The following is a 55,975-nucleotide window of genomic DNA, read 5'->3' as shown; positions in this document are numbered from 1 at the left end:
CGCGGGCTGCGGCGCTGCTGGGCCTGATGGCCGACGACCGCGCCACCGACATCGTCCACGAGCTGGATGAGGAAGAGCGCGCGCGGTTGATCCCGCTGCTGGGTACCGACGCCCGCCAGGTCATCCAGAAGCTGCTCAGCTACCCGCCGAACACCGCCGGCGCACTGATGACCACCGAGTACGTGGCGGTGCCCGCCAGCTGGACCGTGGCGCAGACCCTGCAGCACATCCGCCAGGTCGAGCGCACCCGCGAGACGGTGTACGCGATCTACGTGCTGGAGCCGGCCAGCCAGCAGCTGCAGCAGGTGGTGACCATGCGCCGGCTGATCACCGGCCTGCCCGAGGAATCGATCCTGGACGTGGCCCAGGTCAATCCGCCGGTAACGGTCGATGCGCTGATGGACCAGGAAGAGGTGGCACGGCTGATCCGCCGCCACGACCTGCTGGCGATTCCGGTGGTCGACGCGCAGCAGCAGATGCTCGGCATCGTCACCGTGGACGACGTGCTCGATGCGCTGATCGAGGAATCCACCGAGGACGCGCACAAGTTCGGCGGCATGGAAGCGCTGGACAAGCCGTACATGCAGATCGGCTTCTTCGAAATGCTGCGCAAGCGCGCCGGCTGGCTGAGCGTGCTGTTCCTGGGCGAGATGCTGACGGCCAGCGCGATGCAGCACTACGAGGACGAACTGGCGCGCGCGGTGGTGCTGACCCTGTTCATCCCATTGATCATGAGTTCGGGTGGCAATTCCGGCTCGCAGGCCACCTCGCTGCTGATCCGCAGCCTGGCACTGCGCGAACTGCGCCTGCGCGACTGGTGGAAGGTGGCCCTGCGCGAAGTGCCGACCGGCATGGTGCTGGGCGCCATCCTCGGCTGCCTGGCCATCGTGCGCATCGTGATCTGGCAGCTGGGCGGCCTGCACGACTACGGCGAGCACTGGATCCTGCTGGCGATCACCATCGGCGCCGCGCTGGTGGGCATCGTCACCTTCGGTTCGCTGTCCGGCTCGATGCTGCCCTTCATCCTGAAGCGGCTCGGCTTCGACCCGGCCAGCGCCTCGGCCCCGTTCGTGGCCACCCTGGTGGATGTGACCGGCCTGGTGATCTACTTCAGCATCGCCGCGATGATCCTGCACGGCACGCTGCTGTAACAAAACATGCACGCCGGGGTCGGATCCCTTCGCGCAGCGAAGGGCTCTGACCCCGGATATCCGCAGCAGGGGTCGGAGCCCTTTCCTGCGAAAAGGGGTCCGACCCCGCCTCCGACCCCATCGCCACGGAATTTGGGTACCGTAGGCGCATGAGTACCTACCACCTGCAGTCCGTGTTCCGTCCGCAGTCGGTCGCGGTGATCGGCGGCAGCCCGCGCGAGCGTTCGGCCGGGCGCGCGGTGATGCGCAACCTGCGTGGCACCGGCTTCCCCGGCAAGGTGGCGTGGATCAATCCGCGGCATGCCGAGATCGATGGCATCCGCACGGTCAAGCGGCTGAAGGACCTGGACTGGGTGCCCGACCTGGTGGTGATCACCGCACCAGCGGCGATCGTGCCGCAGGTGGTGCGCACTGCCGCCGAACGTGGCGTGCAGGCGGCGATCATCCTCACCGCGCACCTGGGCGAAGGCCCCGGTTCGTTGTCTGCACAGGTAGAGGCGGTGGCGCGCAAGCATGGCCTGCGCATCCTCGGGCCGCATTGTCTGGGCGTGATCGCGCCGCACGCGCGGCTCAATGCCAGCATCGCCGCACATTTTCCGCAGGCCGGCGACCTCGCGCTGATCTCCGAATCCTCGGCCATTGCCGCCGCGCTGGTGGAATGGGGCGTGGCGCGCTCGGTCGGGTTCTCCGCCGTGGTCTCGCTGGGCGATACGATGGACGTCGACTTCGGCGACCTGCTCGACTACTTCGCCACCGACTACCGTACCCGCGCCATCCTGCTCTACGTCGAGCAGATCAAGGACGCGCGCAAGTTCATGTCGGCCGCGCGCGCCGCCGCCCGCGCCAAGCCGGTGGTGGTGGTGAAGTCCGGCCGCGCCGAGCGCGTGCAGCCGGGCAGCCGCGATACCCATGTGCAGGCCCTGGCCTGCGCCGATGATGTGTACGGTGCGGCCTTCAACCGCGCCGGCCTGCTGCGCGTCGGTGCGCTGGACGAGCTGTTCACCGCCGCCGAATCACTGGGGCGGCTGGGCACCTTCCCTGGCCGCCGCCTGGCCATTCTCAGCAATGGTGGCGGCGTCGGCCGCCTTGCCGTGGACCAGCTGATCGCGCTGCGTGGCACGCTGGCCACCCTGTCCGACAGCACGGTGCAGAAGCTCGATGCGGTATTGCCACAGGGCTGGTCGCGCAGCAATCCGGTCGACATCGTGGTCGACGCCGATGGTGACCGCTATGCCGCGGCCATCGAAGCGCTGCTGGCCGACAACGAGAATGACGCGGTGATGGTGGTCAACGTGCCGACCGCATTCACCTCATCGGCGGACGCCGCGCAGGCACTCACCCGCACGCTCGGCCTGCGCCCGCGCCACCACCGCGACAAGCCGGTGTTCGCGGTGTGGCTGGGCAACGACGACCAGGCCACCGCCACGCTCAACGCGGCGCGGGTGCCGACCTATCCGACCGAGGCCGAAGCCGTACGTGGCTTCCAGCATCTGGTGCGCTACCGCGAAGCGCAGAACGCGTTGATGGAAACGCCGCCCAGCCTGCCGCAGGACTTCAGCGTCGACACGGCCGCCGCGCGCGCACTGGTCGATGCCGCGCTGGCCAACGGCCAGCAGTGGCTGGACCCGCTGGCTACGCATGAACTGCTCAAGGCCTACGGCATTCCCTCCGCGCCGGTGATGCATGCGCGTGATGCGCACGAGGCGATGGACCTGGCGCAGCCGCTGCTGGAACGCGGTGCCACGGTCGCGCTGAAGATTCTCTCGCCGGATATTCCGCACAAGTCGGAAGTGGATGGTGTGCGCCTGAACCTGTCCACGCTGCCGGCGGTGCAGAGCGCGGCCAACGCGATCCTGTCGCGCGCACGCCAGCTGCGGCCGGATGCGCGTGTCGATGGCCTGCTGGTGCAGCCGACCATCGTGCGTCCGAAGGCGCGCGAGTTGATTGTCGGCATCGCCGATGACGCGACGTTCGGCCCGGTGATCGTGGTCGGTCGCGGCGGCACTGCCGTCGAAGTGATCAACGACAAGGCACTGGCGCTGCCGCCGCTGGACCTGCGCCTGGCCCACGAGCTGATTGGCCAGACCCGCGCCTCGCGCATCCTCAAGGCCTACGGTGACGTGCCGGCGGCTGACGAGCGCGCACTGGCGCTGGCGCTGGTGAAGCTTGCACAACTGGCCGCCGACATTCCCGAAGTGCGTACGCTGGACATCAACCCGTTGCTGGTCGACGGCAAGGGCATCCTCGCCCTCGACGCCCGCGTGGCGGTGGCGCCGTCGCGCATCCTGCACAAGGGCCGCGGCCATCCACGTTTCTCGGTGTTCCCGTACCCGAAGGAGTGGGAGCGCACCATCGAACTGTCCGATGGCGGCCGTGCCTTCGTGCGCCCGGTGCGGCCGGAGGACGACGCGCTGTTCCGTGCGTTCTTCGCCCGCGTCAGCGACGAGGACCTGCGCCTGCGCTTCTTCCAGTCGGTGAAGCACTTCAGCCACGAGTTCATCGCGCGCCTGACCCAGCTCGACTACGCGCGCTCGATTGCGCTGGTGGCGATCGAACCGCGCAGCGGCGAGATGCTGGGCGCGGTGCGCCTGCACGCCGATGCCGATTACCACCGTGGCGAGTACGGCATCCTGATCCGCTCGGATCTGAAGGGCCACGGCATCGGCTGGCGGCTGATGGCGATCATGATCGAGTACGCCAAGTGGCTGGGGCTGGACGTGGTCGAAGGCCAGGTGCTGCGCGAGAACAGCACCATGCTGGCGATGTGCCAGAGCCTGGGCTTCAAGACGAAGCTGGACCCGGACGACCCGACGGTGATGATGGTGACCCTGCCGGTGCAGCAGGTCGAGGTGCCCGACGTCCCGCCGGTGGCCTGATTCCTGTAGAGCCGAGCCTATGCTCGGCTGCCTTGCATCACACGGGCACGCCTGAGCCGGGCATGGGCTCGGCTCTATAGCTTCAACGCATCGGCTCCACCACCACCGCCGTGCCATAGCACAGCACTTCGGTAAGCCCGGTCATCACATCGGTGGCGTCGTAGCGCATGCCGATAATCGCGTTGGCACCCAGCTGCCGCGCATGCTTGACCATGTCGCGGTAGGTTTCCTCGCGGGCCTGTTCGCACAGTTCGGTATAGATGGTGATGTTGCCACCGAAGAGCGTCTGGATACCGCCGAGGAAGTTGCCGACGATCGAGCGCGAGCGCACGGTGATGCCGCGCACCACACCGAGGTTGCGCACGACGCGGTGCCCAGGCAGCTCGAAGGCGGTGGTGACCAGCGCATCATCGAAGCGGAGCGCGGGTGGGGTGGGGGTACCGCTGTTGTAGGGGTCTGCCATGGTCGCGTCCGTATCGCTGCCTTCTGAGAGTCGAGCCATGCTCGACGGGCCGTGCAGCAGTCGAGCATGGCGCGACTCTACAACGCAACCGCCTGTTGCGGCATGGTTCCGTCACCGTGCTGGCGCGACAATACCCCCATGACCGACCGTATTCCCCTGCTGCTGCTGCCCGGCCTGCTCAACGATGCCGAGCTGTGGCGCGCGCAGCTGGCCGACCTGGCCGACATCGCCGACTGCACAGTAGGCGACCAGACCCGTGGCGAGACCCTGCAGGCGGTGGCCGAGGACGTGCTCGCACAGGCACCGGAGCGCTTTGCGCTGGCCGGTTTCTCATTGGGCGGCTTCGTCGCCCAGCAGATCCTGCGCATTGCGCCGGAGCGCGTGCTGCAGCTGGCGCTGATCGATACCTCGATCCACGCCGATTCACCGGAACGTGCCGAGCAGCGCCGCAGCCAACGTGCCAGCGTGCGCCTGCCGGGGAAGTTCCACGGCTTCGGCGATGTGCTGATGCGCAGCTACATCGATGCGTCGCGGCTGGATGACTACGTGCTGGTGCAGCGCGTGCGCGACATGACCGCCCGCCTGGACGCGGACGTGTTCCTGCGCCAGAGCGCGCTGGAACGCCGCGATGGCCATGATGTGCTGGCCGGCTACCGCGATCCGCTGCTGATCGTGTGCGGCGCGAACGATCGCATCACGCCGCTGGCGGTGAGCGAGGAAATGCACGCGATGGTGCCGCACTCGCAGCTGGTGGTGGTGCCTGACTGCGGGCACCTGGCACCGATGGAGAAACCGGACGAGGTCAGTGCGGCGATGCGTGGGTGGTTGCTGCAGGGCAGGGGATGATCCCCACCCTCTCGTAGGTGCCGACCTTGGTCGGCACGGTGTTCCAACGATCGATCAGGGCTCAGTGCCGACCAAGGTCGGCACCTACCTGTAGAGCCGAGCCATGCTCGGCTCCGGGGAGGCAGCAGCCGAGCGTGCGCTCGGCTCTACAGCACCACTGCCTCAATCCCAGGCCGGGGCGATGCCTTCCGGGTTGGCCAGGCGATGGCCGCGGTCGAGCTTGGCGATCTGTGCCATGTCTTCGTCGGTCAGGCGGATCGCTGCCGCTTCCAGGTTGCTCGCCAGGTTCTCGCGCTTGGTCGAGGACGGAATGACCGAGAAACCCTGCTGCAGCGCCCAGGCCAGCGCGACCTGCGCCGGCGTGGCCTGGTGGCGTCCGGCAATGGCCTGGATCACCGGGTCCTTGATCACCTCGCCGTAGGCCAGGCTCATGTAGGCGGTGATGTGGATGCCGTTGTCCTGCAGGAACTTCACCAGCAGGCGATTCTGCAGGTAGGGGTGGATTTCGATCTGGTTGGTGGCAATGGCACCGGCGCCGAGGATGCCGATCGCCTTGCGGGTCTGCGCGATGGTGAAGTTGGAGATGCCGATCTCGCGGGTCAGGCCCTGCGCCTTGGCTTCAGCCAGTGCGGCCAGGTACTCCTCCATCGGCACGTCGACCTTGTCGTTCGGCGATGGCCAGTGGATCAGCGCCAGGTCGACGTACTCGGTTCGCAGCTTTTCCAGGCTGGTGCGCAGGCTGGCCAGCAGCGCATCGCGCTTGAACGCGGTGATCCAGACCTTGGTGGTCAGGTAGATGTCGTCGCGCGGCACGCCGGAATCGGCGATGGCCTGGCCGACCTCGGCTTCGTTGCCGTAGATCTGCGCGGTATCGATGGCGCGGTAGCCGACCGCCAGCGCGTTGCGCACGGAGTCGATCACGGTCTGGTCTTTCAGGCGGAAGGTGCCGAGACCGAAGGCGGGGACAGTCATGGGGGCTCCAGCAGAGGGGGAGGGAGGCGGGAATGTCCACGAAAGGGTAGGCCAGCGGCCGTGTGCATGCCGGCAACGGTGCATTGCATCGACGTGTACGACGGCAGGTAGTGGTGGGTGCGGACCGTTGGTCCGCACTGTTCATGCCGCCACCCGTGCAGCGTTGGACGCTGCCGGGCAGCGGCCGGCACTCCCCCTGTCTGCGCTCCACGGTAGTGCCGGCCGCTGGCCGGCAACCGGATCAATCAAGCCGCGCGTGCCAGCCCGCCCTTCGCCGCCGCTGTGGTCGACAGGTCGAACACATCCACCGCATCGATCAGGCGGTTGGCCTGCTGCTCCAGGCTGCGCGCGGCGGCGCTGGCTTCTTCCACCAGCGCGGCGTTCTGCTGGGTCGTGCCGTCCATCTGGATCACGGTCTGGCTGACCTGTTCGATGCCCGCGCTCTGCTCCTGCGAGGCCGCGGAGATCTCGGCCATGATGTCGGTCACGCGCTGCACCGATGCAACGATCTCGGCCATGGTGTCGCCTGCCTCGCGCACGCGCTGTGCGCCATGGCCAACCTGTTCCACCGAGGCTTCGATCAGTGACTTGATCTCCTTCGCGGCTGCCGCCGAGCGCTGCGCCAGCGTACGCACTTCGCTGGCGACCACCGCGAAGCCGCGGCCCTGTTCGCCGGCGCGTGCCGCTTCCACCGCGGCATTCAGCGCCAGGATGTTGGTCTGGAACGCGATGCCATCGATCACGCTGATGATCTCGGCGATCTGCCGCGACGAGGTCTCGATCGCGCCCATCGTCGCCACCACCTGGCCGACCACGCTGCCACCGTGCGAGGCGACCGTATGGGCGCCGATCGCCAGCTGGTTGGCCTGGCGCGCATGTTCGGCGTTCTGGCGCACGGTGGAGGTCAGCTCCTCCATCGATGCCGCGGTCTCCTCCAGGTTGGCCGCCTGCTGCTCGGTGCGGCGCGACAGGTCATTGTTGCCGGCGGCGATCTCCGCGGCGGCGGTGTGGATGTTGCCGGAGGCGTGCTTGATGTCGGTGACGATGGTGGCCAGCTGCGTGGCGGTGGTATTGGCATCGCCGGCGATACGCGCGAACACCCCCTGGAAATCACCGTGCATGCGTGCACCGAGGCGGCCATCGGCGATCGCGCGCAGCATGCTGGAGACCTCGCCCAGGTTCAGCTCCGTCGTCTGCATCAGGCGGTTCAGGCCTTCGACCATTGCACGGAAATCATGCTCGAAGCGGGCACTGTCGCCGCGCTGGCTGAAGTCTCCCGCGCCGGCAGCTTCGGCCAGGCGGCGGATCTCGCCATTGATCAGGCCGAGGTTGTGCTTGGCCATGTCCAGCGCTTCGGTGATCACCGCCTTCTCGCCGGGCAGGCGTTCCATGTCCTGGCTGAGGTCGCCGACCGCGTAGCGGCCCATGATCGAGATCGCGCGCATCTTCACCCGGATGTGCGCATCGACCAGTGCGTTGCAGTCGGCCACCATGGTGCCGAACGCGCCGGGGAAGGCAGCGGCGTCCATGCGATGGCTGATGGTGCCGGCTTCGTGCGCCTGCGCCATCGCGGCCTGTGCATCCAGCACGCTGCGCAGCGTGGATTGCACCGCCTGCATGGCCTGCGCGAGGCGACCGATCTCGTCGCGGCTGCGCACCTGTACTGCGTGCTGCAGGTCACCGGCGGCCACCGCGCGCGCCGCTGCTTCCACTGCCAGCACCGGCTGCACCACCGCACGCCGCAGCCACCAGGCCAGACCGATCAGCAGCAGCACGGCGGCCAGCACGGTCAGCGCCGCGCACAGCAGCAGGGTCTGCCGGGCCTGCTGCGAACGTGCCGCCAGCGCCGCTTCAGCCACCTGCGTGGCGTGCGTGCTCAGCGCATCCAGAGCCATCGCCACCGGGCGATCCTTGCCGCGCACCAGGTTGTCGCCGGCCGCGGGATCGTAGCCGGCCGCGGCAAATGCCTGCAGCGCCGCGTGATAGTCCTGCTGCAGCTGCGCGTGCAGGCCAACGAACGCCTGCGCCAGCTCACGCGTGCGCGGGTCCGGGCTGGTGGCCAGACCCTTGGCCAGTTGCCCGACCAGGCGGCCTTCGCTGTCGAAGCCATCCAGGTGGCGTTGGCGCAGCGCATCGTCGTGCCCGCGCAGCAGCACGTTCTTCCATTCCTGCACCTGGCCACGGAACTCACGCTGCAGGCGTTCGGCATCGCGGCTGTGCGCGACTTCGGGCGGGACCTCGGTGGACAACTTCAACCAGGCGGAGGCCAGGCCTGCCAGCGCGCACAGCAGGACCACGGCCAAGCCAACAGAAACCGCGCCGAGCAGCTTGGACTGCAGGCGCGGAGCACGGACAGACGCATTCATCGGGAAGCACTCTCGGGAAGGGGCAATGCGGTATCGACCCGCTACGCTTCCGCTGAAGTGCGACGAACATCACATTAGCGTTTCGTTTAGTGATGTGAAGGAAGTGTTTCATAGGACAAATGTGTCCATATGGAACAAATACGGACCCTGGACAGGGGATATAAATGTAACTAATGTAGTTACATGAAATCCGCGAACCCGCTCTCTGACGCCCTGCACGTGATGGCGCATCTGGTCGGCCAGGATGGCCCGCGCACGTCCGGGCAGCTGGCGTCCTGCCTGCCGACCCATCCGGTGGTGATCCGCCGTCTGCTGGCGCAGCTGCACAAGGCCGGCCTGGTACGCAGCACCCGCGGTCATGGCGGTGGCAGCCAGCTGGCCCGCGACGCTGCAACGATCACCCTGCATGACATCTACCTGGCCGTGGGCGCACCACCGCTGGTGCAGGTCGGCGCCCGCGACGCCGGCGGCGGCTGCCCGATCCAGCAGCTGGTCAACAGCGCGCTGCTGGAGGGAGCACGCGAGGCACAGCGGTTGCTGGAGGCGCGCCTGCGGGCGACCACGCTGGACCAGCTCGGCGCCGACTTCGCCCGCCATCTCGCCCATCACCGTTCCCTGGAAGGTCCTCATGAATCCTGATGTGCTCATCGTCGGCGGCAGCTACGCCGGCATTGCCGCCGGCCTGATCCTGGCCCGCGCCCGGCGGCCGGTCACCGTCATCGACGCCGGCTCGCCGCGCAACCGCTTCGCCAGCCATTCGCACGGGGTGCCAGGGCTGGATGGCATCAGCGGCGCCGAGCTGCTGAAGACCGCGCGCCAGCAGCTGCTGGATTACCCCAGCGTGCGCTGGGTGCATGCCGAGGCTGTGCAGGCCAACGCCAGCGCAGAGGGCGTGGAAGTACGTACCGCCGATGGCCAGGTGCTGGCCGCGCGCAAGCTGCTGCTGGCCAGCGGTATCGCCGACCAGCTGCCGGAACTGCCCGGGCTGGCCGAGCGCTGGGGCAGCACCGTGCTGCACTGCCCCTACTGCCATGGTTACGAAGTGGGTGGCGGCGCCATCGGCCTGCTTGGCGGCCATCCGATGTCCGCCGGCAAGGCGCCGCTGTTTGCCGACTGGGGCAATGTCACCTTCTTCAGCCAGGGCCTGCCGATCACCGATGAGGAACGGGCTGCCATGCAGCAGCGCGGCGTGCAGATCGAGACCTCGCCGGTGCTGGGCGTGCAGGGCGACCAGCCGACCTGGCTGGAAGTGGAGCTGGCCGATGGCCGCCGCATCGCCCAGCGTGCGCTGTTCGTACCGGCCACCCAGGCGATGGCCACGCCATTGGTGCAGCAGCTTGGCTGCACCTTGGTCGAGAGCCCGCTGGGGGTGCTGATCGAGGTCGACATGATGAAGCAGACCTCGGTGCCGAACGTGTATGCCGCAGGCGATGCGACGACGGTCGGCAACATCACCCTGGCCATGGCCGAAGGCGTGCGCGCGGGCATCGGCGTGCATCATGCGCTGGTGGCCGAAGACAGCGTGCCGCGCTGAATGTGCCGGGGTCAGATCCCTTTCGCAGAAAGCGATCTGACCCCCGACGCGACGTGCTGCTCTGGTAGAGGCCGGCCTTGGCCGGCACCGCTCCGTTACCCCTTCACGCACAGCACCTGGCGCAGGGTGTGCACCACCTCGACCAGGTCCAGCTGTGCGGCCATCACATCGTCGATCGACTTGTACGCGGCCGGTGACTCGTCCAGCACGCCGCTGTCCTTGCGGCATTCCACGTGCGCGGTGGCCTCGCGGTGCTGGGCCAGCGTGATCTGCTGGCGCGCCGTGCCACGGCTCATCACCCGGCCGGCACCGTGGCTGCAGCTGTGGAAGCTGTCGGCGTTGCCCTTGCCGCGCACGATGTAGCTGCGCGTGCCCATGCTGCCGGGAATGATGCCCAGCTCGCCTTCGCGCGCACTCACCGCCCCCTTCCGGGTCACCAGCAGTTCGTGGCCGTGGTGCGTCTCCTTCTGCACGTAGTTGTGGTGGCAGTTCACCGCCATCGCTGCCAGCTGGAACTTCGGCAAGCGGTGGCGCATCTCGGCCAGCACGCGCGACATCATCGCCTCGCGGTTCTGCCGGGCGTAGTCCTGCGCCCACGACACGGCTTCGACGTAGTCATCGAACAGCGGCTCGCCTTCCATGAAGAACGCCAGGTCCTTGTCCGGCAGGTGGAAGCCGAGCACGCGCCGGGCCAGTTCCTCGCGCGCCTTCTCGATGAAGTAGGTGCCGATCAGGTTGCCGGTGCCGCGCGATCCGCTGTGCAGCATCACCCACACCGTGTCCGTCTCGTCCAGGCACAGTTCGATGAAGTGGTTGCCACCACCCAGCGTACCCAGCTGGCGGTCGAGCTTGTCGGTGCGGATTCTGCGGTGCCTGTCCTTGATCTTCTCCAGGCCGGCGGCCAGCCCGGACTGCACGAGCCGCGTGTGGATGCTGTCGGGCATGCGGTGATGCTCGCCGCCGCGTCCGTTGCCGACCGGAATGCTGCGCTCGATGCTGTTGCGCAGCTGCCGCAGGTCGTCGGGCAGGTCGTTGGCGCGCAGCGTGGTGCGTACCGCCGCCATGCCGCAGCCGATGTCGACGCCGACCGCGGCCGGGATGATCGCACCGCGGGTCGGGATCACCGAGCCGACGGTCGCGCCCTTGCCCAGGTGCACGTCCGGCATCACGGCCACCCACGGCCCGACGAACGGGATCGCGGCGATGTTGCGCAGCTGCTCATGCGCCTGCGCTTCCAGCGGCACACCGTTGACCCAGCCCTTGATCGGCGTGGTGCCCTCGGCGTGCAGCCATTGATAGTTGTGTTGAGTGTCCATGTCTTCGTGTATGTCCTTGATGGGCCGGCGGCGCGTCCCTGCGCCGCCGCTACCCCCTACCTGATCGTCACCAGCTGCTTCAGCACGCCATCCAGGCCGCCGAACACGGTGAGCGTGTCGATCTTCTCGGTGACCTTCTCCAGTGCCTCCAGCTCCTTCAAGCGCATCAGCACCGGGTTGTCCTCGATCAGCTTTGCGGTGTTGAGCTGCGAACGCGTGGCGTTGGCCTCCTCGCGGCGACGGATCACGCTGGCCTGGGCCTGCTTCTCGGCCAGCACCACGCCATTGAGGATCTCCTTCATCTCGCCCGGCAGGATCACGTCCTTGATGCCCACGCCGAGCAGCCGCACGCCGTGGCCCTCGATCGCGGCCTGCACATGGGCGGCGATCTCGCCGTCCAGCGCCGCCTTGTCGCCCAGCAGCTCGTCCAGGCTGCGCGCGGCAATCGCCTGGCGCAGGCCGAACTGCAGCTGCCGGTAGACGAACTCATCGGCATTGCTGAGCGTGCGGTGTGCACGCACCGGGTCGATCACCTGCACGGTCGCGGCCAGGTTCACCCGCAGGGTCACCTTGTCGCGGCTGAGCAGCTCCTGGCCGGACACGTCCAGCGAACGTGCACGCAGTTCCACGCGCTCCACCGACACGTTGCCGTTGAAGTTCCAGAACGCGTGCAGGCCGGCGTCCAGCGTCTGCCGCAGCGTGCCATCGATGAACAGCAGGCCGACCGACTCGCTTGGCACGGTGCTGATCACCGCCACACGCGGCAGCACGCCCAGCTGGCCCAGGCGTTGCTGCACGTCCGCCGGGATGCGCGGCTCGTCACCCAGCGCCATCACGCGTACCTGGGTGTCGACCGAACCCCGCCAGTACAGGCGGCGGCTGCCCGGCGGCAGCACTTCATCGATGCGGCCGTTGCGCAGCAACAGGCCGACTTCGGTGGCGCTGACATTGGCCATCACGAAGTGCGTGTCCAGCGTCGCGCCCAGTGCCTCGATCAGGCTGTCCTGGTCGCTGCCGGTATAGGCCGCGCCCTTCGATGCGGTGTGGATGTCCACGTGCGGGCGGCCGCCGAACGGCGACAGGCGGTGCACGCCCGGCAGCAGCATCTGCTGGAAACGACGGTTGCGATACACCAGGCCGCGCTCGCCGTCGCCGATCACGACCTTGATGGTCCAGAACATGGGAGTCTCTCCTTGTATGGCTCTGGTGGTTCGACCCGTTGCGGATGAATCGCCATGACCCGGGTCGATCAGGTCGTGGCGCGGCCGCCTGCACACCACGTGCAGGCAGCGGAAGAGGGCGGCCATCGGCGGACGGTCCGCGCGCGGAGCCTTCGGTGCGCCGGCAGTGCTGCCATCGCCGTTCCCGGCAGGCAGCACCGGGGCGGAACGTGGCTGGCAGTGGCGGCGGGCCGGGGCCCGGCGTGCGGTCCGTTGCCTTCCACGCCCCGCCCGAAGGCGATGGCGGTGGACGGCGACGATGGCCGCTGGGGCTTGCGCCCCGGGTGTTGCTTCAAGTCATGACGTGACAGGTCATGTGGTTTGGAGTGGGAGTCGAACCCACGACAGACGGAATCAGGATCCGTTGCTCTACCCTGCTGAGCTATCCAGTTGGGGACCGCGCGGAATCGAACCGCGTACCGGCGAACCGGCGCCTGCCTCCAGCAGGCGATCCAGGCGATGGCATGTCCGCGACCTCCGGCATACGCCACGGCAACGCCGCGCGCACCAGCCCGTGATGGAAACGGGACCGTTGGAGAATCGAGGGTGCAGGCCACCGACATTATCGACGAGCGATAATGTTTTGATGCGATGCAGATAATGTCCGGGCGCAGCCGATCGCGCGAAGTAAATCCTTCGGCGGGGCGGGAGAAACCTGGGTCAGTGAGCGGCGGGTTGCCGCGCGGGGTGCAGTTCTGGCATCGCGGGTCCTTGTGCCGACGCAAACGAAAACGCCCCCGGGACTTGCGTTCCGAGGGCGTCGTCAGGCCTCGGAGATCGGGGTGGCCGATCTCCGCAGGGCGGGTATCAGGCCGTTGTCAGCTGGTCTTCCTTGCCGAACGCGCGCGCCAGCCCGTCCATGCGCAGGCATGGCAGCAGTTTGGCGATGGCGACGGAATGCGCGTTCAAGGGAAGTTTCCAAGGGTTGTTGAAACGAGGTGCGCACGATAAACCACGATTTAGTCGCGTGCAACCATTTTGTTCAATTATTTTCTTCGCTGTTGTGCAATGCCGGCCAGCGGCCGGCACTACCGGGCCTCACGCTTCGGCGCTGGCGGCATCCAGCTGCGCGACATCCTGCACGCTCAGCGACACGTTGGCCGCTGCCAGCAGATCGTGCAGCTGTTCGACGCTGGTGGCGCTGACGATCGGCGCGGTGATCGACGGCCGCGCGATCTGCCATGCCAGTGCGATCTGTGCGGCGCTGGCATTGTGCTTGCTGGCCACGTCATCCAGCGCCTGCAGGATGCGCAGGCCGCGCGGGTTCAGATAGCGCTTCACCACCGTTTCGCCACGTGCCGGGCTCTTGGCCGCATCGGCCGGTGTGCGGTACTTGCCGCTGAGGAAGCCACTGGCCAGGGCGTAGTAGCCGATCACGCCGATCTGTTCGCGCTGCACCAGCGGTTCCAGCTCCTTCTCGTAGCCGGCACGGTCGTACAGGTTGTACTCCGGCTGCAGGGTTTCGTAACGCGGCAGCTTGTAGTCGGTGGACACCTTCAGCGCATCGGCCAGGCGCGTGGCGCTGTAGTTGGAGGCACCGATGGCGCGCACCTTGCCGGCTTCGATCAGGCGGCCGAACGCGGCCAGGGTCGCTTCCAGTGGCGTCGACTCATCATCCTCGTGGGCCTGGTACAGATCGATCACGTCGGTCTGCAGGCGGCGCAGCGAATCCTCGACCGCCGCATTGATGTTGTCCGGGGTCAGGCCGGGGCGTTCGGCCCATTTGGCCACCTTGGTCGCCAGCACCACCTTGTCGCGCTTTCCGCTGCGCGCGAACCATTTGCCGATCAGCGTTTCCGATTCGCCGCCGGCGTTGCCCGGCACCCAGGCCGAATACACATCGGCGGTGTCGACCAGGTTGAAGCCGGCGTCGACGAAGGCATCGAGCAGGGCGAAGCTGGCCTTCTCATCGGCGCTCCAGCCGAACACGTTGCCACCAAAGGCGAGCGGACGTACATGCAGGCCGGAACGGCCCAGTTCGCGGGTTGCCGTCATGGGCACGGACTCCTTGGGGGAAGTGCTCCAGAATAAAACGCGTAGTGTGACCGTGCTGCGGCGGCGACCACAAAACAGTGTTCCGCGATACGCACGCGGCTAACGTTTTGTGAACACCTGGGGCGCCGCGGCTGCTAGTCTCGCCGCATCTTCCGCTGGAGTCGCTCCGATGATGCCTGCTTCGTCCCTGCGTGGTTGCCGCCTGCTGCTTGCTTCGGCCCTGCTTGCCGCTGTTCCCGCGTTTGCCGCACCGGCCACGGTCGCGCCGGCGAAGATCCAGGTGTCGCCGGTCATCGACGCGGCGGTGAAGGCGCCCACCCGCGATGCCAACAACGTCAAGCGCGACGGTTTCCGCCACCCGGCGCAGACGCTGTCGTTCTTCAAGGTGACGCCGGAAAAGACCGTCATCGAGATCACCCCCGGCAACGGCTGGTACTCGGAGATCCTGGCGCCGCTGCTGCACGACAAGGGCCACTACGTTGCTGCGGTGGTCGATCCGATGGCGGTGCCCGAAGGCCGCGGCCGTGACTACCAGCAGCGCAGCCGCGACAGCCTGGAAAAGAAGTACGCCGCTGCACCGGCACAGTTCGGCAAGACTGCCGTGGTGGCCTACGATCCGGCCAAGCCGGTGTTCGGCCCGGCCGGTTCAGCCGATGTGGTGCTGACCTTCCGCAACGTGCACAACTGGCGCAAGGCCGGCCAGGCGCAGGGCATGTTCCAGGGCTTCTTCAACGTGCTCAAGCCGGGCGGCGTGCTGGGCGTGGTCGAGCACCGCGCCAAGGCCGACGTGGCCGACGACGATGACACCGGCTATGTCGGCCAGCAGCAGGTGATCGCGATGGCCGAGGCCGCCGGCTTCAAGCTGGACGCGCGCAGTGAGGTCAACGCCAACCCGCGCGACACCAAGGACCACCCGAACGGCGTGTGGACGCTGCCGCCGACCAACCAGCACGACAAGGCCGATGATGCGAAGTACCAGGCGATCGGCGAAAGCGACCGCATGACGCTGCGCTTCATCAAGCCGTAAGAGGGGTGCCGGGCTGGCGCATGCTGACTCTGTAGAGCCGAGCCCATGCTCGGCTGCTGTTGCGTTCCGCCGTGCTGTGCGCGATGAGCCGAGCATGGGCTCGGCTCTACAGCCGAGTGGCACGTGGCGCGGCATGGGACAATGCGCCACCCGCCGACTGCCGTGCCCGCAATGCTGATCGCCTTCAACAAGCCCTTCAACGTGCTCTGCCAGTTCACCGACCGCAGCGTACCGCCGCGGCCGACGCTGGCCGGGTTCGGCCTGCCGCCGCGCGTGTATGCCGCCGGTCGCCTGGACCATGACAGCGAAGGCCTGCTGCTGCTGACGGATAACGGCACGCTGGCGCACACGTTGACCGATCCGAAGCACAAGGCCGACAAGACCTACTGGGTGCAGGTGGAAGGCACGCCCAGCGATGATCAGCTGCAACGGTTGCGCGATGGGGTGGAGCTGAATGACGGGCCGACCTTGCCGGCGAAGATCGAGCGCCTCGATCCGGCGCCGTCGCTGTGGACACGCGATCCGCCGGTGCGCTTCCGCAAGACCGTGCCCGATGCCTGGCTGGCGATCACGATCCGCGAGGGCCGCAACCGCCAGGTGCGGCGGATGACCGCGGCAGTGAACCTGCCAACGCTGCGGCTGGTGCGGGTGGCGATGGGGCCCTACCGGCTGGACGACCTGCAGCCGGGGCAGTGGCGGCAGATCGGTTGAAACAGAAAGGGCCGGATACCTCGCGGCATCCGGCCCTCTCGTAGCTGGTAGGGTCAGAGCCCTTCCTGCGGAAGGGGTCTGACCCGGGCAGCTTCACGCGTCGCTGCCGATATCGCTGTGCTCGTCCACCACGGTGTCGTTGCGGCGGTCGCGTGCGTGGATGCGCTGCGCCTGCCCATTCACCACGTGGCCATTGGCAGCCTTCTTCTTCTGCTGCTTGCGGTACAGCGCATAGCCCAGCAGGCCGACGCCGACGGCAGCCGCGGCAATGGTCACGGCCGGGTTGCGGCGGGCGAACTTGGTGGCGACCTTGCCGCCGGTCTTCACTGCGCCGAGGGCGGCGCCGGTCTTGATCCAGTCCGCGTTGCGCAGGCTGCCACCGGCGCTCTTCAGGCCATCGCCGGCGGTGTGGGCCAGCTCCAGGGCGCGCTCCAGAGCGCGGTCGGTGATTACGGTCAGCTTGCTCATGCGGGGGTCCTTTGCCTCGGGTCGAAGTCCAGTGTCGCGTGTTGCCCGTAAACGGTATGTCAGTCGGGGACGCACGTGGTGTGACTTTACCGCAGCCATTCAGGATCAGGCAGGCTCCGCACCCGGTAGTGCCGGCCGCTGGCCGGCAATGCTCTCCGCCTGGTGCCAGGGGGCTGCCGGCCAGCGGCCGGCACTACCAATCAGGTTCCGCGCGGCTTGGCCCGGTGCGTGGCCGTCGCCGTCCACGGATCATCCGGCCATGGGTGGCGCGGGTAACGGCCCTTCATCTCCTTTTTCACTTCGGCGTAGGTGCTTTCCCAGAAGTTGCGCAGATCCTGGGTGACCTGCAGCGGGCGGCCGCCGGGGGAGAGCAGGTGCAGGGTCAGCGGCACGCGGCCATCGGCGATGCGCGGCGTGTCGGCCAGGCCGAACAGTTCCTGCAGCTTCACCGCCAGCACCGGCGGCAGCGGATCGCCGCTCTCGCTGTCCAGCGCATAGGTGATCGGCCGCTCCAGTCCGGACGGCACGGTGATGCGGGTCGGCGCATGACGCTCGACCAACTGCCGTTGTGACCACTCCAGTGGCGATTTCAGCGCTTCGCCGAAGCTGGATTCATCCAGCGCATCCAGTCGCGTCCTGCCGGCGAACGCGGGCTGCAGCCATTGTGCGCGCGTGGCCAGCAGGGCATCGTCGCTGCAGTCGGGCAGGCCGAGCTCGGGCATCCAGCGCCGCAGCGATTCCACCCGTGCCTGCCACTGGCGCAGGCCCTCGGTCCACGGCAGCGCCTGCAGGCCGAGCTCGGCCACCGCACCGGTCAGCGCCTGCGCGGCGTGCTGCGGATCGACCCGGCCGGCCGAGCGGCTGTCCAGCACGATCCGGTCGAAACGGGTCTCGCGCAGCGCCACCAGGGCGCGTCGCTCGCTGTCCCAGCGCACCACGTCTTCGGTGACGAAGCGCTCCGGCCATGCCTTGCGCAGCTGGCCTTCATCCACCGGTGCGGCACGCAGCAGCAGCGCATCGCGCGCCTCGAAGCGCAGTTCGCTGGCCACCAGCCACGGCTCACCGCGCAGGTCACTCAGTTCGTGCAGGCGCGCGCTGCGGCCATTGGCCAGCAGGTAGCGCAGCGGATCGCCGGGATGCTGGAAACCGATCCGGTCGGGAAAAGCGTGTGCAAGCAGATCGCCCAGTTCGTGCGCCTCGATGCTGGCCGGCGGCGTAGCCTCGCAGCGCAGGCGGCGACGCCACTGCTTGGCGGCGGCATCAATGGCGGCCAGCCCGCTGCGGTTGGCATCGCCCGGCGCGCGGCCAGTGCGGAACGCGGCCAGTGCGCGCCAGCGGGCCGCCAGCGCGTCACCGCCCTGGCGCAGCGGGTCGCGCGCTTCCAGCAGGGCGGCCAGATCGGCGGCCAGCGCCTGCGCGCGGGCATCGGGCGCTGCCAGCAGCATCGCCGCCATCCGCGGGTGCGTACCCAGCGCCAGTACACGGCGCCCGAGTGCGGTGATCGCGCCCGAGTCCGACAGTGCACCCAGGCGTTGCAGCAGTTCGCGCGCCGCACCCATCGGGCCGGCCGGTGGCGGGTCGAGGAAGCGCAGGTCGCTGCTGCCCCACGCGGCCAGTTCCAGCGCCAGTCCGGCCAGTTCCACCTGGTCGATCTCCGCGCGGCGCTGCGGCTCCAGCCGCTGCGACTGCGGCCACAGCCGCCAGGCCACGCCCTCGGCCACGCGACCGGCACGGCCCGCGCGCTGGTCGGCCGACGCCTGCGCGATGGCCACCACGTCCAGCCGGGTGAAGCCGCTGTTGGGGTCGTAGCGCGGCTCGCGCGCTTGGCCGCTGTCGATCACCACGCGCACGCCGGGCAGGGTCACCGACGACTCGGCCACGTTGGTCGCCAGCACCACGCGACGGCGGCCATCGCTGGCGGCCTGCAACACGCGCGCCTGTTGTTCCACCGGCAGCTCGCCATGCAGCGCCAGCACCTCGACGTTGCCATCGAGTGACTCCTGCAGGCCGGCCTGGACGCGCGCGATCTCGCGCTGGCCGGGCAGGAACACCAGCAGGTCACCGGGGTGCTCGGCCAGTGCCTGCTGCACCGCGCGGCGCACCTGCAGTTCCAGGGCTTCATCGCGGCGCGCCGGGAAGTGGCTGATCGCCACCGGATAACTGCGGCCCTCGCTGCTCAGCCGCGGCGCATCGAGGAAGCGTGCCAGCCGCTCGCCGTCCAGCGTGGCCGACATCACCACCAGGCGCAGGTCGTCGCGCAGCTGCGCCTGCACGTCCAGCGCCAGCGCCAGGCCCAGATCCCCACTGAGATGGCGCTCGTGGAATTCATCGAACAGGATCGCGCCGACGGTTTCCAGCATCGGGTCGTCCTGCAGCATCCGGGTCAGGATGCCCTCGGTGACCACCTCGATGCGGGTGCGCGCGGATACCTTGTTCTCGAAGCGGATGCGGTAGCCGACCGTGCCGCCGACCTCCTCACCCAGCTGCCGTGCCATGAACAGCGCCGCGCTGCGCGCGGCGACCCGGCGTGGTTCCAGCAGGATGATCTTGCGGCCCTGCAGCCACGGCGCGTCGAGCAGCGCCAGCGGCACCTGGGTGGTCTTGCCGGCACCGGGCGGGGCCTCCAGCACCAGCCGTGGTTGCACGGCCAGCTGCTGCTGGATCTGCGGCAGCAGCGGGGAAATCGGGAAGAGCGGGGCGTTCATATGCAAAGGATAAGGGGCCACGGCAGGCGCAGGTACAATGCGCGGGCACTTTTCCCCCGCGATGACCATGCACCTGATCGATATCGGCGCCAACCTGACCCACGACTCCTTCGACCGCGACCGCGATGCCGTGCTGGACCGCGCGCGCCAGGCCGGCGTGGTGCAGATGGTCATCACCGGTGCCAGCCGCGAGCACTCGCCACTGGCCCTGCAGTTGGCCCAGCAGCACCCCGGCTTCCTGTACGCCACCGCCGGCGTGCACCCGCACCACGCGGTGGAATACACCGAGGAATGCGATGCCGAAATGCGCGCGCTGCATGCCCACCCGGAAGTAGTGGCGGTGGGGGAGTGCGGGCTGGACTACTTCCGCGATTTCTCGCCGCGCCCGGCCCAGCACCGCGCGTTCGAGCGCCAGCTGCAGCTGGCCGCGGACAATGGCAAGCCCCTGTTCCTGCACCAGCGCGATGCGCATGCCGATTTCATGGCACAGATGAAGAACTTCGAGGGCCGCATCGGCCCGGCGGTGGTGCATTGCTTCACCGGTGAGCGTGACGAGCTGTTCGACTACCTGGACCAGGACTGGTACATCGGCATCACCGGCTGGCTGTGCGACGAGCGCCGTGGCGCGCACCTGCGCGAACTGGTGAAGAACATCCCGGCCAACCGCCTGATGATCGAGACCGACGCACCGTACCTGCTGCCGCGCACGCTGAAGCCGATGCCGAAGGACCGCCGCAACGAACCGATGTTTCTCTCGCACATCGTGGAAGAAATGGCGCGTGACCGTGGCGAGGACGTGGCAGTTACCGCCGCGAATGCAACGGCCGCGACGCGTACGTTCTTCCGCCTGCCCGGCGCAGGTTGATGGTAGTGCCGGCCGCTGGCCGGCAACACGGTTGATTGCCGGCCAGCGGCCGGCACTACTGGAGCAGGTCGCGCAGGCCCTCACGGTAGCTGGGGAACCGCGGCGCCCACGCCAGTGCTTCACGCGTGCCACGGCTGTCGATGCGCTTGTTGCTCTGGTAGAAGCGTCGCAGGGTCGGGCTGAGTGCAGGGTCGTCCCATGCCACGGCAGGTGGCATCGCAAACCCGCCCAGCTGCGCGGCGAAGGCCAGTACCTCCTGCGGCGGTGCCGGCTCGTCATCGGCCGGCAGATACAGGCCATCCACGCACGGCCGCTGCATCGACGCGATAACGACCGTCACCAGGTCATCCACGTGCAGCCGGTTGAATAGCAGCCCGGGACGCACTACGTGGCGGGCACGTCCCTGCGCCAGCTGCAGCAGCGCATTGCGCCCCGGCCCGTACAGGCCGGGCAGGCGGAACACTGCCGATGCGATGCCGCGTTCTCCTGCAAGCGCACGCCATTGCGCTTCGGCCCGCAGGCGCTGCACGCCGGCTGCTTCAGTGGCATCGGCTGCGCTGCGCTCGTCGACCCAGCCGCCGGTGCGGTCGGCATACACCGAAGTGGACGACAGATAGCCCACCCAGCGCAATGCCGGGCTGGCCCGCAGCGCGGGCAACAGCAGGCGCAGTGCAGGATCGCCATCGGCATCGGGTGGCACGCTGCACAGCACGGCCTCGGCCTGCGCGATCTCATCGAGCAGGGCGGGCGATGGCGTGGCATCAGCACCCAGCGGATGGCGACGCAGACCATCGCGTGGTGCCGATGCGGGATCGCGTACCGTGCCGGCGACGTGTGCGCCCAATGCCTGCAGATGTCGGGCCAGCGCACCGCCACTCCAGCCCAGCCCGAGGATCAGCACCCGCGAGGGCAATGCACTGGCGGCAGAGATGAAGCTCACGCGCCGCGCAGTGCCTGGTAGGCCTGCAGGCTGCTGTAGGCGACCTGCAGCAGCAGGGCTTCCTGGTCGGCCTTGCGCGCGCGGGCCAGCATGTCGCCGACGATCTGTTCGGCCTCCACCTGTTGGCCGGCTTCCAGGTCACGCAGCATCGATGCCTTCAGTGCCGAGCCGGCCTGGGTCAGGGTGCCGCGCGCGGTGTCCTGCGCGGCCTCGGGAACCGGTTCACCGGCGGCTTCGGCCACGGCCAGGCATTCGTCGTACAGGCCGCGCACGATCGCCTCGCCATCATCGGTGGCAACGATGGTGCCGATGTCGGCGCGCAGCAGGCAGGTCGCCGCCGCCAGCGCGGTAAGGAAGGTGTACTTGATCCATTGTTCCTGGCCGATGTGTTCGCTGGCCAGGTGATCAAGATGGGCCTGCGCGCAGACCGCAGCGAAGGCGCGCACGCGCGTCGAAGCCAGGCCGCCGTCGCGCTCGCCGAAGGTGAGCTTGGCCGGTTTGCCCAGGTGCAGCACCGCACCGTCGGGGGCCTTGGTGGCGCTGATGAAGCACAGGCCGCCAAGCACGGCGTCGCGGCCGAAGCGCGCGTCCAGTGCGTTGTAGTGATGCAGGCCGTTGAGGATCGGCAGCACGGTGGTGCCTGCGCCCACGGCCGGGGCAATGGCGTCGATCGAGCTGTCCAGGTCGTAGGCCTTGCAGCTGAGGATGATCAGGTCGAACGGCTTCTGCGCGGCCAATGCGGGCAGTGCATCAGCGGTGACATGCTGCACGGGGAAGCTGGCATCGCCGAGCGGGCTGCGGATGACCAGGCCGTCGCGATCCAGCTGGGCGGCGCGCGCGGGGCGCACGAGGAAGGTCACGTCCACACCGGCCTGGGCCAGGCGACCACCGAAGTAACCGCCGGTACCGCCGGCGCCGAGGATCAGGATGCGCATTGCACGTTCACCGTGTTCTGGGGAATCAGGATTTCGATTGTGCCGGAGATCGCGGCCAACGGCGGTGCCCCTCGTGGTGGTTCGCGGGAAGCACGGTTCAGTGGGGTTGGCCGGGTGCGGCCACCACGGAAAACAGATCAGGAGCGGAAGCGGGCCGCTCGCTGCGCGAGCGCGTGTAGAACCGCGCTCAGGGCAGCTGTTCGCTGAAGCCTTCGGTGTATCCCAATAGAAGCGCGGTGCGGGAGGACAGCGTTGCAGCCAGTTGTGACCAGGTGTCGTGCGTTCCGGCAGCGTAGACGCGCTGCAGGTCCGCGACCAGAGCGTCCGCTTCCGCAGGCGACGGCGCGCTGTCACGCTGGAAGCCCAGCCACGATGCGCCAAGCCCGAACAGGCGGTAGTCGTGGTGCTTTTGCAGGTGCCGGATCAGGGCGTGGTTCTGGAAGATGTTCCAGTCCGCGCTGAAGTAGCCGTTGGGCAGGGCGGCGATCAGCAGGTCGTCACGATCCACGGGCACCTGTTGCACGCAGACCACCTCGTCGACGATGAGATCCGGTGCGGCATTGGCCGCGACCAATGCCTCGATGTCTGCGTCATTGCACATCAGCGTGCCCGCCAGCGTGCTCCATTCCAGCCGATGCGTCGAATGCTCAAGCTGCGCGACCACATGCGCCAGCAACCGCCCGCGTGCCGCCAACGCATCGTCGGGGGTTGCCGGGTCTTCGTCCTCGTAGAGCGCGATGCGCGCGTCGTCTGATGCGTGCATGCTGGTGTAGCGGCACTGGCCGGCATCATCGAGCGTGCACAGGTAGCGATACCGGGGATCAGCCGCGTGCCGCGAGGCCAGGTATTCCAGCACCTCATCCAGCGTGGGTGAATCGCCCAGCAACGCATGGCTGAAGGCATCGATGGGGCCGTCCGACACGGCTTTGTCCAGCGCAATGGAAGTGATCTTCATCGCCACAGCCTAGCTGCAATCCCGAACGAGAAAAGCGGAACATCGGCTTTGCCGTGAAAGCTCCATCCACGCATGGCGTCGATCCATCGTGTCGACCAAGGTCGACACCTACCAGCAGCAGCGGAGAACGACATCCCGGCAGATCGCCGGAATTTGTCGAAGGCGGGGTGGGGCCGATTGCGGGGGTGTCCGCGGCATGGATGCCGCGGCCAAGCCCCCAGGGATGGGTTTACGGCGTCCCCCGCAATCGGACCCACCTCGCCAACCCAAGGAATGCCAGCTTTTGACGTTGCCGTTGAAGTTGACGTTGATTCGGCGGGTGCAGGGCCGCAGGCCCTGCAGGCCCCCCTTAGCTGCGCATGCCCACGCCACGGCGCAGCAGCCACAACGCCAGCGCCGTCAGCGCCACCACGAAGCCGATCATCAACCCATAGGCCACCGGCAGCGGCACATCGCTGCTGCCCAGCAGGCCATAGCGGAACGCATTGACCATGTAGAAGATCGGGTTCGCGTGCGTGGCCGCTTCGGCCCAGCCCGGCAGCAGCTTCACCGAATAGAACACGCCACCCAGGTAGGTCAGCGGGGTCAGGATGAAGGTCGGCACGATCGCCACGTCGTCGAACTTCTTCGCATACACCGCATTGATGAAACCGGCCAGCGAGAAGATCGTCGCGCCCAGGATCACCGTGGTCAGCATCACCAGCGGGTGCGGAATGCGCACCGGGGTGAAGAACATCGCGATGATCAGCACGATCACGCCCACCATCAGGCCGCGCAGCACGGCGCCGGCCACGTAGCCCCACAGGATCACCCAGTTCGGCATCGGGCTGACCAGCAGCTCTTCCACGTGGCGGCCGAACTTGGCACCGAAGAACGAGGAACTGATGTTGCCGTAGCTGTTCTGGATCACGCTCATCATCACCAGGCCCGGCACGATGAACTGCATGTACGTGTAGCCGCCCATGTCACCCACGCGCGACCCGATCAGGTTGCCGAAGATCAGGAAGTACAGGGTCATGGTGATCGCCGGCGGCACCAGGGTCTGGCCCCAGATGCGCATGATGCGGGCGACTTCGCGGCGCACGATGGTCATCAGTGCGATGCGGTTGCGCTGGCCGTCGGTCAGCTCGGTGGTGCTCATGCAGGCTTCTCCAGGTTGCCGGTGAGGCGCACGAACAGCTCCTCCAGGCGGTTGCTCTTGGTACGCATCGAACGCACGCGGATACCGGCCTCGTTGAGCGTGGCGAACACGCGGTTGAGGTCCATTGCGCGCGGCATGTCGATGTCCAGCGTGTGCGGGTCCGGCGCGGTCAGGGTCGCGCCCTCGATCACCGGCAGCTGCGCCGGCAGGTCACCGTCGATGTCCAGCAGGAAGCCCTCCACGTCCAGCTTGGCCAGCAGGGTGCGCATCGGCCCCTGCTCGACGATCTGGCCATGGTTGATGATCGCCAGGTGGCGGCACAGGTACTCGGCTTCTTCCAGATAGTGCGTGGTGAGGATGATCGTGGTGCCGGCAGCGTTGATCTCCTTCAGCACGCGCCACATGTCGCGGCGGATCTCGATGTCCACGCCGGCGGTCGGCTCATCCAGGATCAGCAGGCGTGGGCGGGTCATCATTGCGCGGGCGATCATCAGCCGGCGCTTCATGCCGCCGGACAGCGTGCGGCTCATCACCTGCGCCTTTTCCCACAGGTGGGCCCGCTTCAGTTCCTCTTCGGCGCGCTGCTCCGCTTCCTCGCGCGGCACGCCGTAGAAGCCGGCGTAGTTCACCAGGATGTCGAAGGGCTTTTCGAACAGGTTGAAGTTGATTTCCTGCGGCACCAGCCCGATCAGGCGCATGGTGGCGCTGCGGTTGCGCACCAGGTCGCTGCCGAACACCTCCACCTGGCCCTCGCTGAGGTTGACCAGGGAGCTGATGATGCCGATCAGGGTCGACTTGCCGGCACCGTTGGGGCCCAGCAGGGCGAAGAAGTCGCCCGGGGCCACTTCCAGGGAAACCCCCTTCAGGGCCTGGGTGCCGTTGTCGTAGGTCTTGCGCAGGTCGCGCACGCGCAGGGCGGGCGCCGTATCGTTCTGGGATGCCAAGCTCGAAGCCTTCGCGCCCATGGGCTGGCGCTGGAGAGGGGCGGGGAGGGGCTATTATAGAAGACCCCGAGGGCTTGCCCCGGCTACACACTGTCCCGAAAAGTCGTGCCTGTTCAATTCCCCCTCAAGCTGGTCGGCCGCCGCATGCTGGCCCCGACCGTCGGCCACTACCAGTTCGTGCGTGACGACGGGCAGCCGCTGGATTTCCAGCCCGGCCAGTTCATCCAGGTCCATTTCAGCTACGCCGATGGCACCGAAACCAAGCGCAGCTACTCGCTGGCGACCATTCACGACCACGCACTGGGCCCGGGCGAGGCGGTGGATATCGCGGTCAGCTTCGTGCCCGGTGGCGCCGCCACCGCGCTGTTCGAGGCGCTGGAGCACGGCGGCCAGATCAGTGCGTCCGGCCCCTACGGCCGCTTCTGCCTGAATCCCGGTGACCACAATGCCCGCTACCTGCTGATCGCCACCGGTACCGGCGTTACCCCGTACCGCTCGATGCTGCCGCTGCTGGAAAAGGCCATGGCCGAACGTGGTGCGCAGATCGTGCTGCTGCAGGGCGCGCGCAGCCCGGGCGAGCTGCTGTACAGCGAGGACTTCTACAGCTTCGCCGAAAAACACCCGAACTTCCGCTATGTTCCATGCCTGTCGCGCGAACTGCCCGCCGATCCGCATCCGGACGTGCAGCACGGTTACGTGCAGCAGGCGCTGGCCGGTTTCACGCCGGACCCGGCCACGGACATCGCCTACCTGTGCGGCAACCCGGACATGGTGGATGCCTGCGCCGAGCTGCTGAAGGCCGCCGGCCTGGGCAACCCGCAGATCCGCCGCGAGAAGTACGTCAGCAGCAAGTAAGTCCGGCTGGTGCCGGCCGCTGGCCGGCAACCCCACGAACCTGGTAGTGCCGGCCGCTGGCCGGCAACCCCACGAATCCCGGTAGTACCGGCCGCTGGCCGGCAACCGCATGAACCCCGGTAGTGCCGGCCGCTGGCCGGCAACCCCACGAACCCCGGTAGTACCGGCCGCTGGCCGGCAACCGCATGAACCCCGGTAGTGCCGGCCGCTGGCCGGCAACCCTGGAAACCGGAGGCGACCCCACGCCGCCCCCGGTGCCCTGCCTTCAGTACTCGATCCAGGCATCACGCCAGGCAGAGCCGGTACCCGGGCGGTAGGCCTCTGCATTGATGTTGCACCAGGCGCCTTCCGGGAACGGGCGGCAGGCATACAGCTTGCCGTCGGTGCCCTTCACCACGGTCTGGCCCGGCGTGTAGCTGCCGATACCCGCGGGGTATACGAAGTCGTAGTCGTCAGCCGGCGGCGGATCGATCGGATCGACCGGATCCGGCACGCGGGTATCGAGCTGGAACAGGTGGCCTGGCTTCAGATAGACGCGGTTCCCGGTAGCCGAGGCGACGGGCGTGATCACGCCGTTCTTCATCACCCCCACGCGCGCCTGCTGCGCAGTGCCATTGACCTTGTGGGCCAGTGCCAGCGGCCACTGGTTCGCAGCGGTCTGGCCGGCGGCAAGGGTGATCTGCGGGCTTTCCAGATCGTTGCCCTGGGCGTTGAAGACCCGCAGGGTCAGGATGGTGCCCACGTCCAGCGCACCACGGGCAGTGACCGGACCCGCGTCCTGCCACTGCGGCGGCGGGGTCACACCACCGTCCCCCTCGAAGCGCACGTCTGCGCAGGTATAGAACGCCTCGCCCGAATCCGAGCGCTGCCAAGTGTTGTAGATGATGTGCTGGCCGCTGCGCTTGGGTAGCGGGCAGTCCAGCTTGTAAACGTCACCGGAGACCGGCACGTTGCCCAGCGTGCAGAATTCCTGCAGGTCGGCCCAGCGCAGCGGGCTGCCCGGTTGCCAGCCATCGCGGGTGACATAGAACTTCCACTCGCGGGTGGCATGCGGGGCCGGCGCCTTGAACTCGAACGTGTAGCGGCCACGGGCGTCGGCTCGGATCGGCGAGGTCTGCCAGTCACTGCGGTTCAGATCCAGGCCGCGGTATTTGCTGTTGCCGCCGCTGCACAACTCGCCATCGGGCACGACGGCCTGGTGGTTGCCATGGGCCTCGGCCTGGTTGATCCCGGCCCAGTCATAGAACGGTTGCGCACCACCGATGGCCTTGGCGGCAGCGCAGGCGGGGTTGGTGGGATTTTCGGGATTGCCCTGGTAACAGGCATAGACACGGCTGGCGGGTTTGGACAGGGTGCCGTGGGCGAACGCGCTGCCAGAGGTGGCAATGCCTGCGATCACAGACAGCGCGATGACGGTCCGGTGTGACAGATGCATGGAGATCTCCTGTGGGTGGTGAAACCCCGCGAAGTCTCGGCATCCCGCCCGCCCGCATCCATCGGATTACGTTGAAAAAAGCACCGCGTGGTTGCATATGGGAACGGCTTCACACTCACGCGCTGGCGCGTCTCACGCTATGCAGGGAACGGCGCTCTGCCACCGTTCCCTGTACCCGGTCTCAGTATGCGATCCACGCATCGCGCCAGGCCGCACCCACACCCGGCCGGTACGCCTCGGCGTTGACGTTGCACCATGCACCTTCCGGGAACGGGCGGCAGGCGTACAGCTTGCCGTCACTGCCCTTCACCACGGTCTGGCCCGGCACATAGCTGCCGATGCCCGCCGGGTACACGTGGTCGAAATCACCGCCCGGTGACGGTGTACCCGGGTCGGGCACCTGGGTATCGAGCTGGAAGCGGTTGCCGTCCTTCAGGTACACGCGGTTGTCGGTGGCCGAGGCGGTCGGCGTGATCACGCCATTGGCAAGCACGCCCACGCGCGCGTGCTGGGCACTGGCATTGACCTTGCGGGCGAGCACCAACGGCCACTGCGCGGGTGCGGTCTGGCCGCTGGCCAGGGTGGCCTCCACACGTTCGACGTCATTGCCGTTGGCGTTGAACACGCGCAGCGCCAGCGTCGTGCCAACCGGCAGCTCACTGCGTGCGGTGACCGGGCCGGCGTCCTGCCATTGCGGTGCCGGTGCGGTCCCTCCGCCTCCCTGGAAGCGCACGTCCATGCAGGTATAGAACGCCTCGGTCGAATCCGAGCGCTGCCAGGTGTTGTAGATCACATGCTGGCCGGTGCGCTGCGGCAACGTGCACTGAAGCTTGTAGGTGCCGTCGGCCGACAGCGGCGTATTGCCCAGCGTGCAGAACTCCTGCAGGTCGGCCCAGCGCAGCGGGCTTCCCGGCTGCCAGCCTTCGCGGGTGACGAAGAAGCGCCAGTCGCGCGTGGCGTGTGGTGCGGTCGCCTTGAACACGAAAGTGAACTTGCCATTGGCATCGGCCTGGATCGGCGTGGTCTGCCAGTCACTGCGGTTCACGTCCAGGCCGCGGAAGGTCGGGTTGTTGCCGCTGCACAGCTTCCCGTCGGGCACCACGGCCTGATGGTTGCCGTTGGCGTTGGCCTGGTTGATGCCGTTCCAGTCGTAGAACGCCTGTGAACCGCCGATGGCCTTGGCCGCGGCACAGGCCGGGTTGGTCGGGTTCTCGGGATTGCCCTGGAAGCAGGCATAGACGCGGCTGACCGGCGTGGTCATCGTGCCGTGGGCGAACGCGCTGCCGGCCAGGCACAGGCCCGCAGCGGCGAAGGAGGTGGCCAGCAACAGCGGTGTGGATCGGAATGACATGGCGCATCCTTGTGGTCGTCGAAAGGGAACGGTGACCGCAGGAGCTGCGCTGCGCGGCGGACTTTCGGCGGCACCACGGCGAGTATCGAGTCGCACTGCAGGCGACGGAACCATCGCAGTGCCGATCCGTGACTGCGCATGTGAAGCCCTTCCCGCAGGCTTCACGCAGGGCTGAACGGATGCGCTGGACGTCACGTGACCGGCGTGGCATCGATCACGTCATGGAGATCACGCGACGCAGTCCCGGTAGCCACGCGATCTGCCTGGCACGAGAAACAGCCATGCGCCGCGTTGTGCAGCTGCACGAACGCCACCGACGGGTCGGCAAACAGTGCATCCAGGTGGTCGGCCACCTCGGTGCCCGCGCAGACCTGGGCACCGCACATCAGCGCGGCGTGGTCATAGGCACGCATCGAGATCATCCGGCGCTGCACATACGGGGGCACCTCGCCCGGCGGCAGGACGCAACGGGTCACGCCGCGCTGCACGAAGATCGGGCCGGCGGCGCGGTACGGCGAATGCAGCGGCAGGTGGACGTGGGACAGCAGGAGCAGCTCGCTGCCAGGCGCGGGGTCGCTCAGGCTGATCCGGCAGGGATGTCCGCCGTTGGCGCCGGCCCAGCGACGCTGGATGCCGAGCACGGCGAGCGCGCTGTCGCTCATCTCGAACAGGTGCAGGAACGGGCGGTGGTCGATGCCGCCTAGGTACCACGCGTGCATGGGCGTCTCCTTGGGTTTTCCGCGGATTGTGCGCATGCGCCGGTCGCCGTGCTCGCCGTTTTCAGACCCCGCATCGCCGTCGGGCCGGAACACTGGCCCTTGGGGTGCTGCTGGCCGCCGCCGATGCCGCCCTGCACGGGCCAAGGCCGAGCGCGGGACTGCCAGGTCTGCGCGCCGTCGGCGGCGGATTCGTCATTGCCCATCGCCGTCGGCGCGCTGCCCGTGTAAGTTGGGTCACATCTTCCGCGGCAGCCCGTCGTGGTCGACAGGAACGTCCTCCAGGGGAAACGAGCACGATGCAAAGACACCACCTCGCGCTGGCCGGGATGCTGGCCAGCCTGATGCTTGCCGGGTGCAGCCAACCGCCGCCGGCCGCCGCCGGAAGCGCCAGCGATGCACCCAGCCGCCGCTTCGGCACGATCGACTTCCAGCCCTGCACGTTGTCCACCGAAGGCGCCAGCGCCAACGTGGAGGCGCAGTGCGCCACCCTGCAGGTGCCGGAGAACCGGGCCCAGCCCGATGGCCGCCGGATCGGCCTGCGCATCGCCTGGCTGGAATCGGGCAGCAGCGGCGCCAGCCAGCCCGACCCGGTGTTCTTCCTGGCCGGCGGCCCCGGCCAGGCGGCCAGCGAGGTGGCGGTCATCGTCGATACCGCACTGCGCCAGGTGCGCAAGCAGCGCGACGTGTTCCTGATCGACCAGCGCGGCACCGGCGGCTCCAACCCGCTCAGCTGTCTGGGCGCAGATGGCAAGCCGCTGCAGATGGACGAGGATGCCGCGCCTTCCGAGGCATCGCTGCGCGACTACGCTCAGCGCTGCGCCGCATCGCTGCAGGGGCGTGCCGATGCGCGCTTCTACACCACCACCGAGGCGATCGCCGATCTGGATGCGGTGCGTGCGGCGCTCGGTGTGGACCAGCTGAACCTGGTTGGCGGCTCCTACGGTACCCGCGTGGCCCAGCGCTATGCCGGGGCCTATCCGCAGCACACCCGCAGCATCGTCATCGATGGCGTGGTACCGAACGAGCTGGTGGTCGGTGGCGACTTCGCGACCACCTTCGAGGATGCGATCGCCCTGCAGTCGGCGCAGTGCCGCAAGGATGCCGCGTGCAGCAAGCGTTTCCCGACCGACACCCGCGCGCAGCTGCGCAGCGTGGTCGACACCCTGCGCCGTGCACCGGTCTCGGTCGAGTATCGCGACCCGGGTACCAACGCACCGCGGCAGGATGTCCTGACGCCGGACAGCGTGGTCGGCCTGGCCTTCGCCTTCTCCTACGTGCCGCAGTATTCCTCGCTGCTGCCACTGGTGCTGGATGAAGCCGCGCACGGTCGTTATGCCCCGTTGGCATCGCTGGCGCGCGGCGCGAACCGCAGCATGGATTTCCAGATCAACCGCGGCATGCAGTGGTCGGTGATCTGCAGCGAGGATGCGCCGCGCTACCACGCGCCGGCCGAGGATCCCGAGCGGCTGTTCGGCAACGAAGTGGCCAGCGCCTTCTTCGCCGCCTGCCCGGTGTGGCCGCACCGTCCGGCGCCGGCAACCGATGCCGTGCCGCTGCGCAGCGACGTGCCGGCACTGCTGCTGTCCGGTGAGCTGGACCCGGTGACCCCCCCGCGCTACGCCGCACAGGTGCTCAAGGGCCTGCCCAATGGCCGTGCGCTGGTCGCCCGTGGCCAGGGCCATGGCACGTTGACCGCCGGCTGCATGCCGCGGCTGCTCGGCCAGTTCATCGACAAGACCGATGCCAAGGCGCTGGATGCCGGCTGCCTGGACACGCTGAGCTACGTGCCGGCGTTCACCTCGTTCAACGGATGGGAACCATGATCGTCGCCGACAACCTGCACAAGGCCTTCGATACCCGCACGGGCCGCATCCAGGCGGTCGCCAACGTCGGCTTCCGCGCCGGCGATGGGCAGATCACCGGCCTGCTCGGCCCCAACGGTGCCGGCAAGACCACCACCATGCGCATGCTCTACACGCTGATGACCCCGGACCAGGGCAGCATCAGCGTCGATGGCATCGATGCCGCCGGCAATCCGGTGGAGGTACGTCGCCACCTGGGCGTACTGCCCGATGCGCGCGGCGTCTACAAGCGTCTGACCGCGCGCGAGAACATCGCCTACTTCGGCGAGCTGCATGGCCTGTCGGCCGAGCGCATCCGCGAACGCATCGAGGTGCTGTCGCACGCGCTGGACATGGGCGACATCCTCGACCGGCAGACCGATGGCTTCTCGCAGGGCCAGCGCACCAAGACCGCGATTGCCCGCGCGCTGGTGCACGATCCGCGCAACGTCATCCTCGACGAACCGACCAACGGCCTGGACGTGATGACCACGCGCGCGCTGCGCCGCTTCCTGCTGGGCCTGCGCGAAGAGGGTCGCTGCGTGATCCTGTCCAGCCACATCATGCAGGAGGTGGGCGCGTTGTGTGACCACATCGTGATCATCGCCAAGGGCACGGTGATGGCCGCCGGCAGCGCCGATGATCTGCGTGCGCAGGCCGGTGAAGCCAACCTTGAGGACGCGTTCGTGAAACTGATCGGCAGCGAAGAGGGCCTGCACGCATGAGCATGATGTCGACCCTGATGACGGTGATGCGCAAGGAACTGCGCGACCTGTCGCGTGACCGCCGCACGCTGCTGCTGACCCTGCTGTTCGGGCCGCTGCTGTACCCGGTGCTGCTGCTGGGCATGGGCAAGCTGGCCGAGAGCCGGGTGCGCACCCAGATCGAGGAGCCGTTGCAGATCCCGACGATCGGCGCGGAGAACGCGCCGAACCTGGTGCGCTTCCTCGCCGCACAGGGCCTCAATGCCGCACCGGCGCCGAAGGACCTGGCCGAGGCCATCCGCAGCCAGGATATCGATGTGGCGCTGCGCATCAGCGGGGACTTCGGCAAGGACTGGGCCGAGGGCAAGCCGGCGCTGGTGGAGGTGATCAAGGACAGCACGCGTCGCGCGGCCGAGGTACCCAGTGCACGCCTGGAGGCGGCGCTGGCCACCTACAACGGCCAGGTCGGTGCCTTGCGCCTGATGGCACGCGGCATCGATGCACAGGTGGCACGCCCGCTGGACGTGGCGCGCCAGGACCTGGCCAGTGCCGAGGCCAAGCGCGGCATGATCCTGTCGATGCTGCTGCCGGTACTGCTGACGCTGACCTCGTTCATCGGTGGCGCCTACCTGGTGATGGACGCCACCGCCGGCGAGCGCGAGCGGCAGTCGCTGGAACCCCTGCTGGCCACGCCGGGCTCGCGCAGCGCGATCGTCAGCGGCAAGATCGCCGCCGCCTGCGTGGTCGGTTTCGTGTCGCTGCTGCTGACCCTGGTCGCGTTCAAGGTGAGCGCGCAGATCGCACCCGGCAACATCGGCCGCCAGTTCAACATGAACGTCGGCTCGATGCTGCAGATGCTGCTGGTGATGCTGCCGATGCTGCTGATCGGCACCTCGCTGCTGACCTTCCTGTCGGCCGCGGCCAAGAGCATGAAGGAAGCGCAGAGCCACATGACCTGGCTGATGCTGCTGCCGATGCTGCCCGGCTACGCACTGGTGGCCTACCCGCTGAAGAGCGAGATGTGGCAGTACGCCGTGCCGTTCCTGTCGCAGAACCAGATGCTGCTGAAGGTGATCCGCCACGAGACCATCACCCCCGCAGTCTGGGCGATCTACCTCGGCGCCAGCCTCGGCTTGGCCGCCGTGCTGTGGTTCGCCGCCGTGCGCCGCTACCACAACGAGCGCCTGGCCATCTCCGGCTGACCCCAAAAAGGGGACGGAGGGGATTAAGTCGTTTCTGCCCCTCCCGTCCCCTCCTTGCGTGGGCGGCCTTGTCTTCGCATCGCCACCGGGCGCCCGAGCGTCTTCTCTACCATCCTCAGGAACGCAGCATCCCCCAACGGACGCTGTTTGGCGCTATGACTGCGGATTGCGGGCAGATCGGCGGACGCATTCACATCGCGCAGGAATCGCGCATACACCGCCGTCCTGTTGCGAGCGGTCGCGGCCAACGCTCTGAATGCGGGATGCGGGGTCAGCATGGGGTCATCGCGTCGTTGAAGGTTGCCGTGCACGCTGGACCACGGATGATCTTCAGCACTGACCGCAATGCCGGCGCGAACGGGATTGCGTTCGATGTAGCGGTATACGCTGAGCAGGTAAGCGTCGCTGTCGATCATCGAGGAATGGAAGCGGCCCTGCCACAGGGGACCGGTGCGGCCGTGCCGCTGGTTGAAAGCCTGCACATAGTTGTTGCCCTGCATGCGCATTGCATCGGCCAGCCCACGCTGCGTGGATGGCGTGGCCAGCAGGTGGATGTGGTTGTCCATCAGTACGTAGGCATGCAGTGCGACGCGGTGCTTGAGGAAAGCGCTGTGCAGCAGATGCAGGAACAGTTGCCGGTCGATGTCGTCGACAAAGATCGCACCCTTGTTCACACCGCGCTGGATCACGTGATAGGCCTGGCCGGCCAGCATCAGGCGCGCTTGTCGGGGCATGGGATTCCCAGGTCGAAGGGGGCCTCAGCCTGGCATCGGCACCGTGGCGTAGGGCATCAGGTAATGCCGCGCAGGCGTATCGGAGGAGTCAGAAGCGACTTAATCCCCTCCGTCCCCTTTTGCGTACCGCGCGGGCGTTACCCCCATCTCGCGCTTGAACACGTTGATGAAGGAACTGGGCGTGTCGTAGCCCATCGACAGGGCGACGCTGATCACCGGTTCGCCTGCCAGCAGGCGTGGCAGTGACAGCAGCACGCGCAGGCGCTGCCGCCACTGGCTCAAGGTCATGCCTGTTTCGGCCTGCCAACGGCGGGCGAGGCTGCGGCTGGACAGTCCGCTGGCGGCTGCCCACGCTTGGACGCTGCGCAGGTCGTCCGGCGAACGCGCCAGCGCCGCCGCGATCCGCCACAACCGGCGATCCCGCGGCTGTGGCAGGGCAAATGGCAAGGGAGTGCTGGCACGGATCTCATCGGCGATGACGCCGGCCAGGCGTGCCTGCGCAGCGTCCAGTGCCTGATGCGGCCAGCGCAGTGCGCGCGTCACCGCCGCCTGCAACAGCGCATCGGGTTGGAAAATACGGGGCAGCGGGGGCAGATCCAGGCCGGCATCGGCGCGGACGTACAGGCTCCAGCCATCGAACCCGTCTGCCCCGAGCAGCGCATGGGGCAGCAGCGGCGGTATCCAGGCAACGTGCCCGGCCGGAAGCAGCCACTGCAGATTCCCGGCTTCGATCCGCAACAGGCCCTGATGGGCGCCCAGCAATTGACCGCGCCGATGTTGGTGGCGGGCGGTGCGCCGCCTCCCGGGCACGCGCAGCTGGCCGGCCAGCACGATGGGGCCGTCGTCGGCGTCCGCCAATGCCGGATCAATCAAGCCGGTCGGTGTCTGATCTGCCATATCCATTGGCAGTTATACGGCAGAAGCGCCGATCCGCGCGCGCCACACTGGGCGCCCATTCCAACACGAGCCGCCCCATGCAGCCGCAGGACATTCTTCCCGACCATCAGAACGAGGTGCAGGTAAACGGCCTCACCGTGCGCAAGGGCAGCGTCGGCGCCTTCCTCGCCAGCGTCCGTGACTGGCAGGACCCCGCCAGCGATGACGCCACCCGCGTCACCGCCGAAGCAGATCTGCGTGGGCTGCTGCCGGGCCTGCATGCGCTGGGCCTGTTCCAGGTGCTGGCCGCGCGCGATCCGGCACTGCAACGCCTGATCGACAGCCTCTCCTGAAACGAACACGGCCCGGACATGCCGGGCCTTGTCCTCATTGCGGGGGCGGAAACGACTTAATCCCCTCCGTCCCCTTTTTGCGGTCAGGTGCCGCCCGGGGCGAATACCAGGGTACGGCGGGTGGTGACCGGTGCGCTGACCGGCTCGAAGCGCCAGCGCTTGACCGCGTTCATGGCTTCGCGATCGAAGACGCGCGACGGTGTTGCGCGCAGCACGCGGGCGTTGGTCACTGAGCCGTCGGTGCCGACGGTGATTTCCACCAGCACTTCGCCGGAGGTGCCTGCACGCAGTGCCTCGGACGGATAGCGCGGCGCCGGGGTGCTGACCGGGCGCAGGTTCGGCGCCGCAGCGGCCGCTGGAGCCGCGGCCTGGCGTGCGGCACTGGCCTGCTGGGCGGCGGCCTGCTGCTGCTTCAGCTCGGCTTCGCGGCGCGCGGCGGCCTGGCGTTCGGCTTCCTGGCGCTCGTTGTCGCGGCGGGCGGCATCCTGCTGCGCAGCGATCTGCTTGGCCGCGTCGGCTTCCTTGGCACGCTGCTCGGCCAGGCGCTGCTGTTCGGTCTGCTGCTTGCTGCGGTCCTCGGCGTCCTTCTTGGCCTTCTCGGCTTCGGCCTCGGTGCGCTTGGCCGCGTTCTGCACGCCCTTGGCCAGGCCGTCCTTCAGGCGCGGCAGGGCCGGCGCGGATGCATCCACCTTCTCGATCAGCGCCACCAGCCGCTGCGCTTCGGTGTAGTCCTCGCGCCCCAGGTGCTGCTCGGCGGCGATCAGGGTGTAGGGCAGCAGGTCGGTCAGCGCGCTCTTCACCGAGGCGTCGTCCGGGGTCTTGTCGCGCAGGGCGAGGTAGTACTCGATGGCGTTGTCGCCGGCCGGCGCGTACATGCGGTTCTCGCGCAGGGCCTGGCTGGCCGACTCACGCAGCTGCTCGGTGCCCATCGACTGCACCTTGGCGGCGACCACCGGTGCGGCCGGTGCAGCGGCGGTGGGGGCGGCGGCCGGAGCCGGTGCTGCGGATTCTTCCTTGCCCGAGCAGGCGGCCAGCGCCAGTGCCAAAGCAACCGGCAGCCACCGGCGCGCGGCGGTGATCGTTGAGACGTGCGACATCCTGCTCCCCTTTAGAAGACGACGTGACGTAAATCATTGATATGCATGGCCGGGACCCGTGGTCCAGGCGCGGCAGGGTGGCGTTTCCCGACGCCACCGCCGGCAACGGCGAGGATGCAATCTAGCATCCCGGCCACCGCCCCGCACAAGGGGTGGTGGCCGGGTGAGGCCGCGGCGATCATGTCGTGGCCGGCGGCGACCTCAGTGGTCGTGTGCCTTGTCGTGCGACTTGCTGTGGCCGTTGGACATCAGCTTGTCGGTCCAGGCGATGCCGATCGCCGACAGGATGAACACGCAGTGGATGATGGTCTGCCACAGCACGCCTTCCTGGGTCAGCATCGAGCAGCGGGCGACACCGATGTTGGCGGCGGCCACGCTCATCTGCTCCGGCGTGCACAGCGGGATACCGCCCAGCGCACCGCTGGCGATGAAGGTCTTCAGCAGGTGGATCGAGGAGATGCCGATGATCGCCATCGCCAGCTTCACCTTCAGCACGCTGGCATTGACGTGGCTCAGCCATTCCGGCTGGTCCGGGTGGCCTTCCAGGCGCAGGCGCGAGACGAAGGTCTCGTAGCCGCCGACGATCACCATTACCAGCAGGTTGGAGATCATCACCACGTCGATCAGGCCCAGCACGATCAGCATGATCTGCTGCTCGCCCATCGAGGCGGAATGCGAGATCAGGTGCCACAGTTCCTTGCCGAACAGGAACACGTAGACGCACTGCGCCACGATCAGGCCCAGGTACAGCGGCAGCTGCAGCCAGCGCGAGGCGAAGATCAGCGTGGACAACGGGGAGAGCGGCGGGCGGTTTGCACTCATGCGGGGGATGCTGCGTTTCGGGGGAGAGGCGAGGTTACCGGCCCGCCATGACGGTGCCAACCCAACTCACGCACTAGACTTCAGGTTCCTTTCCGCACCCCGAGCCGACGCCATGATCGACCTGTATTACTGGCCCACCCCGAACGGCCACAAAGTGACCCTGCTGTTGGAGGAAGCCGGCCTGGAGTACCGCATCCACCCGGTCAACATCGGCTCGGGTGACCAGTTCAAGCCAGAGTTCCTGGCCATCTCGCCCAACAACAAGATGCCGGCCATCGTCGACCACGCCCCGGCCGATGGCGGTGCCCCGCAGAGCGTGTTCGAGTCCGGTGCGATCCTGCTGTACCTGGCCGAGAAGACCGGCCGCTTCCTGCCCAGCGACCCGCGCGGCCGCGTGACCACCTTGGAATGGCTGTTCTGGCAGATGGCCGGCCTGGGCCCGATGAGTGGCCAGATGGGCCACTTCAACGTGTACGCACCAGAAAAAATTCCCTATGCCATCGAGCGCTACGACAACGAAGTGCGCCGCCTGCACGGGGTGATGGACAAGCGCCTGGCCCAGCACGCCTTCCTGGCCGGCGACGAGTACACCATCGCCGACATGGCCAGCTACCCGTGGATCGGCGCCTACGACAAGCTGCCGGTGGACTTCGCCGCGTTCCCGAACCTCAAGCGCTGGCACGAGGCCATCGCCGCGCGCCCGGCCACCCAGCGCGCCTATGCGCTGCGCCAGCAGGTGAACCCGAACGCCGGCAAGCCGCTCAGCGACGAAGAGCGCAAGCACCTGTTCGGCCAGCGCTGACCCGCCGCGGGGTCGGATCCCTTTGCAACGCAAAGGGCCCTGACCCCAGCACCGCAGCATGGGCAGAAGGTCATGCTGCCTTCCTGCACGGGCTTGGTTAGGATGGGGGAACGACCGCCCCGCGCCCGCCGCCGGGCGGACCTGCCGTTTGCCGGGATCCTCCATGCGCCACCTGTTCGCTTCGCTTGCCCTCATGCTCGCCACCAGTACCGCCGCCCACGCCGAAAAGCTGACCCTGGAGGCCATCACCGGCCCGCTGCCGCTGTCCGGCCCGACCCTGATGAAGCCCAAGGTGGCGCCGGACGGTTCGCAGGTCAGTTTCCTGCGCGGCAAGGACAGCGATCGCAACCAGCTGGATCTGTGGACCTACGACATCGGCAGTGGCCAGACCCGGTTGCTGGTTGATTCCAAGGTGGTGCTGCCCGGCACCGAGACCCTCAGCGATGAGGAAAAGGCGCGCCGCGAGCGCCAGCGCATCGCCGCGATGACCGGCATCGTCGATTACCAGTGGTCGCCGGACGCACAGCGCCTGCTGTTCCCGTTGGGCGGCGAGCTGTACCTGTACGACCTCAAGCAGCAGGGGGCGGTGGCCGTGCGCCAGCTGACCCACGGTGAGGGCTTCGCCACCGACGCCAAGCTGTCGCCCAAGGGCGGCTTCGTCAGCTTCATCCGCGGCCGCAACCTGTGGGTGATCGACCTGGCCAGTGGAAAGCAGCTGCAGCTGACCCGCGACGGCAGCACCACCATCGGCAACGGCGTGGCCGAGTTCGTCGCCGATGAAGAGATGGACCGCCACACCGGTTACTGGTGGGCACCGGATGATTCGGCGATTGCCTTTGCCCGTATCGACGAGGCACCGGTGCCGGTGCAGAAGCGCTACGAGGTCTACGCCGACCGCACCGATGTGATCGAACAGCGTTACCCGGCCGCCGGTGACGCCAACGTGCGCGTGCAGCTGGGCGTGATCGCACCGGCCGCCGAGGCGCAGCCGCGCTGGGTCGACCTGGGCAAGGAACAGGACATCTACCTGGCCCGCGTCGATTGGCGCGATCCGCAGCACCTGAGCTTCCAGCGCCAGTCACGCGACCAGAAGCAGCTGGACCTGGTGGAAGTGGCACTCGACTCCAACCGCCAGCGCGTACTCGCCCACGAGACCAGCCCGACCTGGGTACCGCTGCACAACAGCCTGCGCTTCCTTGAAGACGGCAGCGTGCTGTGGTCGTCCGAGCGCACCGGCTTCCAGCACCTGTACCGCATCGACAGCAACGGCAAGACCACCGCGCTGACCCACGGCAACTGGCCGGTGGACGAGCTGCTGGCGGTGGATGAGACGGCCGGCAAGGCCTACTTCCGCGCCGGCATCGAAAGCCCGCGCGAAAGCCAGATCTACGCGGTATCGCTGCAGGGCGGCGAGCCGCAGCGCCTGTCGAAGGCGCCGGGCATGCACAGCGCCAGCTTCGCCCGCAACGCCAGCGTCTATGTGGACAGCTGGTCCAACAGCACCACGCCGCCGCAGATCGAGCTGTTCCGCGCCAACGGCGAGAAGATCGCCACACTGGTGGAAAACAACCTGGCCGATCCCAAGCACCCGTATGCGCGCTACCGCGACGCGCAGCGCCCGGTCGAGTTCGGCACGCTCACCGCCGCCGACGGCAAGACGCCACTGCACTACAGCCTGATCAAGCCGGCCGGCTTCGATCCGTCCAGGCGCTACCCGGTGGCGGTGTATGTCTATGGCGGCCCGGCCAGCCAGACCGTCACCGACAGCTGGCCCGGCCGTGGCGACCATCTGTTCAACCAGTACCTGGCCCAGCAGGGCTACGTCGTGTTCTCGCTGGACAACCGCGGCACCCCGCGCCGTGGCCGCGACTTCGGTGGTGCGCTGTATGGGAAGCAGGGCACGGTGGAAGTGACCGACCAGCTGCGCGGCGTGGCCTGGCTCAAGCAGCAGCCGTGGGTGGACCCGGCGCGCATCGGCGTGCAGGGCTGGTCCAACGGCGGTTACATGACCCTGATGCTGCTGGCCAAGGCGTCGAACCAGTACGCCTGCGGCGTGGCCGGTGCCCCGGTCACCGACTGGGGCCTGTACGACAGCCATTACACCGAGCGCTACATGGACCTGCCGGCGCGCAACGACGCCGGTTACCGTGAAGCGCGCGTGCTGACCCACATCGATGGGCTGCGCTCGCCGTTGCTGCTGATCCACGGCATGGCGGACGACAACGTGCTGTTCACCAATTCGACCAGCTTGATGAGCGCGCTGCAGAAGCGCGGCCAGCCGTTCGAGCTGATGACCTACCCGGGTGCCAAGCATGGCCTGTCCGGCGCCGATGCCCTGCATCGCTACCGTGTGGCCGAAGCCTTCCTGGGGCGCTGCCTGAAGCCTTGAAACACAGACGGGAAGGAGCCCGCCGATGACACTGCCGCCGCCGATTCCCACCCACGGCCCGAAGCCCGCCGGCTGGTGGTCCCGCCACTGGCGCTGGGCGATGCCCGTGGCCGTGCTGCTGGTGCTGGCCGGGGCCGGTGGCACGGTGGCCTGGAGCGTGCTGCGCTGGAGTGAGGCGGCACGCGAGAGCCCACCGATGCGCGAGGCGATGCGTCGCGCCGGCTGCAGCATCGAACTGGTGGAAGCCTTCGGCGAGCCGCTGCGTACCGAATCGATGCCGCTGGGCAGCATGCAGACCGCGCTCAACGGCCAGCGCGATGTCGGCCTGACCGTGGCCCTGGAAGGCCCCCGCGCACACGGCCGGTTGTTCGTGAAGGGCACCCGCAGTGACGACGTGTGGGACTACCCGGTGATGTACGTGCTGGGCGAGAACAAGCAGACCTTCGACCTGACTGCGCTGGATGACGATGAGGCCGCGCAGGAATGCGAACTGCAGGCCTGCCGCGAACGCGGCGAATGCCCGCTGACCGCAGCGTTGTGACCTCCGGCCGATTGTCGCCACCGCGCTGAGCGCGTAGGGTGCGGGCAACCCTGTCCTGGAGTGCACCATGAAGCCGATCGCGTTGGCCGTTGCCCTGGCCCTGACCGCCGCCCCGCTGCTGTCCGCACCGCCGGCGCTGGCGGCACCCGCCGCCAAGGCCGCCACACCGGCCAGCCCGGCCTGGGTCGCCCGCAGCAACGCACTGGCGCAGATCCTGCTCGATGCGCAGGGCCCGTTCCAGCCGGAAGAAACCGGCTTCTTCGGCGTGCCCGGCTACGACGACAAGGTGGCCGACCTCGGCGCGGACAACGGCAAGCGCTACCGCGCCGCGATGGCCAAGGCCCGCGACGAACTGAAGGCGAAGCTGGCCACCGAGCAGGATCCCAACGTCCGCCAGGACCTGGAGATCATGATCCACGCCGCCAACCAGAACATCGAAGGCAGTGAGCTCAACGAGAAGTACCTGCTGCCGTGGAGTGACGCGCCGCAGACGGTGTTCAGCGGCCTCAACCTGCTGCTGTCCGACCAGGTGCCGGCCGAGCGCCGGGCCAAGGCGATCGACCGCCTCAAGGCTTACGCCGGCCTGCAGCCGGGCGGCACCGCGTTCACCACGCTGGCCCGCCAGCGCTACGAAGAGCGCTTGAAGGACAGCAGCCTGTTGCAGCCGACGAAGATCGAAGTGCAGCAGTCGCTGGACAACGTCGAGACCTACATCAGCGGCATCGAGTCGCTGCTGAAGAAGTACCAGATCGCCGGCGCCGATGAAGCGATGAAGGCCCTGGCCGGGCAGATGAAGGACTACGCCAGCTGGACGCGCTCGACCGTGCTGCCGAAGGCGCGCACCGACGCACGGCTGCCGGCGCCGCTGTACGCCTACCAGCTCAAGCAGGTCGGCATCGACATCGACCCGAAGCTGCTGATGCAGCGCGCGCAGCTGGAGTTCATGGAAACCCGCTCGGCGATGCAGCAGCTGGCGCCGCTGGTGGTGAAGGACAAGGGCCTGAAGGTGGCCGACCCGAGCGACCCGGTGGCGGTGATCCGCGCGCTGAAGGCCGACAAGATCGCCGACGACCATCTGGAAGGCCACTACCGCAAGGTGATCGATGCGATCGATCCGCTGATCCGCGAGCATGCCATCGTCGACGTGCCCAAGCGCGCCATGCAGATGCGCCTGGGTTCGGCCGCCGAGAGCGCGGCCAGCCCGGCCCCGCATTTCCTGCCGGCGCCGCTGGTCAACAACACCGGGCAGCAGGGCACCTTCGTGCTGCCGCTGGGCAACCCGGCCGCGGGCCCGGGCGCACAGTACGACGACTTCAACTTCGGTGCGGCGGCGTGGACGCTGAGCGCGCATGAAGGCCGCCCCGGCCACGAGCTGCAGTTCACCGCGATGGTCGAGCGCGGCGTGTCGCTGGCACGCACCATGTTCGCGTTCAATTCGGTGAACGTGGAAGGCTGGGCGCTGTATGCCGAGGCCGAGATGGTGCCGTACGAGCCGCTGGACGGGCAGATGATCGCCCTGCAGTTCCGCCTGCTGCGCGCCGCACGCGCGATGCTCGACCCGATGCTCAACCTCGGCCTGACCGACCGCGCCAACGGCGAGCGCGTGCTGATGGAGCAGGTCGGCCTGTCCAAGGCGATGGCCACCCAGGAACTGGACCGCTACATGGTGCGCATGCCGGGCCAGGCCGGCAGCTACTTCTACGGCTACACCCGTATCCTGGAACTGCGCATGCAGACTGAGCTGGCACTGGGTGCGAAGTTCGACCGCCTGGCGTTCAACAACTTCCTGCTCGACCAGGGCCTGCTGCCGCCGGACCAGCTGGCCGACGCGGTGAACAAGGTGTTCGTGCCGAAGTACAAGCGCTGAACGCCCTCCGGTAGTGCCGGCCGCTGGCATCAAGAGGATTTCTGAGGTTGCCGGCCAGCGGCCGGCACTACCTGCGGTGATGCTGCCGCGTCACCGCTGCGGGGTGATCACCTGCGTCGGCAGTCGTGCCGGCGGTTCCGGGTTCGGCACCCAGATCGCCACGCCGGCGGCGCGCTTCTGCGTGGTCGGAATACCGATGCCGACGCCACCGCCGACATGCGAGCCGAACGTGCCGGCACCCACCGACATGCCCACCGGTGAGCCGCTGCTGCCCACGCCCATCAGCACCACGCCATTGGCGCCCAGCGCTGCGGCCTCGCGCTTCAGGCGCGCCACCGCTGCATCGGTCTGGCCCTGCGTGCCGAAGCCCACGGCAGACGCCGATTCCAGCTGGGCGATTTCCTGGGAGCCGGCCGGCGGCGTCGAATAGATCTGCACCAGTGCCGGATCGATCGGCGCGCGGGCGCTCCCCAGCATGACCTTGGAGGTGCTGGCACAGCCAGCGGCGACCAGCAGGATGGCCGCCAACGCGGCCCAACGGATGTTCATGGCACGACCCCTGTAGGACTGGTTGCGATCATCGGCGGGCCACTCTGAATCGGCGCCAACACCCGGCCCAGAGCAGGCACGGCGGCACGCTAGCACGGTGCCGGTGACAGCCCCGCCAACGGCAGTAGGCGGCGACGGCGGGAACGACTATGGTGCACAGACAGGAACCAACTGCGGGAGAGTGGAATGGGCGTGATCAGTCTGTTGTGGGGCGTACTGGCGCTGTTGTGGATGATCCTGGCGCTGATTCCGCTGCTGGGCTGGGGCAACTGGTTCCTGATCCCGTTCGCCGCCGTGGGCGCGGTGATCGCCGCGCTGGGCATCCTGTTCACCCACCCGACCAAGCGCGGCCGGGCCTGGGCCGGGCTGGTGCTGAACGGCATCGTGGTGGTGGTCGGCATCCTGCGCCTGGGCCTGGGGGGCGGCGTGATCTGAGCCGCATCGCCGGGTGCGACAGGGCGTCGCAGGTACACGGCCGCGGGCCGGGCAGGGGCGTACAATGAACGGCTGCGCGAGCCCCCCGCGTGCCTGTGAATCCGCGCCCGGCGCGGCTGCCCCATGATCATCCGACCCCGTCCCCACGGCTGGCAACTGCTGTACATCCTGCGCGGCTCGATCGTAAAAGCGATCGCGCCGAAGGTGCTGGCCATCCTGATCCTGTCCATCGCGGTGGCCGCGGTGGTGGAGCTGGCGCCGCCGACCGGCATCGAGCGCGTTTCCGTCACGCCGTTCACCCTGCTCGGCCTGGTGCTGTCGATCTTCCTCAGTTTCCGCAACAGCGCCTGCTACGACCGCTGGTGGGAAGGCCGCAAGCTGTGGGGCCAGCTGGTCTACGAATCGCGTTCGCTGGCCCGCCAGGTGAACCTGCTGCTGGCCGATGACGCCGGTCGCCGCCGCCGCATCGCCTACCTCACTACGGCTTTTGCCCATGCGCTGGCCGCGCGCCTGCGCGGGCGCATCGTGGCCCTGGCGGCGTTGCCGTGGCTGGACAAGCCGCAGCGCGAGCAGCTGGGCCAGCGCGAGAACGTGCCCGACGCATTGCTGTCGATGATCGCTGCCGAGCTGGCCCAGGCCCTGCGCGCCGGCGAACTCGACCCGATCCTCTACACCCAGCTGGAAGAGCGCCTGCACGCGATGTCGTCGATCCAGGCCGGCTGCGAGCGCATCCTCACCACGCCGCTGCCGTTCGCCTACACCCTGCTGCTGCATCGCTGCGCATGGATGTTCTGCGTGCTGCTGCCGTTCGGCCTGGCCAGCTCGCTGGGCTGGGGCACGCCGGTGCTGTCGGCGGTGCTGGCCTACGCCTTCTTCGGCCTGGACCAGCTGGGCGAAGAAATGGAAGACCCGTTCGGCCTGGAGCCGAACGACCTGCCGCTGGACGCGCTGGTGCGCACGATCGAGATCGACCAGCTCGACGCGCTCGGCGAACGCCCGTTGCCCGAACCCCTGCTGCCGCAGGGCTACCTGTTGCAATAGCCACTCCTCGGAGCCTGCCATGTCCCACCCGCTTTACCGCCCGCGCCGCATGCGCCACGACGAGTTCTCGCGCCGCCTGATGCGCGAGAACACGCTGACCACCGACGACCTGATCTACCCGGTGTTCGTGCACGAACGGGCGGGCCGCACCGCAGTGCCGTCGATGCCGGGCGTGGAGCGGCTGTCGATCGAAGAGCTGCTGAAGGTGGCCGAAGAAGCGCTGGAACTGGGCATTCCAGTGATCGACCTGTTCCCGGTGATCGACCCGTCGCTGAAGTCGCTGGACGCGTCGGCGGCGTGGGCCGAGGACGGCCTGGCGCAGCGTGCGATCCGCGCGCTGAAGTCGCGCTTCCCGGAACTGGGAGTGATGACCGACGTGGCGCTGGACCCGTACACCACCCACGGCCAGGACGGCATCATCGACGACAAGGGTTACGTGCTCAACGACATCACTGTCGAAGCGCTGGTCAAGCAGTCGCTGTCGCACGCCGAGGCCGGTGTGGACATCGTCTCGCCGTCGGACATGATGGACGGCCGCATCGGCGCGATCCGCCGTGCGCTGGATGCCGACAACCACATCAACGTGCGCATCATGGCCTACTCGGCCAAGTACGCCTCGGCGTTCTACGGCCCGTTCCGTGATGCGGTGGGCAGCGCGGCCAGCCTCGGCAAGGCCGACAAGAAGACCTACCAGATGGACCCGGCCAACGGCGACGAGGCCTTGCGCGAGATCGCGCTGGACCTGGAAGAGGGCGCCGACATGGTGATGGTCAAGCCGGGCATGCCGTACCTGGACCTTGTGCGCCGGGTGAAGGAGACATTCGGTGTGCCGACCTTCGCCTATCAGGTGAGTGGCGAGTACGCGATGATGAAGGCCGCCTTCGCCAACGGCTGGCTGGAGGAACGCGCCTGCGTGCTGGAGTCGCTGCTGGGTTTCAAGCGGGCCGGCGCCGATGGTGTGCTGACCTATTTCGCGCCGCAGGTGGCGCGATGGCTGCGCGAGCGCTGACAATAGCGCCACGATAGACGGAGGACTGCGCGATGGGACCCGAACTGGGATGGATGCAATGGCTGATCTGGGGCACCGGTACGCTGGTGTTCGGCGCCATCATCGTCGCTGTCTTCATCGCCGCCTGGCGGGCCGGCAAGCGCCCGCCGGAACAGCTCTCCGCTGCCCGCCACGTGGCCCGTGAGCAGGCGCTGCCGGAGACCGTGCAGGCCGAGCTGGCCGCGTTGAACCAGCGCAAGGACAACGGCCAGCTGAGCGAGATGGAGTACGAGCAGTTGCGCGCCAAGGTGTTGTCGCGCTGACGGGGCGTTTCATCCACGCATGGCGTGGATCTACTGGTAGTCGCCAACCTTGGTTGGCGCTTTCATGTATGCCAACCAAGGTTGGCATCTACCAAACGGCCATCCACGCATGGCGTGGATCTACCGCGCGCACCCGGCCACCGCCGCCACCTTCGGCACCGCCAACCGGTACACGTCCACGCCACCGGCACGCGGCGCCTTCGCTGCACTGCTGGCCACCATCATCTCGCCCGGTTTGGCGTTGTCGACCACCGGCGCACCGGTCCAGCCGCCGGCCTGGTTGAACGACAGCCCCAGCGGCTGCAGCGCCGCGCCGCTCCACGCACAGCCGCTGCTCCAGACCTGCGCGGTACTGCCGCTGCCGCGGCTGAACACCACGGCGGCGTCCTGGCCCAGCCAGTCGCCGTCGGTCTCGTCGTCGGCGCTGTTCAACGCGCTCAGTGCGCTGGCCGGGCCGCGCAGGCCCTGCGCATCCAGCGTCGCCACGAACAGGTCCCAGCCGGCGCCACGGCCCTGCTGGCGGGCAAACAACAGCTGCTTGCCGTCCGCGCTCAGGGCCGGCCCGCGCTCTTCCCGGCGCCCGCCGTCACCGGCCAGCGGCTGCGCCGGGCCCAGCCGGCCGTCGGCGGCCAACGCGGCGCGGTACAGCGCCAGCGCGCCCTCGCGGCCGGCCGCGAACAGCAGCCAGCGGCCGTCACGGCTGAAGTAGGGATCGCGGGCTTCACCGGCCACGCCTACCGGCAGTACCTGTGCCTGCTGCCAGCGACCGTCCACCACGCGCGCCTCCCACAGGCCCCAGCCGGCCTCGCCGCGGCGGGCGAAGACGATGCGCTGGCCATCGGCGCTGATCGTGGCGCGACCCTCGTCGGCGCGGGTCGAGACCACGCCCATGCCTTCGATGCCGTACTCGTTCAACGCCATCGCCACGGGGGCAGAGAGTAGACTGGCGGCGAGCACCAGCAGGGGCGGGGTGATGCGCATCATCCGGTTCCGTGCACGAAAGAGCATCAGTCTAGCCAGCTTGAGGATTCCATGACCGACCGTTACGCCGTCTTCGGACACCCCGTTGCCCACTCGAAGTCGCCGCAGATCCACGCGACGTTCGGTCGCCAGGAAGGCATCGCCATCGACTACCGCGCGATCGACCTGGCCCCGGATGCGTTCCTGGCCGGACTGGAGGCCTTCGCCGCCGAGGGCGGTGTCGGCGCCAACGTCACCCTGCCGCACAAGGAAGCCGCGTTCTCGGTGTGCACCACGCTGACCGCGCGCGCGCGCCGCGCCGGCTCGGTCAACACGCTGCTGCGCAAGGGCGACCGCTGGCACGGCGACACCACCGATGGCATCGGCCTGGTGCGCGACCTGACCGACCGCCACGGCCTGGACCTGCGCGGCCGCCGCGTGCTGATGATCGGCGCCGGTGGCTCGGCGCGCAGCGTCGCCCCGGCGCTGCTCGATGCCGGCATCACCGAACTGGTGGTGGTCAACCGCACGCCGGAGCGCGCCGACGAACTGATCGACGCGATGGGCGAGCCCGGCCGTGCGATCAGCCGCTACTGGGAAGACCTGCGCGACCTCGGCGACTTCGAACTGATCGTCAATGCCACCTCGGCTGGCCGCGACCGCGACGTCGAGTTCAAGCTGCCGCTGTCGCTGGTCAATTCGATGACCACTGCTGTCGACCTGAACTACGGCGAGGCGGCCATCGCCTTCCTGGCCTGGGCCCGTGCGGCGCAGTGCCGCAATACCGTCGACGGCCTGGGCATGCTGGTCGAGCAGGCCGCCGAGAGCTTCCTGCAGTGGCACGGCGTGCGCCCGCAGACCGGCGAGGTCTACCAGTCGCTGCGCCAGGGCTCGGCCGTGCTGGCCGGCGAGGACTGACCGATGGACAGCACGACGTTGATGGTGACCGTGCTGAGCATGGTCGGCGTGCGCCTGCCGGTGCTGATCGCGCTGTGCGTCGGCCTGGTCTGGGTGGTCGGTGCGCCGCGCGATGCCACCCGCACCGGCGCGCTGGTCGGCCTGCTGCTGTTGCTGCTGTCCAGCCTGGGTGGCCTGGCGGCGGGCATGCTGCCGATGTGGCTGGTCAGCAGCGGCAACTTCAGCGCCATCTCGGGCATGAGCGCCATCTTCGGCGTGGTGCACTTCGCGCTGGCGATGGTCGAGGCCATCGGCGTGGTGCTGCTGGTGTGGGCGCTGGTGCGCCTGCTGCGTAGCCGTCCCGCCCCGGTCGCCTGAGCGCTGGCGCCGGGCCACGCCCGGCGTGTTTCGCCCCTGTGCGGCGCGGGCTTCGGACCGTGCGCGCCGGCGGGCGTCGTCGCTGGCTCGTTCAGGGTGCCAGCAACAGTGAACGCGGCCGGCCATGCGACAATGACCGGCCTGATCCAGCTACGGTAGTTCCCGGCGTGACCGAAACCGTCGCCGCTCCGCGCACGCTCGATGACACCTTGAAGGACGCGATCCGCAAGGCGTACACGACGCTGCAGGCCAACACCCCCGGCTTCTCCACCCGTCGCTCGCAGAGCCAGATGATCGGCGTGGTGTCGCGCGCGCTGTCGAAAAGCGGTGGCGTTGGCGTGGTCGAGGCGCCGACCGGCGTCGGCAAGAGCCTGGGCTACCTCACCGCAGGCGTGCCGATCGCGCTGGCCACCAAGAAGAAGCTGGTGATCAGCACCGGCACCGTGGCGCTGCAGTCGCAGCTGGTCGAGCGCGATATCCCGAATTTCCTGAAGGCCACCGGCCTGGAAGCGACCGTGGCGCTGGCCAAGGGACGCACCCGCTACCTGTGCACGCGCAATGCCGCCGAGGCGCAGGGCGAGGGCTCGCAGGGCGGCATGTTCGACGATGACGCGCCACTGTTCGACCGGCCGCTGGCGCCGATCGAGATGGACATCGCCAAACGCCTGACCGACGCCTTCACCAGCGGCAGCTGGGATGGCGATATCGACAATGCGCCGGAGACCATCAGTCCCGGCCTGCGCAGCCGCATCACCACGCCGGCCTCGGGTTGTGCCGGGCGACGCTGCGCCTATTCGGCGCAGTGCGCGGTGCTGCGCTCGCGCAATACGGTGCGCGACGCACAGATCGTGGTCACCAACCACGCGCTGCTGCTGTCGGCGCTGTCGATCGGTGACAGCGACAACGGCCAGCCGTTGATCGCGCCACCCTCGGACATGCTGCTGGTGCTGGACGAAGGCCATCACATCGGCAACGTGGCGATCGACCAGGGCGCGGCCAGCCTCGCGCTGGACGAGATGGCCAAGCGCACCGGCCGCCTGCAGATCCTGATCGCCGGTGCCTACCGCGCGGTCGACAAGGACCGGCTGGGCAACCTGCTGCCCAACGAAGCGATCGAAGTCGCCAGCAACGTGGCCAAGCAGCTGCGCGCGTTCCGTGATCACATCGAGCGGGTGTGGATGCCGGCGCCGGCGGACGAAGAGCCGATGTGGCGCGCGGCCAATGGACGCCTGCCCGAGGCCTGGCGCGAGCCGATCGAGGCACTGGCCGACGATACCCGCAGCCTCTACAACTGGGCGCATGCGGCCACCACGCAGGTGGCCAAGGGCAAGCCGGACGATGCCGCGCGCGAGCGCCTGCAGCGCAACCTGGGCATGGCGCTGGAGATGATCGAGCAGCAGTACAACCTGTGGCAGGCGTGGCGCCGCGAAGACAAGGACGGCGCGCCGCCGATGGCGCGCTGGGTGACTGCCACCCGCGATGGCGACCTGGTGCTGCACGGTTCGCCGGTGTCGGCCGCGCACGTGCTGCGCAAGCTGCTGTGGGATGAAGTGGACTCGGTGGTGATGACCTCGGCGACGCTGACCGGCGGTGGCGACTTCCAGTCGCTGGCGATCGACAACGGCATTCCGGAAGAGGCCGAGATGGTCTCGCTGTCGTCGCCGTTCGACCTGCCCAACCAGGCCGAACTGATCGTGCCGAAGTTCCCGGTCACGCCGGACGACCGCGAAGGCCACCCGCGCGAAGTGGCGCGCTACCTGGACACTGAACTGGACTGGGCCAAGGGCTCGATGGTGCTGTTCACCTCGCGCTGGAAGATGGAGAAGGTGGCCGGGCTGATGCCGGCCGCGCGCCGCAAGCAGGTGCTGGTGCAGGGCGAGATGTCCAAGACCCGGCTGATCGAGGAACACCTGCGGCGTGTCGAGGCAGGCGAGGGCTCGGTGCTGTTCGGCCTGAACTCGTTCGGCGAGGGCCTCGACCTGCCCGGCGAGGCCTGCACCACGGTGGTGATCACCCAGGTGCCGTTCGCCGTGCCGACCGACCCGCAGACCGCCACCCTCAGCGAGTGGTTCGAGGGACGCGGGCTCAACGCGTTCAACCTGATCGCCATTCCGCATGCGCTGCGCACGCTGACCCAGTTCGCCGGCCGCCTGATCCGCACCTCCACCGACACCGGCCGCGTGGTCATTCTTGATTCGCGGCTGCTGACCCGCCGCTACGGCAAGCGCATCATCGACGCGCTGCCGCCGTTCAAGCGCGTGATCGGCTGAAAAAAGGGGACGGAGGGGATTAAGTCGTTTGAGGCACAAACGACTTAATCCCCTCCGTCCCCTTTTCCCAGATGGCGGCCAGCGGCCGGCACTACCGGATCGGCATCAATCGCCGAGCAGGGCGGTGTTGCGTACGGCGCCCTTGTCGGCGCTGGTGGCCAGCAGGGCGTAGGCCTTCAACGCGCTGGTGACCTTGCGCGGGCGTGGCGCGCGCGGTTTCCAGCCACGTGCGTCGGCGTCGGCGCGGCGCTGGGCCAGCGTGGCCTCATCCAGCAGCAGGTCGATGCGGCGGGCGGGGATGTCGATGCGGATGCGGTCGCCGTTCTCCACCAGACCGATCGTGCCGCCGCTGGCGGCTTCCGGCGAGACGTGGCCGATCGACAGGCCCGAGGTGCCGCCGGAGAAGCGGCCATCAGTGAGCAGCGCGCACTGCTTGCCCAGTCCCTTCGACTTCAGGTAGCTGGTCGGGTAGAGCATTTCCTGCATGCCGGGGCCGCCCTTCGGCCCTTCGTAGCGGATCACCACTACCTCACCCGGTTGCACCTCGTCGGCGAGGATGCCGGCGACGGCCGCGTCCTGGCTTTCATAGACACGCGCGGGGCCTTCGAACACGTGGATCGATTCGTCCACGCCGGCGGTTTTCACCACGCAGCCATCCACGGCCAGATTGCCACGCAGCACGGCGAGGCCGCCTTCCAGTGAGTACGCATGCTGCAGCGAGCGGATGCAGCCCTCGGCGCGGTCCATGTCCAGGGTCGGCCAGCGCGTGGCCTGGCTGAAGGCCTCCTGGGTGGGGATGCCGGCCGGGCCGGCCTTGAAGAAGGCATGCAGGGTGTCGTTGTCACTGCGCACCACGTCCCAGCGTTCCAGCGCGTCGGCCAGGCTGGCGCTGTGCACGGTCGGCACCGTGGTATCGAGCAGGCCGGCGCGGTCCAGCTCACCGAGGATGCCGAACACGCCGCCGGCGCGGTGCACATCCTCGATGTGGTACTTCGGCGTGTTCGGCGCCACCTTGCACAGCTGCGGCACGCGCCGCGACAGCGCGTCGATGTGGGTCAGGTCGAAGTCGACCTCCGCCTCCTGTGCTGCGGCCAGCAGATGCAGGATGGTATTGGTGGAGCCGCCCATGGCGATGTCCAGGGTCATCGCATTGGCGAACGCGGCCTGGGTGGCGATGCCGCGCGGCAGTGCGCTGGGGTCTTCGCCGCCATACCAGCGATGGCAGAGTTCGACGATCAGGCGGCCGGCGCGGCGGAACAGCGCCTCACGGTCGGCGTGGGTGGCCAGCGTGGTGCCGTTGCCGGGCAGCGACAGGCCCAGCGCCTCGGTCAGGCAGTTCATCGAGTTGGCGGTGAACATGCCCGAGCAGGAACCGCAGGTGGGGCAGGCGCTGCGCTCGAACGCTGCGACTTTCTCGTCGGAGGCGCTGTCATCGGCGGCCACCACCATCGCATCGACCAGATCCAGCTTGTGCTCGGACAGCCTGGTCTTGCCCGCTTCCATCGGCCCGCCGGAGACGAACACCACCGGGATGTTCAGGCGCAGCGCGGCCATCAGCATGCCGGGGGTGATCTTGTCGCAGTTGCTGATGCACACCAGCGCGTCGGCGCAGTGCGCGTTGACCATGTACTCCACGGCGTCGGCGATGATCTCGCGGCTGGGCAGCGAATACAGCATGCCGTCGTGGCCCATCGCGATGCCGTCGTCCACGGCGATGGTGTTGAATTCCTTGGCGACGCCGCCGACCTGTTCGATCTCGCGCGCGACCAGCTGGCCGAGATCCTTCAGGTGCACGTGGCCGGGCACGAACTGGGTGAAGGAGTTGGCGATGGCGATGATCGGCTTGTGGAAGTCGCCGTCCTTCATGCCGGTGGCGCGCCACAGGGCGCGGGCGCCGGCCATGTTGCGACCGGCGGTGGAGGTGCGGGAACGGTATTCGGGCATGGCGGGCGGAACGGGCGGGCCGTACGACGTGGGGGTCAGCCGATCATGGCCAATTTTTTCGGTTGCTGCTGCAACCACCTTCACCGCTTGCAGCGGCTTGGCGGTCCGCGCATTTCCCCTTATCCCCGCGCCTTCGGCGCGCCCCCTTGAACAACAAGGGGGCTTCTTGCCGGAGACTTGGCTGCGCGCGCCGGGCATGACCGGGCGCCGCGGGATGTGTGCCAACCAAGGTTGGCACCTACCAGAGCGGTGCGTCGCCTGGGGTCGGATCCCATTGCGGCGCGATGGGCTCTGACCCCAATGCCGACGAAAATGAAAGTCCGTTCATCTTTCGCACTTTGCCGATTCCGGTTGCTGGCCCGGATTTGGCATCATTGGGGCATTGATCCGTCGACAGGGCATGAGGCCATGAAACGTTCCCGCACCACCGCGCTGCTGCTGATGAGCGCCGCGCCGCTGCTGTTCACCGCCTGCCAGAAGGAGCCGGAGGTGAAGGTGCAGGAAGGCCTGTATACCTCGGTGGAGGCCTGCACCGAGGCCACCGGCGATCCGTCGTCGTGCCGCAATGCGTTCGCTGAAGCGCAGAAGCAGGCCGCCGATGCGGCGCCGAAGTACGCCAGCAAGGAAGCCTGCGAGAAGGACTACAAGCCGGAACAGTGCGTGCAGCAGCACACCTCGGCCGGTACCTCGTTCATCGGCCCGATGATGATGGGCTTCTTCATGTCGCAGATGCTGAGTAACCGCGGCGGCCTCGCCCCGCAGGCGCCGGCGTCGGCACCGGCTTACCAGGACAAGAATGCGGGTTGGGCGCGCCCGGCACCGGGCGGCACCGGTGGCCTGAACACCGCCAGCGGCATCGGTGCTGGCAAGGCCGGCCTGGCGCCGGTCACCAGCGAGCCGAACCGTGCGGTCACTGCCAGCCGTGGTGGCTTCGGCAACACCAGCGCACGCCGCAGCACCAGCGGCAGCTACGGCGGCTGATCAACCCATGCAGCGCATCCGGATTGCCGAGCGTGCCCAGTGGCGGGCGCGCGCGGAAGAGGCGGGTTTCCGCTTCCACACCATCGACGGCCAGCCGTACTGGGATGAACGCGCGTATTACGCCTTCACCCTGCGCCAGATCGAACAGGACATCGAAGACCCCAGCGCCGAGCTGCACCAGATGGCGCTGGATCTGGTCGGTGATGTCATCGGCAGCGAACGCTTGATGGACCAGCTGGCGATTCCGTCGCACTACCGCGACTGGATCGCCGACAGCTGGCGCCAGCGCCAGCCGCACCTCTATGGCCGCCTGGACCTGGCCTACGACGGTACCGGCCCGGCCAAGCTGTACGAATTGAACTACGACACGCCGACCTCGCTGTTCGAAGCCAGCTTCTTCCAGTGGCAGTGGCTGGAAGACCAGCGCAATGCCGGCCGCCTGCCGCAGCATGCCGACCAGTTCAACGCGATCCACGAAGCGCTGGTCGAGCGTTTCGGCGACCTCGCCACGCAGCTGCCGCCGCCGCTGTACTTCAGCGCGGTCGGCACTTCGGAGGAAGACCGTGGCACGGTCGAGTACCTGCGTGACTGCGCATCCCAGGCCGGCCTGTTCGGGCAGGCCATCGCCATCGAGGACATTGGCCTGTCCGAGGACGGCCGCTTCACCGCGCTGGACGACTCGGTGATCGGCACGCTGTTCAAGCTGTATCCGCTGGAAGACCTGATGGCCGAGGAATTCGGCCGCGCGCTGCCCGGCTCGGGCGTGCAGCTGCTGGAACCGGCCTGGAAGGCGGTGCTGAGCAACAAGGGCATCCTGCCGCTGCTATGGCAGCGCAACGTGGGCCATCCGAACCTGCTGGAGGCGCATTTCGATGACGGCAGCGCGCTGGCGTCGGGCTGGGTGCGCAAACCGCTGTTCTCGCGCGAAGGGGCCAACATCGAGATGCACCTGGCCGATGGCAGCACCCAGCGCAGCGACGGTCCCTACGACGGCCCGGCGATCATCCAGCGTGCGCATCCGCTCACCCGCTTCGAAGACGGCTATCCGCTGATCGGCAGTTGGGTGATCGGTGACCATGCCTGCGGCATCGGCATCCGCGAGGATGACAGCGCGATCACCCGCGACAGTGCGCGCTTCGTGCCGCACGCGATCGTCGACGAGGCGCCGACGCGGATCTACGTCTGATGACGGTGCGGCGCAATCGCGGCCTGCGGCCTGCGCCGCTGCCGGGCCGGCATCTGGACGACGGCCACGCCCTGTGGCGCTATTCGGACCGCATCGCGGTGCGCTGCCACCGCTGCGATACGCCCGGCTGGGTGGTGCGGACGCCGGAATCGCGACGTTTCCGCTGCCTGGGCTGCAGCGCAGCCCTCGACAGTGGATGCGGCTGCGGTTGCTGTGCCGCGGGCGACTGGGTCGGGCCCGTGCGCTACAGCGGCTATCGTCCCTGCGGATACTGCGGGCACAAATGGGTCCGCGCCGAGCTGCACCGTGCGCGTGCAGTGTCGCCGTTGCGGACGCTGGCGGCGGACTGCAGTCAGTGCGGACGCAGCAGCGAGGTGGAGGTCACGTTGTCGCGATGGCGTGGCAATGAGGCGATCGATCCGCATTTTGGCTTGCCGCTGCGGCTGGTCGAAAAGACTGCGGCCGGCGTGCTGTGGGCCTACAACGAAGCCCATCTGCAGGCACTGCACGACTACGCTGCCGCGCCTCTGCGCGAGCGCGCGGGCGTTACCAACGGTTCGATGTTCTCGCGCCTGCCGCAGTGGATGAAGCTGGGCCGCAACCGAGTGCTGCTGCAGCGTGCGGTGGAGCGGTTGCAACGTCGGTTGCTTCAGGGGTAGTCCCGGCCGCTGGCCGGCAACCGGTTTTGGTAGATGTCGACCCTGGTCGGCGCTGTGGGTTCGTGCCAACCAAGGTTGGCACCTACCAGGGCGATGCGGCGGTTGTTGCAGGGGGTAGTGCCGGCCGCTGGCCGGTAACCGCCGTTGGTAGATGCCGACCTTGGTCGGCGCTGTGGGCGGGCCAACCAAGGTTGGCACCTACCAAGGCGATGCGGCGGTTGTTGCAGGGGGTAGCGCCGGCCGCTGGCCGGCAACCGGTTTTGGTAGATGCCGACCTCGGTCGGCGCTGTGGGTTCGTGCCAACCAAGGTTGGCACCTACCAAGGCGATGCGGCGGTTGTTGCAGG

Annotated in this window: 50 protein-coding genes and 1 tRNA gene (1 of these 51 cut by a window edge); 27 read left to right on the top strand and 24 right to left on the bottom strand. The window is 68.1% G+C overall.

All coding sequences use genetic code 11. The features are described 5' to 3' along the window. Both mgtE and AC5P8R_RS16995 read left to right on the top strand, forming a co-directional pair. Positions 1–1,151, top strand: the 3' portion of a protein-coding gene (gene mgtE / locus AC5P8R_RS17000; protein WP_014648829.1) for a magnesium transporter. The gene continues 220 nt to the left of window position 1, outside the view; the window shows 1,151 of its 1,371 coding nt (coding positions 221–1,371); its start codon lies beyond the left edge, outside the window; its stop codon occupies positions 1,149–1,151. A gap of 149 nt (positions 1,152–1,300) precedes the next feature. Continuing rightward, entirely contained in the window at positions 1,301–4,027 is a 2,727-nt protein-coding gene (locus tag AC5P8R_RS16995; protein WP_197621038.1) for a bifunctional acetate--CoA ligase family protein/GNAT family N-acetyltransferase, read from the top strand. 82 nt (positions 4,028–4,109) lie between these two features. Here AC5P8R_RS16995 and AC5P8R_RS16990 read toward each other — a convergent pair whose 3' ends face one another. Further along, complete coding sequence (locus tag AC5P8R_RS16990) at positions 4,110–4,490, bottom strand: YbjQ family protein (protein WP_014648827.1); 381 nt, start codon at positions 4,488–4,490, stop codon at positions 4,110–4,112. A gap of 138 nt (positions 4,491–4,628) precedes the next feature. Between AC5P8R_RS16990 and AC5P8R_RS16985 the strand changes: the two genes are divergently transcribed. Next, the gene (locus AC5P8R_RS16985; protein WP_495223656.1) at positions 4,629–5,336 is read left to right on the top strand and encodes an alpha/beta fold hydrolase; all 708 of its coding nucleotides are present in this window, start codon (positions 4,629–4,631) and stop codon (positions 5,334–5,336) included. 162 nt (positions 5,337–5,498) lie between these two features. Here the strand turns inward: AC5P8R_RS16985 and dkgB are convergent, their stop codons facing one another. Together dkgB and AC5P8R_RS16975 are read right to left on the bottom strand one after the other, a co-directional pair. Then, complete coding sequence (dkgB, locus tag AC5P8R_RS16980; protein ID WP_014648825.1) at positions 5,499–6,308, bottom strand: 2,5-didehydrogluconate reductase DkgB; 810 nt, start codon at positions 6,306–6,308, stop codon at positions 5,499–5,501. Positions 6,309–6,553: 245 nt separating this feature from the next. Next, positions 6,554–8,674 (bottom strand): methyl-accepting chemotaxis protein, encoded by a 2,121-nt coding sequence (locus AC5P8R_RS16975; RefSeq protein ID WP_495223655.1) that lies wholly within the window; start codon positions 8,672–8,674, stop codon positions 6,554–6,556. Positions 8,675–8,857: 183 nt separating this feature from the next. On the opposite strand from AC5P8R_RS16975, the gene AC5P8R_RS16970 reads away from it, so the two are divergent. Then, the gene (locus tag AC5P8R_RS16970) at positions 8,858–9,313 is read left to right on the top strand and encodes an Rrf2 family transcriptional regulator (RefSeq protein WP_046433160.1); all 456 of its coding nucleotides are present in this window, start codon (positions 8,858–8,860) and stop codon (positions 9,311–9,313) included. After that, positions 9,303–10,208 (top strand): NAD(P)/FAD-dependent oxidoreductase, encoded by a 906-nt coding sequence (locus AC5P8R_RS16965; RefSeq protein WP_046433157.1) that lies wholly within the window; start codon positions 9,303–9,305, stop codon positions 10,206–10,208. Before AC5P8R_RS16970 ends, AC5P8R_RS16965 begins: the two co-directional genes overlap by 11 nt. A 95-nt stretch (positions 10,209–10,303) precedes the next feature. On the opposite strand, the gene AC5P8R_RS16960 is transcribed toward AC5P8R_RS16965, so the two are convergent. From AC5P8R_RS16960 to AC5P8R_RS16945, 4 genes are all read right to left on the bottom strand, one after another. Continuing rightward, entirely contained in the window at positions 10,304–11,524 is a 1,221-nt protein-coding gene (locus AC5P8R_RS16960) for an RtcB family protein (RefSeq protein WP_495223654.1), read from the bottom strand. A gap of 56 nt (positions 11,525–11,580) precedes the next feature. Next, positions 11,581–12,705: a slipin family protein gene (locus tag AC5P8R_RS16955; protein WP_197621798.1), complete on the bottom strand. Its 1,125-nt coding sequence runs from the start codon at positions 12,703–12,705 to the stop codon at positions 11,581–11,583. Positions 12,706–13,061: 356 nt separating this feature from the next. Beyond that, a tRNA-Gln gene (locus AC5P8R_RS16950) sits at positions 13,062–13,134 on the bottom strand. Between the two features lie 648 nt (positions 13,135–13,782). Further along, positions 13,783–14,739, bottom strand: coding sequence for an aldo/keto reductase (locus AC5P8R_RS16945; RefSeq protein WP_014648819.1), 957 nt, complete (start codon positions 14,737–14,739; stop codon positions 13,783–13,785). A 169-nt stretch (positions 14,740–14,908) separates the two neighbouring features. Between AC5P8R_RS16945 and AC5P8R_RS16940 the strand changes: the two genes are divergently transcribed. Together AC5P8R_RS16940 and AC5P8R_RS16935 are read left to right on the top strand one after the other, a co-directional pair. Then, positions 14,909–15,766, top strand: coding sequence for a class I SAM-dependent methyltransferase (locus AC5P8R_RS16940; protein WP_495223653.1), 858 nt, complete (start codon positions 14,909–14,911; stop codon positions 15,764–15,766). A 171-nt stretch (positions 15,767–15,937) separates the two neighbouring features. After that, entirely contained in the window at positions 15,938–16,477 is a 540-nt protein-coding gene (locus AC5P8R_RS16935) for a pseudouridine synthase (RefSeq protein ID WP_495223674.1), read from the top strand. A gap of 93 nt (positions 16,478–16,570) precedes the next feature. Here the strand turns inward: AC5P8R_RS16935 and AC5P8R_RS16930 are convergent, their stop codons facing one another. After that, complete coding sequence (locus AC5P8R_RS16930; protein WP_014648816.1) at positions 16,571–16,945, bottom strand: hypothetical protein; 375 nt, start codon at positions 16,943–16,945, stop codon at positions 16,571–16,573. 200 nt (positions 16,946–17,145) lie between these two features. After that, positions 17,146–19,650 carry an ATP-dependent helicase HrpB gene (hrpB, locus tag AC5P8R_RS16925; RefSeq protein ID WP_169412020.1) on the bottom strand — a complete coding sequence of 835 codons (2,505 nt, stop codon included), beginning with the start codon at positions 19,648–19,650 and terminating at the stop codon, positions 17,146–17,148. Positions 19,651–19,717: 67 nt separating this feature from the next. On the opposite strand from hrpB, the gene AC5P8R_RS16920 reads away from it, so the two are divergent. Continuing rightward, positions 19,718–20,515 (top strand): TatD family hydrolase, encoded by a 798-nt coding sequence (locus AC5P8R_RS16920; protein ID WP_169412018.1) that lies wholly within the window; start codon positions 19,718–19,720, stop codon positions 20,513–20,515. Positions 20,516–20,570: 55 nt separating this feature from the next. On the opposite strand, the gene AC5P8R_RS16915 is transcribed toward AC5P8R_RS16920, so the two are convergent. The 5 genes from AC5P8R_RS16915 to AC5P8R_RS16895 form a co-directional block, all read right to left on the bottom strand. After that, on the bottom strand, positions 20,571–21,455 hold the full coding sequence (locus tag AC5P8R_RS16915) for a Rossmann-fold NAD(P)-binding domain-containing protein (protein ID WP_495223652.1): 885 nt from the start codon (positions 21,453–21,455) through the stop codon (positions 20,571–20,573). Further along, complete coding sequence (gene panE / locus AC5P8R_RS16910; RefSeq protein ID WP_495223651.1) at positions 21,452–22,390, bottom strand: 2-dehydropantoate 2-reductase; 939 nt, start codon at positions 22,388–22,390, stop codon at positions 21,452–21,454. The genes AC5P8R_RS16915 and panE overlap by 4 nt, the downstream gene beginning before the upstream one ends. A gap of 187 nt (positions 22,391–22,577) precedes the next feature. Further along, on the bottom strand, positions 22,578–23,345 hold the full coding sequence (locus AC5P8R_RS16905; protein WP_262087773.1) for a hypothetical protein: 768 nt from the start codon (positions 23,343–23,345) through the stop codon (positions 22,578–22,580). Between the two features lie 349 nt (positions 23,346–23,694). Next, complete coding sequence (locus tag AC5P8R_RS16900) at positions 23,695–24,486, bottom strand: ABC transporter permease (RefSeq protein WP_014038898.1); 792 nt, start codon at positions 24,484–24,486, stop codon at positions 23,695–23,697. Then, positions 24,483–25,451 carry an ABC transporter ATP-binding protein gene (locus AC5P8R_RS16895; protein ID WP_005411567.1) on the bottom strand — a complete coding sequence of 323 codons (969 nt, stop codon included), beginning with the start codon at positions 25,449–25,451 and terminating at the stop codon, positions 24,483–24,485. Before AC5P8R_RS16895 ends, AC5P8R_RS16900 begins: the two co-directional genes overlap by 4 nt. 84 nt (positions 25,452–25,535) lie before the next feature. Here AC5P8R_RS16895 and AC5P8R_RS16890 point away from each other — a divergent pair, with 84 nt between their 5' ends. Then, a complete protein-coding gene (locus AC5P8R_RS16890; protein ID WP_014648809.1) occupies positions 25,536–26,285 on the top strand; it encodes a ferredoxin--NADP reductase in 750 nt (249 codons plus the stop codon). Positions 26,286–26,550: 265 nt separating this feature from the next. On the opposite strand, the gene AC5P8R_RS16885 is transcribed toward AC5P8R_RS16890, so the two are convergent. From AC5P8R_RS16885 to AC5P8R_RS16875, 3 genes are all read right to left on the bottom strand, one after another. Next, entirely contained in the window at positions 26,551–27,720 is a 1,170-nt protein-coding gene (locus tag AC5P8R_RS16885; protein WP_169412010.1) for a lytic polysaccharide monooxygenase, read from the bottom strand. Between the two features lie 181 nt (positions 27,721–27,901). Further along, on the bottom strand, positions 27,902–29,071 hold the full coding sequence (locus AC5P8R_RS16880; RefSeq protein WP_014648807.1) for a lytic polysaccharide monooxygenase: 1,170 nt from the start codon (positions 29,069–29,071) through the stop codon (positions 27,902–27,904). Between the two features lie 191 nt (positions 29,072–29,262). Beyond that, positions 29,263–29,790 carry a DUF1203 domain-containing protein gene (locus AC5P8R_RS16875; protein ID WP_197557183.1) on the bottom strand — a complete coding sequence of 176 codons (528 nt, stop codon included), beginning with the start codon at positions 29,788–29,790 and terminating at the stop codon, positions 29,263–29,265. 296 nt (positions 29,791–30,086) lie between these two features. Here AC5P8R_RS16875 and AC5P8R_RS16870 point away from each other — a divergent pair, with 296 nt between their 5' ends. The 3 genes from AC5P8R_RS16870 to AC5P8R_RS16860 are packed head-to-tail and all read left to right on the top strand — an operon-like array spanning position 30,087 to position 33,537. Continuing rightward, positions 30,087–31,613, top strand: coding sequence for an alpha/beta hydrolase (locus AC5P8R_RS16870; RefSeq protein ID WP_041863953.1), 1,527 nt, complete (start codon positions 30,087–30,089; stop codon positions 31,611–31,613). Beyond that, positions 31,610–32,356 (top strand): ABC transporter ATP-binding protein, encoded by a 747-nt coding sequence (locus tag AC5P8R_RS16865; RefSeq protein WP_046433110.1) that lies wholly within the window; start codon positions 31,610–31,612, stop codon positions 32,354–32,356. The genes AC5P8R_RS16870 and AC5P8R_RS16865 overlap by 4 nt, the downstream gene beginning before the upstream one ends. Continuing rightward, positions 32,353–33,537 carry an ABC transporter permease gene (locus tag AC5P8R_RS16860; RefSeq protein WP_041863951.1) on the top strand — a complete coding sequence of 395 codons (1,185 nt, stop codon included), beginning with the start codon at positions 32,353–32,355 and terminating at the stop codon, positions 33,535–33,537. Before AC5P8R_RS16865 ends, AC5P8R_RS16860 begins: the two co-directional genes overlap by 4 nt. Positions 33,538–33,560: 23 nt before the next feature. On the opposite strand, the gene AC5P8R_RS16855 is transcribed toward AC5P8R_RS16860, so the two are convergent. Continuing rightward, positions 33,561–34,271 carry a transposase gene (locus AC5P8R_RS16855; RefSeq protein ID WP_032959053.1) on the bottom strand — a complete coding sequence of 237 codons (711 nt, stop codon included), beginning with the start codon at positions 34,269–34,271 and terminating at the stop codon, positions 33,561–33,563. A gap of 99 nt (positions 34,272–34,370) precedes the next feature. After that, entirely contained in the window at positions 34,371–35,168 is a 798-nt protein-coding gene (locus AC5P8R_RS16850) for an AraC family transcriptional regulator (protein WP_197621506.1), read from the bottom strand. 77 nt (positions 35,169–35,245) lie between these two features. Between AC5P8R_RS16850 and AC5P8R_RS16845 the strand changes: the two genes are divergently transcribed. Next, entirely contained in the window at positions 35,246–35,500 is a 255-nt protein-coding gene (locus AC5P8R_RS16845; protein WP_032959056.1) for a hypothetical protein, read from the top strand. A gap of 83 nt (positions 35,501–35,583) precedes the next feature. Here the strand turns inward: AC5P8R_RS16845 and AC5P8R_RS16840 are convergent, their stop codons facing one another. Both AC5P8R_RS16840 and AC5P8R_RS16835 read right to left on the bottom strand, forming a co-directional pair. Beyond that, positions 35,584–36,597 (bottom strand): energy transducer TonB, encoded by a 1,014-nt coding sequence (locus AC5P8R_RS16840; RefSeq protein ID WP_014648799.1) that lies wholly within the window; start codon positions 36,595–36,597, stop codon positions 35,584–35,586. A gap of 201 nt (positions 36,598–36,798) precedes the next feature. Next, positions 36,799–37,419, bottom strand: coding sequence for a TIGR00645 family protein (locus tag AC5P8R_RS16835; protein ID WP_041863948.1), 621 nt, complete (start codon positions 37,417–37,419; stop codon positions 36,799–36,801). A 112-nt stretch (positions 37,420–37,531) separates the two neighbouring features. On the opposite strand from AC5P8R_RS16835, the gene AC5P8R_RS16830 reads away from it, so the two are divergent. The 4 genes from AC5P8R_RS16830 (at position 37,532) to AC5P8R_RS16815 (ending at position 43,018) form a co-directional block, all read left to right on the top strand. Beyond that, positions 37,532–38,221: a glutathione binding-like protein gene (locus AC5P8R_RS16830; RefSeq protein WP_014648797.1), complete on the top strand. Its 690-nt coding sequence runs from the start codon at positions 37,532–37,534 to the stop codon at positions 38,219–38,221. A gap of 163 nt (positions 38,222–38,384) precedes the next feature. Next, complete coding sequence (locus tag AC5P8R_RS16825) at positions 38,385–40,610, top strand: S9 family peptidase (RefSeq protein WP_495223650.1); 2,226 nt, start codon at positions 38,385–38,387, stop codon at positions 40,608–40,610. 25 nt (positions 40,611–40,635) lie between these two features. Beyond that, the gene (locus AC5P8R_RS16820; protein WP_014648795.1) at positions 40,636–41,151 is read left to right on the top strand and encodes a cytochrome c oxidase assembly factor Coa1 family protein; all 516 of its coding nucleotides are present in this window, start codon (positions 40,636–40,638) and stop codon (positions 41,149–41,151) included. A gap of 67 nt (positions 41,152–41,218) precedes the next feature. Further along, complete coding sequence (locus tag AC5P8R_RS16815; RefSeq protein WP_053495951.1) at positions 41,219–43,018, top strand: DUF885 domain-containing protein; 1,800 nt, start codon at positions 41,219–41,221, stop codon at positions 43,016–43,018. Between the two features lie 90 nt (positions 43,019–43,108). Here the strand turns inward: AC5P8R_RS16815 and AC5P8R_RS16810 are convergent, their stop codons facing one another. Further along, on the bottom strand, positions 43,109–43,567 hold the full coding sequence (locus tag AC5P8R_RS16810; protein WP_197575502.1) for a hypothetical protein: 459 nt from the start codon (positions 43,565–43,567) through the stop codon (positions 43,109–43,111). A gap of 186 nt (positions 43,568–43,753) precedes the next feature. On the opposite strand from AC5P8R_RS16810, the gene AC5P8R_RS16805 reads away from it, so the two are divergent. From AC5P8R_RS16805 to AC5P8R_RS16790, 4 genes are all read left to right on the top strand, one after another. Next, positions 43,754–44,002 (top strand): hypothetical protein, encoded by a 249-nt coding sequence (locus tag AC5P8R_RS16805; protein ID WP_005420185.1) that lies wholly within the window; start codon positions 43,754–43,756, stop codon positions 44,000–44,002. Positions 44,003–44,125: 123 nt separating this feature from the next. Then, a complete protein-coding gene (locus AC5P8R_RS16800) occupies positions 44,126–45,043 on the top strand; it encodes a bestrophin family protein (RefSeq protein WP_014038878.1) in 918 nt (305 codons plus the stop codon). A gap of 19 nt (positions 45,044–45,062) precedes the next feature. Beyond that, a complete protein-coding gene (gene hemB / locus AC5P8R_RS16795) occupies positions 45,063–46,052 on the top strand; it encodes a porphobilinogen synthase (RefSeq protein WP_164077007.1) in 990 nt (329 codons plus the stop codon). 32 nt (positions 46,053–46,084) lie between these two features. After that, positions 46,085–46,354, top strand: coding sequence for a gas vesicle protein GvpG (locus AC5P8R_RS16790; protein WP_032959066.1), 270 nt, complete (start codon positions 46,085–46,087; stop codon positions 46,352–46,354). A gap of 120 nt (positions 46,355–46,474) precedes the next feature. Here AC5P8R_RS16790 and AC5P8R_RS16785 read toward each other — a convergent pair whose 3' ends face one another. Next, a complete protein-coding gene (locus AC5P8R_RS16785; RefSeq protein WP_164077008.1) occupies positions 46,475–47,338 on the bottom strand; it encodes a TolB-like translocation protein in 864 nt (287 codons plus the stop codon). Between the two features lie 48 nt (positions 47,339–47,386). Between AC5P8R_RS16785 and aroE the strand changes: the two genes are divergently transcribed. The 3 genes from aroE (at position 47,387) to dinG (ending at position 50,859) form a co-directional block, all read left to right on the top strand. After that, positions 47,387–48,232 carry a shikimate dehydrogenase gene (aroE, locus tag AC5P8R_RS16780; RefSeq protein WP_032959067.1) on the top strand — a complete coding sequence of 282 codons (846 nt, stop codon included), beginning with the start codon at positions 47,387–47,389 and terminating at the stop codon, positions 48,230–48,232. Positions 48,233–48,235: 3 nt separating this feature from the next. Further along, a complete protein-coding gene (locus AC5P8R_RS16775; RefSeq protein WP_014648789.1) occupies positions 48,236–48,589 on the top strand; it encodes a hypothetical protein in 354 nt (117 codons plus the stop codon). Positions 48,590–48,756: 167 nt separating this feature from the next. After that, positions 48,757–50,859 carry an ATP-dependent DNA helicase DinG gene (dinG, locus tag AC5P8R_RS16770; RefSeq protein WP_481441045.1) on the top strand — a complete coding sequence of 701 codons (2,103 nt, stop codon included), beginning with the start codon at positions 48,757–48,759 and terminating at the stop codon, positions 50,857–50,859. A gap of 105 nt (positions 50,860–50,964) precedes the next feature. On the opposite strand, the gene ilvD is transcribed toward dinG, so the two are convergent. Beyond that, entirely contained in the window at positions 50,965–52,803 is a 1,839-nt protein-coding gene (gene ilvD, locus AC5P8R_RS16765) for a dihydroxy-acid dehydratase (RefSeq protein WP_329890449.1), read from the bottom strand. A 408-nt stretch (positions 52,804–53,211) separates the two neighbouring features. On the opposite strand from ilvD, the gene AC5P8R_RS16760 reads away from it, so the two are divergent. The 3 genes from AC5P8R_RS16760 to AC5P8R_RS16750 are packed head-to-tail and all read left to right on the top strand — an operon-like array spanning position 53,212 to position 55,629. Further along, positions 53,212–53,784 (top strand): DUF1190 domain-containing protein, encoded by a 573-nt coding sequence (locus AC5P8R_RS16760; RefSeq protein WP_005420172.1) that lies wholly within the window; start codon positions 53,212–53,214, stop codon positions 53,782–53,784. Between the two features lie 7 nt (positions 53,785–53,791). Then, entirely contained in the window at positions 53,792–54,970 is a 1,179-nt protein-coding gene (locus AC5P8R_RS16755; protein WP_495223649.1) for a glutathionylspermidine synthase family protein, read from the top strand. After that, on the top strand, positions 54,970–55,629 hold the full coding sequence (locus tag AC5P8R_RS16750; RefSeq protein WP_053496510.1) for a hypothetical protein: 660 nt from the start codon (positions 54,970–54,972) through the stop codon (positions 55,627–55,629). Before AC5P8R_RS16755 ends, AC5P8R_RS16750 begins: the two co-directional genes overlap by 1 nt. Positions 55,630–55,975 lie beyond the last annotated feature (346 nt).

It is taken from the genome of Stenotrophomonas sp. YJH_SMC_73 (genome assembly GCF_059370155.1).
Note: the sequence above shows the minus strand (reverse complement) of the source record. Positions and strands in the feature narration are given on the sequence as shown.

Coding starts and splice junctions, on each gene's coding strand:
- panE (WP_495223651.1), bottom strand. CDS start 22,390: ATGCGCATCCTGATCCTCGGCGCCGGCGGTACCGGCGGTTACTTCGGT.
- AC5P8R_RS16865 (WP_046433110.1), top strand. CDS start 31,610: ATGATCGTCGCCGACAACCTGCACAAGGCCTTCGATACCCGCACGGGC.
- AC5P8R_RS16895 (WP_005411567.1), bottom strand. CDS start 25,451: ATGGGCGCGAAGGCTTCGAGCTTGGCATCCCAGAACGATACGGCGCCC.
- AC5P8R_RS16945 (WP_014648819.1), bottom strand. CDS start 14,739: ATGACGGCAACCCGCGAACTGGGCCGTTCCGGCCTGCATGTACGTCCG.
- AC5P8R_RS16990 (WP_014648827.1), bottom strand. CDS start 4,490: ATGGCAGACCCCTACAACAGCGGTACCCCCACCCCACCCGCGCTCCGC.
- AC5P8R_RS16920 (WP_169412018.1), top strand. CDS start 19,718: ATGCACCTGATCGATATCGGCGCCAACCTGACCCACGACTCCTTCGAC.
- AC5P8R_RS16875 (WP_197557183.1), bottom strand. CDS start 29,790: ATGCACGCGTGGTACCTAGGCGGCATCGACCACCGCCCGTTCCTGCAC.
- AC5P8R_RS16860 (WP_041863951.1), top strand. CDS start 32,353: ATGAGCATGATGTCGACCCTGATGACGGTGATGCGCAAGGAACTGCGC.
- AC5P8R_RS16905 (WP_262087773.1), bottom strand. CDS start 23,345: ATGAAGATCACTTCCATTGCGCTGGACAAAGCCGTGTCGGACGGCCCC.
- AC5P8R_RS16760 (WP_005420172.1), top strand. CDS start 53,212: ATGAAACGTTCCCGCACCACCGCGCTGCTGCTGATGAGCGCCGCGCCG.
- AC5P8R_RS16775 (WP_014648789.1), top strand. CDS start 48,236: ATGGACAGCACGACGTTGATGGTGACCGTGCTGAGCATGGTCGGCGTG.
- AC5P8R_RS16935 (WP_495223674.1), top strand. CDS start 15,938: ATGCTGATCGCCTTCAACAAGCCCTTCAACGTGCTCTGCCAGTTCACC.
- AC5P8R_RS16900 (WP_014038898.1), bottom strand. CDS start 24,486: ATGAGCACCACCGAGCTGACCGACGGCCAGCGCAACCGCATCGCACTG.
- AC5P8R_RS16970 (WP_046433160.1), top strand. CDS start 8,858: ATGAAATCCGCGAACCCGCTCTCTGACGCCCTGCACGTGATGGCGCAT.
- AC5P8R_RS16930 (WP_014648816.1), bottom strand. CDS start 16,945: ATGAGCAAGCTGACCGTAATCACCGACCGCGCTCTGGAGCGCGCCCTG.
- dkgB (WP_014648825.1), bottom strand. CDS start 6,308: ATGACTGTCCCCGCCTTCGGTCTCGGCACCTTCCGCCTGAAAGACCAG.
- AC5P8R_RS16845 (WP_032959056.1), top strand. CDS start 35,246: ATGCAGCCGCAGGACATTCTTCCCGACCATCAGAACGAGGTGCAGGTA.
- AC5P8R_RS16995 (WP_197621038.1), top strand. CDS start 1,301: ATGAGTACCTACCACCTGCAGTCCGTGTTCCGTCCGCAGTCGGTCGCG.
- AC5P8R_RS16880 (WP_014648807.1), bottom strand. CDS start 29,071: ATGTCATTCCGATCCACACCGCTGTTGCTGGCCACCTCCTTCGCCGCT.
- AC5P8R_RS16750 (WP_053496510.1), top strand. CDS start 54,970: ATGACGGTGCGGCGCAATCGCGGCCTGCGGCCTGCGCCGCTGCCGGGC.
- AC5P8R_RS16820 (WP_014648795.1), top strand. CDS start 40,636: ATGACACTGCCGCCGCCGATTCCCACCCACGGCCCGAAGCCCGCCGGC.
- AC5P8R_RS16805 (WP_005420185.1), top strand. CDS start 43,754: ATGGGCGTGATCAGTCTGTTGTGGGGCGTACTGGCGCTGTTGTGGATG.
- AC5P8R_RS16975 (WP_495223655.1), bottom strand. CDS start 8,674: ATGAATGCGTCTGTCCGTGCTCCGCGCCTGCAGTCCAAGCTGCTCGGC.
- AC5P8R_RS16985 (WP_495223656.1), top strand. CDS start 4,629: ATGACCGACCGTATTCCCCTGCTGCTGCTGCCCGGCCTGCTCAACGAT.
- AC5P8R_RS16840 (WP_014648799.1), bottom strand. CDS start 36,597: ATGTCGCACGTCTCAACGATCACCGCCGCGCGCCGGTGGCTGCCGGTT.
- AC5P8R_RS16855 (WP_032959053.1), bottom strand. CDS start 34,271: ATGCCCCGACAAGCGCGCCTGATGCTGGCCGGCCAGGCCTATCACGTG.
- ilvD (WP_329890449.1), bottom strand. CDS start 52,803: ATGCCCGAATACCGTTCCCGCACCTCCACCGCCGGTCGCAACATGGCC.
- AC5P8R_RS16830 (WP_014648797.1), top strand. CDS start 37,532: ATGATCGACCTGTATTACTGGCCCACCCCGAACGGCCACAAAGTGACC.
- AC5P8R_RS16850 (WP_197621506.1), bottom strand. CDS start 35,168: ATGGCAGATCAGACACCGACCGGCTTGATTGATCCGGCATTGGCGGAC.
- AC5P8R_RS16965 (WP_046433157.1), top strand. CDS start 9,303: ATGAATCCTGATGTGCTCATCGTCGGCGGCAGCTACGCCGGCATTGCC.
- AC5P8R_RS16810 (WP_197575502.1), bottom strand. CDS start 43,567: ATGAACATCCGTTGGGCCGCGTTGGCGGCCATCCTGCTGGTCGCCGCT.
- AC5P8R_RS16825 (WP_495223650.1), top strand. CDS start 38,385: ATGCGCCACCTGTTCGCTTCGCTTGCCCTCATGCTCGCCACCAGTACC.
- AC5P8R_RS16955 (WP_197621798.1), bottom strand. CDS start 12,705: ATGTTCTGGACCATCAAGGTCGTGATCGGCGACGGCGAGCGCGGCCTG.
- AC5P8R_RS16870 (WP_041863953.1), top strand. CDS start 30,087: ATGCAAAGACACCACCTCGCGCTGGCCGGGATGCTGGCCAGCCTGATG.
- hemB (WP_164077007.1), top strand. CDS start 45,063: ATGTCCCACCCGCTTTACCGCCCGCGCCGCATGCGCCACGACGAGTTC.
- hrpB (WP_169412020.1), bottom strand. CDS start 19,650: ATGAACGCCCCGCTCTTCCCGATTTCCCCGCTGCTGCCGCAGATCCAG.
- AC5P8R_RS16755 (WP_495223649.1), top strand. CDS start 53,792: ATGCAGCGCATCCGGATTGCCGAGCGTGCCCAGTGGCGGGCGCGCGCG.
- AC5P8R_RS16790 (WP_032959066.1), top strand. CDS start 46,085: ATGGGACCCGAACTGGGATGGATGCAATGGCTGATCTGGGGCACCGGT.
- AC5P8R_RS16885 (WP_169412010.1), bottom strand. CDS start 27,720: ATGCATCTGTCACACCGGACCGTCATCGCGCTGTCTGTGATCGCAGGC.
- AC5P8R_RS16800 (WP_014038878.1), top strand. CDS start 44,126: ATGATCATCCGACCCCGTCCCCACGGCTGGCAACTGCTGTACATCCTG.
- AC5P8R_RS16785 (WP_164077008.1), bottom strand. CDS start 47,338: ATGATGCGCATCACCCCGCCCCTGCTGGTGCTCGCCGCCAGTCTACTC.
- aroE (WP_032959067.1), top strand. CDS start 47,387: ATGACCGACCGTTACGCCGTCTTCGGACACCCCGTTGCCCACTCGAAG.
- AC5P8R_RS16815 (WP_053495951.1), top strand. CDS start 41,219: ATGAAGCCGATCGCGTTGGCCGTTGCCCTGGCCCTGACCGCCGCCCCG.
- AC5P8R_RS16835 (WP_041863948.1), bottom strand. CDS start 37,419: ATGAGTGCAAACCGCCCGCCGCTCTCCCCGTTGTCCACGCTGATCTTC.
- AC5P8R_RS16960 (WP_495223654.1), bottom strand. CDS start 11,524: ATGGACACTCAACACAACTATCAATGGCTGCACGCCGAGGGCACCACG.
- AC5P8R_RS16940 (WP_495223653.1), top strand. CDS start 14,909: ATGATGCCTGCTTCGTCCCTGCGTGGTTGCCGCCTGCTGCTTGCTTCG.